The 53,228-nt window shown below is 67.5% G+C and carries 66 protein-coding genes, 2 tRNA genes and 4 pseudogenes; 37 read left to right on the top strand and 35 right to left on the bottom strand.

The window, feature by feature from the left end:
* Window positions 1-334 precede the first annotated feature (334 nt).
* On the bottom strand, window positions 335-463 hold the full coding sequence (locus AB0K18_RS48230) for a hypothetical protein (RefSeq protein ID WP_364929241.1): 129 nt from the start codon (window positions 461-463) through the stop codon (window positions 335-337).
* Window positions 464-1,176: 713 nt separating this feature from the next.
* On the bottom strand, window positions 1,177-1,542 hold the full coding sequence (locus AB0K18_RS48225; RefSeq protein ID WP_364929238.1) for a hypothetical protein: 366 nt from the start codon (window positions 1,540-1,542) through the stop codon (window positions 1,177-1,179).
* A 50-nt stretch (window positions 1,543-1,592) separates the two neighbouring features.
* On the opposite strand from AB0K18_RS48225, the gene AB0K18_RS48220 reads away from it, so the two are divergent.
* A complete protein-coding gene (locus tag AB0K18_RS48220; RefSeq protein ID WP_364929236.1) occupies window positions 1,593-2,342 on the top strand; it encodes a DeoR/GlpR family DNA-binding transcription regulator in 750 nt (249 codons plus the stop codon).
* Between the two features lie 70 nt (window positions 2,343-2,412).
* Window positions 2,413-3,213: a GNAT family N-acetyltransferase gene (locus AB0K18_RS48215; RefSeq protein WP_364929233.1), complete on the top strand. Its 801-nt coding sequence runs from the start codon at window positions 2,413-2,415 to the stop codon at window positions 3,211-3,213.
* Window positions 3,214-3,656: 443 nt separating this feature from the next.
* Here the strand turns inward: AB0K18_RS48215 and AB0K18_RS48210 are convergent, their stop codons facing one another.
* Window positions 3,657-4,559, bottom strand: coding sequence for a MerR family transcriptional regulator (locus tag AB0K18_RS48210; protein WP_364929230.1), 903 nt, complete (start codon window positions 4,557-4,559; stop codon window positions 3,657-3,659).
* A 190-nt stretch (window positions 4,560-4,749) separates the two neighbouring features.
* Between AB0K18_RS48210 and AB0K18_RS48205 the strand changes: the two genes are divergently transcribed.
* Window positions 4,750-5,001: a hypothetical protein gene (locus AB0K18_RS48205; protein WP_364929228.1), complete on the top strand. Its 252-nt coding sequence runs from the start codon at window positions 4,750-4,752 to the stop codon at window positions 4,999-5,001.
* Between the two features lie 482 nt (window positions 5,002-5,483).
* Complete coding sequence (locus AB0K18_RS48200) at window positions 5,484-6,074, top strand: hypothetical protein (protein ID WP_364929225.1); 591 nt, start codon at window positions 5,484-5,486, stop codon at window positions 6,072-6,074.
* Here the strand turns inward: AB0K18_RS48200 and AB0K18_RS48195 are convergent.
* Window positions 6,064-6,345 (bottom strand): integrase core domain-containing protein, encoded by a 282-nt coding sequence (locus tag AB0K18_RS48195; protein WP_364385853.1) that lies wholly within the window; start codon window positions 6,343-6,345, stop codon window positions 6,064-6,066. The genes AB0K18_RS48200 and AB0K18_RS48195 overlap by 11 nt on opposite strands.
* Here AB0K18_RS48195 and AB0K18_RS48190 point away from each other — a divergent pair.
* The gene (locus AB0K18_RS48190) at window positions 6,340-6,618 is read left to right on the top strand and encodes a hypothetical protein (protein WP_364929254.1); all 279 of its coding nucleotides are present in this window, start codon (window positions 6,340-6,342) and stop codon (window positions 6,616-6,618) included. The two genes, AB0K18_RS48195 and AB0K18_RS48190, sit on opposite strands and share 6 nt — an antisense overlap.
* A 161-nt stretch (window positions 6,619-6,779) precedes the next feature.
* Here the strand turns inward: AB0K18_RS48190 and AB0K18_RS48185 are convergent.
* Both AB0K18_RS48185 and AB0K18_RS48180 read right to left on the bottom strand, forming a co-directional pair.
* A pseudogene (locus AB0K18_RS48185) lies at window positions 6,780-7,292 on the bottom strand (IS1380 family transposase); the annotation flags it as partial.
* Between the two features lie 161 nt (window positions 7,293-7,453).
* Window positions 7,454-7,993: pseudogene (locus tag AB0K18_RS48180) on the bottom strand (transposase); the annotation flags it as partial.
* A 92-nt stretch (window positions 7,994-8,085) separates the two neighbouring features.
* Here AB0K18_RS48180 and AB0K18_RS48175 point away from each other — a divergent pair.
* The 6 genes from AB0K18_RS48175 (at window position 8,086) to AB0K18_RS48150 (ending at window position 11,676) form a co-directional block, all read left to right on the top strand.
* A complete protein-coding gene (locus AB0K18_RS48175) occupies window positions 8,086-8,442 on the top strand; it encodes a hypothetical protein (RefSeq protein WP_364929222.1) in 357 nt (118 codons plus the stop codon).
* 117 nt (window positions 8,443-8,559) lie between these two features.
* The gene (locus AB0K18_RS48170; RefSeq protein ID WP_364929219.1) at window positions 8,560-9,114 is read left to right on the top strand and encodes a hypothetical protein; all 555 of its coding nucleotides are present in this window, start codon (window positions 8,560-8,562) and stop codon (window positions 9,112-9,114) included.
* Window positions 9,115-9,642: 528 nt separating this feature from the next.
* Complete coding sequence (locus AB0K18_RS48165) at window positions 9,643-9,942, top strand: hypothetical protein (protein ID WP_364929251.1); 300 nt, start codon at window positions 9,643-9,645, stop codon at window positions 9,940-9,942.
* A complete protein-coding gene (locus tag AB0K18_RS48160; RefSeq protein WP_364929216.1) occupies window positions 9,824-10,723 on the top strand; it encodes a polymorphic toxin-type HINT domain-containing protein in 900 nt (299 codons plus the stop codon). The genes AB0K18_RS48165 and AB0K18_RS48160 overlap by 119 nt, the downstream gene beginning before the upstream one ends.
* Complete coding sequence (locus AB0K18_RS48155) at window positions 10,713-11,066, top strand: hypothetical protein (protein ID WP_364929213.1); 354 nt, start codon at window positions 10,713-10,715, stop codon at window positions 11,064-11,066. The genes AB0K18_RS48160 and AB0K18_RS48155 overlap by 11 nt, the downstream gene beginning before the upstream one ends.
* Window positions 11,067-11,193: 127 nt before the next feature.
* Window positions 11,194-11,676 carry a DUF6461 domain-containing protein gene (locus tag AB0K18_RS48150; RefSeq protein WP_364929211.1) on the top strand — a complete coding sequence of 161 codons (483 nt, stop codon included), beginning with the start codon at window positions 11,194-11,196 and terminating at the stop codon, window positions 11,674-11,676.
* Window positions 11,677-11,694: 18 nt separating this feature from the next.
* Here the strand turns inward: AB0K18_RS48150 and AB0K18_RS48145 are convergent, their stop codons facing one another.
* Both AB0K18_RS48145 and AB0K18_RS48140 read right to left on the bottom strand, forming a co-directional pair.
* Entirely contained in the window at window positions 11,695-11,877 is a 183-nt protein-coding gene (locus tag AB0K18_RS48145; protein ID WP_364929209.1) for a hypothetical protein, read from the bottom strand.
* A gap of 822 nt (window positions 11,878-12,699) precedes the next feature.
* Window positions 12,700-12,772, bottom strand: a tRNA-Arg gene (locus tag AB0K18_RS48140).
* A 1,022-nt stretch (window positions 12,773-13,794) separates the two neighbouring features.
* On the opposite strand from AB0K18_RS48140, the gene AB0K18_RS48135 reads away from it, so the two are divergent.
* Complete coding sequence (locus AB0K18_RS48135; RefSeq protein ID WP_364929206.1) at window positions 13,795-14,739, top strand: D-alanyl-D-alanine carboxypeptidase family protein; 945 nt, start codon at window positions 13,795-13,797, stop codon at window positions 14,737-14,739.
* A gap of 2 nt (window positions 14,740-14,741) precedes the next feature.
* Here the strand turns inward: AB0K18_RS48135 and mscL are convergent, their stop codons facing one another.
* The 6 genes from mscL to AB0K18_RS48105 all read right to left on the bottom strand — a co-directional run bounded on the left by mscL (window position 14,742) and on the right by AB0K18_RS48105 (window position 19,580).
* A complete protein-coding gene (mscL, locus tag AB0K18_RS48130) occupies window positions 14,742-15,140 on the bottom strand; it encodes a large conductance mechanosensitive channel protein MscL (protein ID WP_345390512.1) in 399 nt (132 codons plus the stop codon).
* A gap of 23 nt (window positions 15,141-15,163) precedes the next feature.
* Window positions 15,164-15,754, bottom strand: coding sequence for a flagellar biosynthesis protein FlgA (locus tag AB0K18_RS48125; protein ID WP_364929202.1), 591 nt, complete (start codon window positions 15,752-15,754; stop codon window positions 15,164-15,166).
* Window positions 15,751-16,557, bottom strand: a complete 807-nt coding sequence (locus AB0K18_RS48120; protein ID WP_364929199.1) for an S-methyl-5'-thioadenosine phosphorylase — start codon at window positions 16,555-16,557, stop codon at window positions 15,751-15,753. Before AB0K18_RS48120 ends, AB0K18_RS48125 begins: the two co-directional genes overlap by 4 nt.
* A 535-nt stretch (window positions 16,558-17,092) precedes the next feature.
* Window positions 17,093-17,410, bottom strand: a complete 318-nt coding sequence (locus AB0K18_RS48115) for an FmdB family zinc ribbon protein (RefSeq protein WP_364929197.1) — start codon at window positions 17,408-17,410, stop codon at window positions 17,093-17,095.
* A gap of 69 nt (window positions 17,411-17,479) precedes the next feature.
* Window positions 17,480-18,985 carry a potassium/proton antiporter gene (locus AB0K18_RS48110; RefSeq protein ID WP_364929194.1) on the bottom strand — a complete coding sequence of 502 codons (1,506 nt, stop codon included), beginning with the start codon at window positions 18,983-18,985 and terminating at the stop codon, window positions 17,480-17,482.
* A 25-nt stretch (window positions 18,986-19,010) separates the two neighbouring features.
* Window positions 19,011-19,580: a 5-formyltetrahydrofolate cyclo-ligase gene (locus AB0K18_RS48105; RefSeq protein WP_364929191.1), complete on the bottom strand. Its 570-nt coding sequence runs from the start codon at window positions 19,578-19,580 to the stop codon at window positions 19,011-19,013.
* Window positions 19,581-19,605: 25 nt separating this feature from the next.
* Here AB0K18_RS48105 and galU point away from each other — a divergent pair, with 25 nt between their 5' ends.
* The 7 genes from galU to AB0K18_RS48070 all read left to right on the top strand — a co-directional run bounded on the left by galU (window position 19,606) and on the right by AB0K18_RS48070 (window position 24,174).
* Window positions 19,606-20,508, top strand: a complete 903-nt coding sequence (gene galU / locus AB0K18_RS48100; RefSeq protein WP_364929188.1) for a UTP--glucose-1-phosphate uridylyltransferase GalU — start codon at window positions 19,606-19,608, stop codon at window positions 20,506-20,508.
* The gene (gene glp / locus AB0K18_RS48095; protein ID WP_364929185.1) at window positions 20,495-21,682 is read left to right on the top strand and encodes a gephyrin-like molybdotransferase Glp; all 1,188 of its coding nucleotides are present in this window, start codon (window positions 20,495-20,497) and stop codon (window positions 21,680-21,682) included. The genes galU and glp overlap by 14 nt, the downstream gene beginning before the upstream one ends.
* A complete protein-coding gene (gene moaC / locus AB0K18_RS48090; protein WP_364565083.1) occupies window positions 21,679-22,155 on the top strand; it encodes a cyclic pyranopterin monophosphate synthase MoaC in 477 nt (158 codons plus the stop codon). Before glp ends, moaC begins: the two co-directional genes overlap by 4 nt.
* Window positions 22,155-22,631, top strand: a complete 477-nt coding sequence (locus AB0K18_RS48085; RefSeq protein WP_364929249.1) for a MogA/MoaB family molybdenum cofactor biosynthesis protein — start codon at window positions 22,155-22,157, stop codon at window positions 22,629-22,631. Before moaC ends, AB0K18_RS48085 begins: the two co-directional genes overlap by 1 nt.
* A gap of 51 nt (window positions 22,632-22,682) precedes the next feature.
* Window positions 22,683-23,336, top strand: a complete 654-nt coding sequence (locus AB0K18_RS48080) for a GNAT family protein (RefSeq protein ID WP_364929246.1) — start codon at window positions 22,683-22,685, stop codon at window positions 23,334-23,336.
* A 127-nt stretch (window positions 23,337-23,463) separates the two neighbouring features.
* Entirely contained in the window at window positions 23,464-24,048 is a 585-nt protein-coding gene (locus tag AB0K18_RS48075; protein ID WP_364929182.1) for a hypothetical protein, read from the top strand.
* Window positions 24,049-24,097: 49 nt separating this feature from the next.
* Window positions 24,098-24,174 (top strand) — tRNA-Ala (locus AB0K18_RS48070).
* A 102-nt stretch (window positions 24,175-24,276) separates the two neighbouring features.
* Here AB0K18_RS48070 and AB0K18_RS48065 read toward each other — a convergent pair.
* From AB0K18_RS48065 to AB0K18_RS48020, 10 genes are all read right to left on the bottom strand, one after another.
* Window positions 24,277-25,458, bottom strand: coding sequence for a site-specific integrase (locus tag AB0K18_RS48065; RefSeq protein WP_364929179.1), 1,182 nt, complete (start codon window positions 25,456-25,458; stop codon window positions 24,277-24,279).
* A 4-nt stretch (window positions 25,459-25,462) separates the two neighbouring features.
* Window positions 25,463-25,615 (bottom strand): ribbon-helix-helix domain-containing protein, encoded by a 153-nt coding sequence (locus AB0K18_RS48060; protein ID WP_106240258.1) that lies wholly within the window; start codon window positions 25,613-25,615, stop codon window positions 25,463-25,465.
* Window positions 25,616-25,716: 101 nt separating this feature from the next.
* Window positions 25,717-25,941: a helix-turn-helix domain-containing protein gene (locus tag AB0K18_RS48055; protein WP_364929177.1), complete on the bottom strand. Its 225-nt coding sequence runs from the start codon at window positions 25,939-25,941 to the stop codon at window positions 25,717-25,719.
* A 101-nt stretch (window positions 25,942-26,042) separates the two neighbouring features.
* Window positions 26,043-27,818: a cell division protein FtsK gene (locus AB0K18_RS48050; RefSeq protein ID WP_364929174.1), complete on the bottom strand. Its 1,776-nt coding sequence runs from the start codon at window positions 27,816-27,818 to the stop codon at window positions 26,043-26,045.
* A 47-nt stretch (window positions 27,819-27,865) separates the two neighbouring features.
* Window positions 27,866-28,204, bottom strand: a complete 339-nt coding sequence (locus tag AB0K18_RS48045; protein WP_364929172.1) for a hypothetical protein — start codon at window positions 28,202-28,204, stop codon at window positions 27,866-27,868.
* Between the two features lie 32 nt (window positions 28,205-28,236).
* Window positions 28,237-28,425, bottom strand: a complete 189-nt coding sequence (locus tag AB0K18_RS48040; RefSeq protein ID WP_364929169.1) for a hypothetical protein — start codon at window positions 28,423-28,425, stop codon at window positions 28,237-28,239.
* Window positions 28,426-28,469: 44 nt separating this feature from the next.
* Entirely contained in the window at window positions 28,470-28,601 is a 132-nt protein-coding gene (locus AB0K18_RS48035; protein WP_364929166.1) for a hypothetical protein, read from the bottom strand.
* Between the two features lie 7 nt (window positions 28,602-28,608).
* The gene (locus tag AB0K18_RS48030; protein ID WP_364929163.1) at window positions 28,609-28,800 is read right to left on the bottom strand and encodes a hypothetical protein; all 192 of its coding nucleotides are present in this window, start codon (window positions 28,798-28,800) and stop codon (window positions 28,609-28,611) included.
* 3 nt (window positions 28,801-28,803) lie between these two features.
* Window positions 28,804-29,163: a hypothetical protein gene (locus AB0K18_RS48025; protein ID WP_364929161.1), complete on the bottom strand. Its 360-nt coding sequence runs from the start codon at window positions 29,161-29,163 to the stop codon at window positions 28,804-28,806.
* Window positions 29,164-29,478: 315 nt separating this feature from the next.
* Window positions 29,479-30,132 carry a hypothetical protein gene (locus AB0K18_RS48020; protein ID WP_364929158.1) on the bottom strand — a complete coding sequence of 218 codons (654 nt, stop codon included), beginning with the start codon at window positions 30,130-30,132 and terminating at the stop codon, window positions 29,479-29,481.
* 592 nt (window positions 30,133-30,724) lie between these two features.
* Between AB0K18_RS48020 and AB0K18_RS48015 the strand changes: the two genes are divergently transcribed.
* Window positions 30,725-32,152 carry a helix-turn-helix transcriptional regulator gene (locus AB0K18_RS48015; RefSeq protein ID WP_364929155.1) on the top strand — a complete coding sequence of 476 codons (1,428 nt, stop codon included), beginning with the start codon at window positions 30,725-30,727 and terminating at the stop codon, window positions 32,150-32,152.
* Here AB0K18_RS48015 and cutA read toward each other — a convergent pair.
* The 3 genes from cutA to AB0K18_RS48000 form a co-directional block, all read right to left on the bottom strand.
* Window positions 32,118-32,429, bottom strand: coding sequence for a divalent-cation tolerance protein CutA (gene cutA, locus AB0K18_RS48010; protein WP_364929153.1), 312 nt, complete (start codon window positions 32,427-32,429; stop codon window positions 32,118-32,120). The genes AB0K18_RS48015 and cutA overlap by 35 nt on opposite strands.
* Before the next feature lie 280 nt (window positions 32,430-32,709).
* Window positions 32,710-34,749 carry a hypothetical protein gene (locus AB0K18_RS48005; protein WP_364929151.1) on the bottom strand — a complete coding sequence of 680 codons (2,040 nt, stop codon included), beginning with the start codon at window positions 34,747-34,749 and terminating at the stop codon, window positions 32,710-32,712.
* A gap of 897 nt (window positions 34,750-35,646) precedes the next feature.
* The gene (locus AB0K18_RS48000; RefSeq protein WP_364929148.1) at window positions 35,647-36,519 is read right to left on the bottom strand and encodes an alpha/beta fold hydrolase; all 873 of its coding nucleotides are present in this window, start codon (window positions 36,517-36,519) and stop codon (window positions 35,647-35,649) included.
* Between the two features lie 95 nt (window positions 36,520-36,614).
* Here AB0K18_RS48000 and AB0K18_RS47995 point away from each other — a divergent pair, with 95 nt between their 5' ends.
* Entirely contained in the window at window positions 36,615-36,767 is a 153-nt protein-coding gene (locus tag AB0K18_RS47995; protein WP_364929145.1) for a hypothetical protein, read from the top strand.
* Window positions 36,768-37,130: 363 nt separating this feature from the next.
* Here the strand turns inward: AB0K18_RS47995 and AB0K18_RS47990 are convergent, their stop codons facing one another.
* Together AB0K18_RS47990 and AB0K18_RS47985 are read right to left on the bottom strand one after the other, a co-directional pair.
* A complete protein-coding gene (locus AB0K18_RS47990; RefSeq protein ID WP_364929142.1) occupies window positions 37,131-37,760 on the bottom strand; it encodes a response regulator transcription factor in 630 nt (209 codons plus the stop codon).
* Window positions 37,700-38,797 (bottom strand): histidine kinase, encoded by a 1,098-nt coding sequence (locus AB0K18_RS47985; protein ID WP_364929244.1) that lies wholly within the window; start codon window positions 38,795-38,797, stop codon window positions 37,700-37,702. Before AB0K18_RS47985 ends, AB0K18_RS47990 begins: the two co-directional genes overlap by 61 nt.
* Window positions 38,798-38,927: 130 nt before the next feature.
* Here AB0K18_RS47985 and AB0K18_RS47980 point away from each other — a divergent pair, with 130 nt between their 5' ends.
* From AB0K18_RS47980 to AB0K18_RS47965, 4 genes are all read left to right on the top strand, one after another.
* Window positions 38,928-39,980, top strand: a complete 1,053-nt coding sequence (locus AB0K18_RS47980; protein WP_364929139.1) for a hypothetical protein — start codon at window positions 38,928-38,930, stop codon at window positions 39,978-39,980.
* A 170-nt stretch (window positions 39,981-40,150) separates the two neighbouring features.
* The gene (locus AB0K18_RS47975; RefSeq protein ID WP_364929136.1) at window positions 40,151-40,501 is read left to right on the top strand and encodes a PadR family transcriptional regulator; all 351 of its coding nucleotides are present in this window, start codon (window positions 40,151-40,153) and stop codon (window positions 40,499-40,501) included.
* Entirely contained in the window at window positions 40,498-41,517 is a 1,020-nt protein-coding gene (locus tag AB0K18_RS47970) for a hypothetical protein (RefSeq protein ID WP_364929133.1), read from the top strand. The genes AB0K18_RS47975 and AB0K18_RS47970 overlap by 4 nt, the downstream gene beginning before the upstream one ends.
* A gap of 103 nt (window positions 41,518-41,620) precedes the next feature.
* Complete coding sequence (locus AB0K18_RS47965) at window positions 41,621-42,097, top strand: SRPBCC family protein (protein WP_364929130.1); 477 nt, start codon at window positions 41,621-41,623, stop codon at window positions 42,095-42,097.
* A gap of 61 nt (window positions 42,098-42,158) precedes the next feature.
* Here AB0K18_RS47965 and AB0K18_RS47960 read toward each other — a convergent pair whose 3' ends face one another.
* Complete coding sequence (locus AB0K18_RS47960; RefSeq protein WP_364929128.1) at window positions 42,159-43,148, bottom strand: hypothetical protein; 990 nt, start codon at window positions 43,146-43,148, stop codon at window positions 42,159-42,161.
* A 4-nt stretch (window positions 43,149-43,152) separates the two neighbouring features.
* Window positions 43,153-43,650 (bottom strand): SigE family RNA polymerase sigma factor, encoded by a 498-nt coding sequence (locus AB0K18_RS47955; RefSeq protein WP_364929125.1) that lies wholly within the window; start codon window positions 43,648-43,650, stop codon window positions 43,153-43,155.
* Window positions 43,651-43,844: 194 nt separating this feature from the next.
* Between AB0K18_RS47955 and AB0K18_RS47950 the strand changes: the two genes are divergently transcribed.
* The 3 genes from AB0K18_RS47950 to AB0K18_RS47940 all read left to right on the top strand — a co-directional run bounded on the left by AB0K18_RS47950 (window position 43,845) and on the right by AB0K18_RS47940 (window position 45,063).
* Entirely contained in the window at window positions 43,845-44,357 is a 513-nt protein-coding gene (locus AB0K18_RS47950) for a serine hydrolase (protein ID WP_364929122.1), read from the top strand.
* Entirely contained in the window at window positions 44,354-44,548 is a 195-nt protein-coding gene (locus AB0K18_RS47945; RefSeq protein ID WP_364929119.1) for a hypothetical protein, read from the top strand. The genes AB0K18_RS47950 and AB0K18_RS47945 overlap by 4 nt, the downstream gene beginning before the upstream one ends.
* Window positions 44,549-44,619: 71 nt before the next feature.
* On the top strand, window positions 44,620-45,063 hold the full coding sequence (locus AB0K18_RS47940) for a hypothetical protein (protein ID WP_364929116.1): 444 nt from the start codon (window positions 44,620-44,622) through the stop codon (window positions 45,061-45,063).
* A gap of 7 nt (window positions 45,064-45,070) precedes the next feature.
* On the opposite strand, the gene AB0K18_RS47935 is transcribed toward AB0K18_RS47940, so the two are convergent.
* Entirely contained in the window at window positions 45,071-45,670 is a 600-nt protein-coding gene (locus AB0K18_RS47935; protein ID WP_364929113.1) for a CGNR zinc finger domain-containing protein, read from the bottom strand.
* 60 nt (window positions 45,671-45,730) lie between these two features.
* Here AB0K18_RS47935 and AB0K18_RS47930 point away from each other — a divergent pair, with 60 nt between their 5' ends.
* Window positions 45,731-46,468: a metallophosphoesterase gene (locus AB0K18_RS47930; protein WP_364929110.1), complete on the top strand. Its 738-nt coding sequence runs from the start codon at window positions 45,731-45,733 to the stop codon at window positions 46,466-46,468.
* Window positions 46,465-47,070: a LysE family translocator gene (locus tag AB0K18_RS47925; RefSeq protein ID WP_364929107.1), complete on the top strand. Its 606-nt coding sequence runs from the start codon at window positions 46,465-46,467 to the stop codon at window positions 47,068-47,070. The genes AB0K18_RS47930 and AB0K18_RS47925 overlap by 4 nt, the downstream gene beginning before the upstream one ends.
* A gap of 327 nt (window positions 47,071-47,397) precedes the next feature.
* Here the strand turns inward: AB0K18_RS47925 and AB0K18_RS47920 are convergent, their stop codons facing one another.
* Window positions 47,398-47,571 carry a hypothetical protein gene (locus AB0K18_RS47920; RefSeq protein WP_364929105.1) on the bottom strand — a complete coding sequence of 58 codons (174 nt, stop codon included), beginning with the start codon at window positions 47,569-47,571 and terminating at the stop codon, window positions 47,398-47,400.
* Between the two features lie 38 nt (window positions 47,572-47,609).
* Here AB0K18_RS47920 and AB0K18_RS47915 point away from each other — a divergent pair, with 38 nt between their 5' ends.
* From AB0K18_RS47915 to AB0K18_RS47895, 5 genes and pseudogenes are all read left to right on the top strand, one after another.
* Entirely contained in the window at window positions 47,610-47,963 is a 354-nt protein-coding gene (locus AB0K18_RS47915) for a hypothetical protein (RefSeq protein ID WP_364929102.1), read from the top strand.
* Between the two features lie 5 nt (window positions 47,964-47,968).
* Window positions 47,969-48,445: a hypothetical protein gene (locus AB0K18_RS47910; protein ID WP_364929099.1), complete on the top strand. Its 477-nt coding sequence runs from the start codon at window positions 47,969-47,971 to the stop codon at window positions 48,443-48,445.
* A 133-nt stretch (window positions 48,446-48,578) separates the two neighbouring features.
* Window positions 48,579-49,457 carry a sigma-70 family RNA polymerase sigma factor gene (locus AB0K18_RS47905; protein ID WP_364929096.1) on the top strand — a complete coding sequence of 293 codons (879 nt, stop codon included), beginning with the start codon at window positions 48,579-48,581 and terminating at the stop codon, window positions 49,455-49,457.
* A 109-nt stretch (window positions 49,458-49,566) separates the two neighbouring features.
* Window positions 49,567-49,896: a DoxX family protein gene (locus tag AB0K18_RS47900; RefSeq protein ID WP_364929094.1), complete on the top strand. Its 330-nt coding sequence runs from the start codon at window positions 49,567-49,569 to the stop codon at window positions 49,894-49,896.
* Window positions 49,897-50,182: 286 nt separating this feature from the next.
* Window positions 50,183-50,392 (top strand): annotated as a pseudogene (locus tag AB0K18_RS47895) (RNA 2'-phosphotransferase); the annotation flags it as partial.
* A gap of 1 nt (window position 50,393) precedes the next feature.
* On the opposite strand, the gene AB0K18_RS47890 reads toward AB0K18_RS47895, so the two are convergent.
* A complete protein-coding gene (locus tag AB0K18_RS47890; RefSeq protein WP_364929091.1) occupies window positions 50,394-51,347 on the bottom strand; it encodes a DUF6461 domain-containing protein in 954 nt (317 codons plus the stop codon).
* A gap of 83 nt (window positions 51,348-51,430) precedes the next feature.
* Here AB0K18_RS47890 and AB0K18_RS47885 point away from each other — a divergent pair, with 83 nt between their 5' ends.
* Complete coding sequence (locus tag AB0K18_RS47885) at window positions 51,431-51,979, top strand: GNAT family protein (RefSeq protein WP_364929088.1); 549 nt, start codon at window positions 51,431-51,433, stop codon at window positions 51,977-51,979.
* A 45-nt stretch (window positions 51,980-52,024) separates the two neighbouring features.
* Window positions 52,025-52,465 (top strand): hypothetical protein, encoded by a 441-nt coding sequence (locus AB0K18_RS47880; protein WP_364929085.1) that lies wholly within the window; start codon window positions 52,025-52,027, stop codon window positions 52,463-52,465.
* Between the two features lie 40 nt (window positions 52,466-52,505).
* Here AB0K18_RS47880 and AB0K18_RS47875 read toward each other — a convergent pair.
* A pseudogene (locus AB0K18_RS47875) lies at window positions 52,506-53,228 on the bottom strand (rhamnogalacturonan lyase); the annotation flags it as partial.

Below are 53,228 nucleotides of genomic sequence, written 5' to 3'. Positions count from 1 at the left end.
GACCAACATCACCGCCGCCACCGACCACTACCGCAGCCACCCCGCCGACGGTCTCCAGCTCCTCGGTCTCACCACATGAGAACGCTTCAGCCCTGGGTTCACCGCCTCGATCATTCAAGCCACGGTCGCCGAGTTCATCCAGCGCGGCGACCTCGACCGGCACCTGCGGTGCACCCGCCGGGGCTACCGCCGGCGACGCACACCGCTGATCGCGGCCCTGTGCCGGCAGCTGCCCGCCTACCATGCGACCGGCATGTGAGGGTCGTCGGAAACATGGCCGTCACGCAAGGGGTGCACGTACGCGCGGTCCTGGTCGATTCGTGCGCGTAGCTGGTCAGCTCCGCTCACGGACTCCGTGACCGGGGATGAGGACATCCACGTTGTCCGCCGCGCCCTCCAGCAGTCGCGGCTCGACGAGGTAGTCCTCGATCGGGTCATTGGTGCTGGTGAAGTTGTCGATCATCGGGATGAGGGCCCGAGCCAGGGGTGTGTCCCTGGGCAGCCGCGACGCCCGCGCGGGGCCCGTTCGGCCACGCTGAGCGCCACCACGCCCGCGTCATCTCCGCGGCCGACGCGTTCCACTTCGTCACGACCGAGCGCTGCGCTTTCCAGCCCGCATCACGGCTGGGGGGTGCATGGCCCCGGATGCGGCGGAACTCAGGCAGCGGATAGGCGGTGTCGGCGGGATCGGTGTCCCAGATCCGGGTGGTGCCGAGCTCCGGCTCGTAACGGAGCCGGCCCGGGTCACCGGAAGGCCGAGCGCGAAGGGGACGTCGATGCCGTGGGTCGCCCCGGCCGGTCCCTCGCCAGGCGAAGTCGTACAGCCAGGTACGGCCACCCGCGCGGACGTGGGCGTCGGCCGTCCAGGTGGTGGACATGCGTACCAGGACGTCGGACAGGAGCCTGGCCGCGGCGTCGTCCGCGTACGCGACGCGATAGGCGTGAGCGGACCCAGCGTCGAGCCCGCAGCCGGTCGCTGAGCCGTGACTGGATCATCGGACCGTGCTGGACGTGCACGAGCACCCCCAGACGCCGGGGTTCCAGCCCGACCTGGGCCACGACCTGCTCGTACGCGTCCTGCGCGTCGACGATCTCGCCGCTGCGGACCATGGCCAGGTCTGCGATCGTGATCGCCCTCAGGGCGGTCGCGAGGCTCGGCGTCGTCGCTGGTGCCGGTCAGGCGGCGGGCCGGAAGCCAGGGATGTCCTCGACGCGGTAGTAGATCGGCAGGCCGCGCTCGGTGGCGATCCGCACGTCCTCATCCGCGCCGGTCGACACCCCGGGCAGGCGCAGGACCGCGTCGCAGTGCCGCAACAAGCGTTCCGCGGTGGGGTACATGATCTGCTCGGCGACCGGGTCGGCCGGCCCGGTGCCGCCCGCGCCGCGCAGGACGGGCAGGGCCACCCATTCGCCGATCATCGGGACATGGCCGCTGCGGAAGATCGGCCATGCGGCCTCCTCCAGTCGGGCCAGATTGTTCGCCATCAGTGCGGGGTCGTCACCCGTGCCAGAACGGTAGGGACCCGCGATCAGAATCATCACGTTGCGGAACTATAATAGGCAAAAACAGGAAACAACAAGGAGAATCGTGCATGCTGGCCGCCCAACGCCGTGAGCTGCTCCTGGAACGCCTCCGGCTGAACGGCCGGATCATCGCCAAGGACCTCGCCGCCGAACTCGGCATCTCCGAGGACAGCATCCGCCGCGACCTGCGCGATCTGGCGGCGGCGGGGCTGTGCCAGCGGGTGTACGGCGGCGCGCTGCCCGCCTCGCCCGCGATCGCCGACTACGCCACCCGCCAGGGCGTCGAGGTGCCCGGCAAACAACGCGTGGCCGCCGCCGCGGCGGCGCTGATCAGGCCGGGCAGCACCGCGATCCTGGACGGCGGCACCACCGCGCTCGCGGTCGTCCGCGCCCTGCCACTCGACCTGCGCGCCACCGTCATCACGCACAGCCCCACCGTGGCCAGCGCGCTGGCCGAGCATCACGACGTGGAGGTGTACCTGATCGGCGGCCGGCTGTTCAAGCACTCCATGGTCGCCTGTGGCGCCGCCGCGGCGGAGGCCGCACGCGGGCTGAACGCCGACCTCTTCCTGCTCGGTGTGACCGGCGTGCATCCCGAGATGGGGTTGACCACCGACGACGCCGACGAGGCCGCCATGAAGCGCGCCCTGGCCAGGCAGGCGGCGGACACGTACGTGCTGGGCAGCGCGGAGAAGATCGGCGCCGCCTCCCGGTTCGCCGTTCTGCCGCTGACGGAGGTCGCGGGAATCGTCACCGACGTCGACCCCGCCCACGCCACGCTACGGGCGCTCAGCGTGCCCATCCTCCACGCCACCTGAGCGATGAACGCGGCGAGTCAGGAAGTGCGTAATTTTTCACGATTGTGCGTGATGCTCTATAGTCTGGCTCGTGCCCGTCCCCGTACCCGACCTACCTGCCAGGATGGAGCTCAACCTGGCGGGACACGCCTGTCATCTGCACCGAAGCTTGGCAGGCGCGACCGTCGTGGAGGCCGACGACCTCCTGATCGCTGACAGCGGCCTGAACGACGACACCTTCAACATCGTCGCCGCGGCTCGCTTCACCCCCGCCACCGCACCGGCACGCATCGCCGACAGCGTCCGGAAACTGGCCTCCACTGGCCGCCGCTTCTCCTGGTGGGTGGGGCCCGCCTCGTCACCGCCGGACCTGAGCGCGCGGCTGTCGGCAGCCGGCCTGCCGGCGACCGAGCGGGAAACCGCCATGTGGGCCGAACTCGACGACACCCTGCCGCCGCCCGCCGCGGAAGGACTGGACATCCGTACGGTGACCGAGCACGGGCAACTCGCCGACTACGCCGCGATCCTGGCGGCGAACTGGTCCCCGCCCGCCGACACGGTCCGCCGCTTCTTCTCACGGGCCGCTCCGCAGGCGCTGGCCGCCGACAGCCCGGCCAGCTACCTGGTCGGTTACGCGGCGGGTCGGCCGGTCTGCTCCGCCGAGGTCTTCCACCACGCGGGCGTCGCCGGCATCTACAACATCACCACCCTGTCCGCCCACCGCCGGCGCGGCTACGGAACCGCCATCACCCTCGCCGCACTCCACGCCGCCCGCGACCGAGGCCATCGCATCGCGGTCCTGCAGGCATCCGCGGCCGGCGAGCCCGTCTACCGCCGCCTAGGCTTCCGCTCCTGCGGCCATTTCGCCGAGCACGCCATCAACGCCACCTGAGCGTGGCGGCACCACGAACGCGCGATGCACGCCGGGGCATTCCAGCCGATCGACGGCCTACTGGACTCTGGCGGGAACGGTGCCTGATGCGCAGCCGCGGCTGCGGAATCGGCGCCAGTCGCTCCAGCGTGCAGCGGAACACCCGCCCATCAGGGCGGAAAGGAGCGGTCGGCAGCAGCGGGGGTGAATCATCACGGCGGTCGCGGTGGTCGTCACGCACGACCTGGCGACCCGCCTCGGCGAACCGGGTACAGAACCCTCTTCGCGCCAGATCATCGATGGTGCCCCGCCGACGATCAACAATACGGTGGCATCGGCCGGGACGCCGGACGCCTCGCAGCACGGGTCTATCCCGTCGATGACGACCGTTTGCCTGGTCATGGTGCGTTCCTTCAGTCGTGGCGGGGCGCGGTTCGGAAGAGCCCAGGTCCGTTGTCGGATGATTAGCTGATGTCGTCGGCGTTGTCGGTGGAGGCTGTTGAGAGCTGATCAGTTGGTCTGTGGGGCGTGTCGCCGTTCTGCCGGGCGTGTAGCAGTTCGAAGACGCGTTCTTCGTACCGGATGCGGGCCGGGGAGAAGTCGTACGGCATCTTGCCGATGGCCTCCGACGCGCTCATCGTCGTCTCGCTCTCGTCCTTATCCGCAGTCTCGTCGTACTGCTCGAAGAGGTCGTCGTGCGTTTCCTCCAGTCCGGCGTCCTCGATGGCGGCGAGCAACGCGGTCTCGTGGGCGCACCGCTGGATGGCGAGGGCGTCCACGCGGGGGTCGTCGGGGGAGACACTGTCGTCCAGGGCCGCCTCGGCCTCCGCCAGGCGGTCGTCCTCGGCCCGGAGGTCGGGCCGGGCGGCCAGGACGATGAACCGGTCGGCCTGGACTGCAGCGCCGAGCGGGCCGAAAATGCGCTCGGTGACCAGGAGGGCATCGAGGTCAGCAGGGCGCAGGGCTCCGGGCGGCACGTGGCGCAGTCGGCCGGTGACCAACGGGGAGAGCAGGCCAAGGGGGTTGCCGGACTCGCGCAGGTGGCGGACGGCGGTCCGCTGGTGTTCGATGGCGGCTGCCTTGGCGGTGAGGGATTCCTCCAGCTGGGCGAGCGACTGCTCGATGTCGATGGTGCCCTCGAAGGCGGTGCGGATGTCGTCCAAGGGGATACCGGCGTCCGCCATTTTGCGGATCCACAGCAGGCGGATCATGTCGTCGTAGCCGTAGCGGCGGCGGTTGTCGGCGCCCCGCTCCGGTTCGGCAAGCAGCCCGATGGCGTGGTAGTGGCGGATGGCTCGGGGGGTGGTCCCGGTGAATGCGGCAGCGTCGCCGATCTTGACCCAGCGGGGCATCGCAGGCAGGTGCATGAAGGAAACCTCTCAACGTCGTGCTCACCGTCCACTGGACCACATGCCGTTACGGCATATGCAAACCCCGCCGGCGTGGAGTTCGCGATCGGGGGTCCCGGCGGAGGGCAACATCACGTCCCTGGTCGATGGGACGGAAACTGCTACCTACCAATACCCGGCGCCCGGATCTTCGGCGATACGGCCTAACGTGGTCACCTCCATCACGCGGCCATCCAGAACTGAAACGTATTCGTATGACAACGCTGACCAACTCATCAGCCGCACCGTCAATGGCAAGCGGACAACATTTACCTGGAGCCCGACGAGGCAGTTGGAAAAGGTCACTGTTGACGGCTCTGACACCTCCATGGCCTATGACGCCGACGGTGACCGGCTGATGCGGCGTGAACAAGGCCACCGACTTCTTCTTCAATGGAATCTGGGCGCGCCGCGATCTTGATGAGCTCATGGGTAGCGATAGGGGCAAGGTTGGTGGTAAGGCCAGCATGTTCAGTAGATTCCGCATAACTCCTGGAAAGGGGTTCAGGGTAGACGTGCCGAGCGCGGCCGGCGGAAGAAGCTACATCACCTACGTGATCCGCAACAGTAAGGACCAGATCGTTTACGTAGGCAAGGCCAGCGGCAAGGGAACGCTCCCAGCAAATGCTCAACGCACGCTTCGAAAAGCAGAAGTCAGGGCATGGCCATTACCACCCAGAGTTAGGCGACAAGGCGTCGGAGATTATCGACGTATATGCCTCCAGGGATGCCATGTCCGGCGCGAGCAATTCTACATCGAAGCTTATCGAGAATAGGGCGCGCGTCTGAAGAACAAGATCGAGGGTATGAGCTGGGACCGCCCGGATCGCCGCAAGAGGTCACTCACGAAGCTGGACGCGTTCTTCCTTGAGACGATGTTCAGAGGGCAGATATGGTAGAGCCGTGGAAGTATTTATCAGCTGGCTGGGCGATGCGAATGCTAGCAGGGCCGATATCGAAGACCTGATCGAGGATATCCTCGGCGAGCAGGGTGAGGTGACGGGGGGAGGCGAAGGTGACACCGGCGGAAATACCGACCTAGAGATATTCGAGGATGCCGACACCGACCGACTGATGTCTGAAATCGTCCAAGCGATCTCGGACCACCTCCCGATGAACGCCTCTTATGTCCTTGCCGACGACGAGGAGAGGCATTTGCTGCGGGACCAGTTGCCAGGTGCACCGCAGGTGCCCATGCACCTACAGGCGGCCAGCGAGGGTATATGCGGCGGTCTCAACCGGGCACTGGAGGCCGCCGCCCGAGCCCGAGGAGAGGCCATGCCCTTCAAATGCTTGTATGGCATGGTGGTAGGCACGACAGTGGTCTCCCAGTTGGCGGGGCGCCTCCCCGTTCAGACAGTGCGAGAACGACTCGAATCCTGGGTGAACGGCGAGGCCGGTGCCATGATCAAGCAACCACTTGATCTTGTCGGCGCCACCGCTTGGGAGGCTCACTACAACGGATCGCCTCTTCTGCGCGTGCCTATTCCGTGAGTATGGGGCCGACGGCGCCTGACTGGGGTCGCTCTGGTGGATGAGACCGGGCCCACATCCTTGGGACGCGGGCCCGGAGCTCGTCGGGCGGGAGGTGTCCGATGGCTGAGTGCAGGCGGGTGGTGCTGTACCGGGCGACCCATTCGGCGACGGTCAGTTCGACGTCGGCCAGGCTGCGCCATGGACGGCAGGGTGAATCGCCCTGAGCTTCCCCCGTTCTCCGGACACTTGACCTGAGGTCATCCTTGAGGTCTAGGTCGGCCAGGTGCATCCGGGCAAGGTCGTCACCGTCATCCTTGAGGAGCCCCAACTGCGGGTGCTGTTCGCAGGCGGGCTGCTGTCGGTCACCGCGCACCGCCTTCAAGGAGGGGTCTGTCCAGTAACCGGGCTCTGGCCCACTTTCGGTGGCGACGGAACGTGGCTAGCCGAGCAGGATGGGGTGGCGAAGGTGAGCGAGCCCGGAGCGGCCGTACATCTGCCGTTTGAGGAGCTTGGTCTTGGTATTGACGCCTTCGGTACCGCCGTTGTGGAATGGCGGGCTTAGCCTCGATTCTTCAGCGGGATGGGTTGTGGGAGGGGCTCCGCGGTTTGCCCGTAATGTCCCCGACGCGGTTGGGGTGGGCCGTCGCATGACACTGCGGGGGCGCCGGGTTTCACGGGCCCGGGTGAGACTCCTTTCTGGGTCGTTGCGGTCGGGTCCGCTTCTCAGGCGAGAATCGTCAGCACTTCCTGGGTGTTGGCGCACCAGCAGGCCAGCGGGTGAAAGCCGTAGGTCATCTTGAACGTGACCGCCGCGCCGTTCTTATCGGAGGCGGAGGTGATGACGGTGGCATCGATCTCGATGACGATCCAGCCGCGGAGTCGCTTGCCGGCCACCGTCAACCAGGGGAAGCCGCCCGGGCGTAGATGCAGGAGTTGCCAGACGCGGCGGCGTACCCTCGTCCGCATCTTGGCGATGCGGACGAGCATCTGCTCGTCCAGACCGGCCAGCATGCGGTGGGTGGTGGAGTCCGACGGCGCCGCACCGAACAACGCCGTCTGGTGGGCCTGCAGCCGCTCTGCCTCCAGCACGCTGCGTGCGCCGCACACGATCGCGGCGGCCAGACTGACCAGCACATGCGCCCGGTCGCGCCGGGGCGCGATCTGCCCGTCCGGCCACAGTCCGCCGAGCATCTGAGTCAGCCCTACCCGATCGGCGAGCTTGTGCAGCAGGACCGCGCCGGCGTGACCGACAGGTTGAGCTGGTCGGCTGAAGTCTTCGGCTGGAGGTTGATTGTCCCGCTGTGGTCAGCGTGGGTACCCGGCTGTCGCGCCGGGTTGGGCGGAGTTCCACGGGCCCGTGGGTCTCCTTTCTTGATCGTGGGATGGGTTGGTGCTGGTCAGGTCGGCGCTGGCAGAGCGTGCAGGCGTGCCAGGGCGGTGATGATCTGGTGGGCCCAGGGCCATCGCGCGGTGATGCGGAGATGCAGGCGGCAGCCGCCGTGCACCAGTCGGCCAGCGACCGCGAACAGGCGCAGCCGCAGGCGTTTGGGCTCGTAGCGGCGGGCATCGGTGCCGTTCAGGGCGAGCATCTGCATCCACGCTGTGAGTTCGCAGGCCAGAGCGACGATCTCGAGCCAGATCTGGTTTTGGGTGAAGTCGTGCAGGGGCAGGTTGCGCAGGCCGGTGTCCTTGGCGGTGCGGATGCGGTCTTCGGCTCGGGCGCGGCGGCGGTGGCGTAGTTCCAGGTCGGCGAGCTGGCCGCCGGGGGTGCCGGTGACGAAGCAGGTGAAGCGGTGCCCGTCCAGATCGGTGAAGCGCAGCTGGGCGCCGGGGTGCGGGCGTTCCTTGCGGGCGATGACGCGCATGCCCTTGGGCCAGCCGGTCAGGTCCAGCAGGCCGGTGAGTTCGGCGACCCAGGCACTGGGCCGGGGTTGGCGGTGGGCGTGCACTCAACTCTCCTGCTACTTTCTGATTGTTTTACGTCACCGAGAGTGACATGATGTGGCGTCGTGATCGGGAGGGAGATGCGATGCCGCGTTGGGCGTTGATTGCGACTGGGATGTTGGCCGCGCTGTTGGTAGCCGGTCCCGTGCGGGCATCGGAACGGTCGTGGAACGACGGGTACGGGCGGCTCGGGGATGTCGAGATCAGCACCAACCGTAAAGATGTTGCACTGTGTGATCGCCTCGATGATGACAACAAAGTGGCCGTGGAGTATCAGACGACCATCGGTCGGACGATCCTCCTGCAGGCCGGGCCGAAGCGTGGATGTGTGTTGGATTCGGTGTTCTTCGGCTCCATCAAGCGGGCCAAGTTCTGCTACGGCCCGGATGTCGATCCCGAAGGTGGTTCGTTGCGCTGGTGCAACTCGGCTCGCAGCTTCTGAGAGCAAGGCTCTGATCTTCGGTGAACGATTGGAGAAAGCGGCGTGTTGACCGGAGTCGCTTCTCGTGAGTTGCCGCAGTGGTCTCGTCAGCGCAGCCCTGGGCTTGCTGCGCTGGCTGTGCTGCTGGTGCTCGGCGGTGCCCTGGCTTCGATGATGCTGGTAATGCAGGCCGACGAGCGTATGTCCGTCATCCGTGTCACCGGGCGGGTCGGCGCTGGTCAGCCCTTCGGCAGCGGCTCGTTGCAGGAGGCACGGATCGCTGACGACGGGGCCACGTATTGGCCCTGGTCGCAGCGTGATCAAGTGGCAGCGGCCGTGGCGACGGTTACGGTGCTGCCGGGCACTCTGCTCACTCGCGCGATGGTCATGGGTGGTGATGGCAAGGCGGTCGCGAGAAAGACGGTCAGGGTGGGGCTGGCGTTCAAGCCGGGCCAGGCTCCCTATGACTTGCGGCGAGGGGAACGGGTTCAGCTCATCCACGTGCCTGGCCGTAGGAGCGGCTCTGGGGGAGCGGTGGTCGTCGCTGAGGAGGCGATGGTCGACGGCGTGAGCTACACGTCCGGATCGGCCGGCCAGGCCACGGTTATTGTCGACAGCATGGTGGCGCCCGTGGTAGCGGCTCACGCTGTCAGCGGTGAAATCGCCATCGCCGTCATACACGCCACCCCCTGACGACAGGCGTCCGGAGGTGCTGGCGGCTGCCGCACGGTACTGGGCGGACCGGCTCGTTCGCGTACACAGGTTGAATCCGTAGAGTCAGTCATGGGTTTGCTGGGATGTCGAGGGTGAGCCCGGTCTGGGCCAGGCAGCCGGTGAGCAGGTGCGGTCAGTACTGGATCTTTCTCAGCTTGCGCTTGACGAGCCGGACCAGGCCGGGGAGGTCGGTGACGGCGAAGTTGGCCAGGGCCCGGCGGAGTAGGGACCAGACGCCATCGACGGGGTTCAGCTCGGGCGCGTAGGCGGGTAACTGCGGCAGATTACGCCGGCCATGTTGACCCGGCCTGAGCCCATGCCGCGTACCGTCACCAGCGGACCGGCGCCGAGGTGCGCCCCTTCGGCGGCCTCAACGGCACGGGGTGTGGCGTACGGCGGGAGTTGAGGGGCTGGAATCGAAAGGGCCGGGCGAGCCGCGCTGCCGGCTGAGCGAGGGGCGGGTGCAGCGGCTGGAGGCGGCGTGGGACGCCGGTCCTGCCGTCTGGGGTGGCACTGGCGAAGATTGCCACCGACGAACTCGGCATCACAGCGGGCATCAAATACTTCACCAGTGGCGATCTGAGCGCCTGCGGAAAAACGGCACTGAACATCCTCGGCTCACTCGCCGGTGGTCTCGCGGGCAAGTTGGCCGCGAAATACGCCTTGCCCTGGAAGTGGAAGAAGGCCTATGAACTCGGAAAGGGCCGTCTGGAAACACGCCGGCGACGCCATCAGCGCCTTCAAGAATTGGCTCGCCGCCAAGGACAAACTCAAGATCGCAGGGCGAGCGCGAGAAAACGCCCGTAAGGCTCTCGCAGCGGTATGCGGACGGAACAGTTTCGCCCCGGGGACCGCGGTCGTCATGGCGGACGGAACCGAAAAACAGATCGAACAGGTTGAAGTCGGGGACAAGGTTCTGGCCGCTGACCCGGCCACTGGAAAGGTCGAAGCCAAGCCGGTCGTGGATACGATCAGGGGTGAGGGCGCCAAGAACCTCGTCCAGGTGACCGTCGACGTCGACGGTGAAAACGGAAACGCGGAAGGCGTCATCGTTGCCACCGACGAGCATCCCTTCTGGGTCGAGACCCTCCAAGACTGGGTCGCGGCGACAAGGCTCGAGCCCGGCTCGCTGTTGCGAACGGCCAACGGCGCGAGTGTCAAGGTAGTCGGCCTGGCGAAGTGGACGACAAGTCGTCAGCGTGTGTACAACCTGACGATTGTCGACAACCACACCTACCATGTGGCTGCGAGCGGCGTTGGCGTTCTCGTCCACAACATCGACATCGATCCGGGGTGTTACGGATTCAGCGAGGACGACGCGAAGTCCCTGGGTAACTGGTACAACACCACGTTCTCCGACAAGGACGGAGCGCTCTACGGCTCGGTCCGGTACCACTTGGACAAGCACGGGAAGGGCCGGACCCTGGCAGATTACACGCGGGAAGCCAAGTCCCTGTGGGCGCGTACTCCCAAGAAAGAACGTGAAAAAGTACAACTCGACAACGGCGAGGGAGGATGGAGGATAAAGGTAGGGAAGGCCTTCGGTATCTACACCAAGAGTGGAAAGATTGTTACTTATGCCGATTGACCAGGAACGGATCAACCGGGCTCGGCCAGAGTTCGAATCCTTCGTCAAACGCCCGTTCCCGGAGCTGCCCCAAGGCGCGGAGTTCAGCGATCTCGTGACAGAGCTGCTGATTCTCGATCCCCGCGTCGGGGCGCTGGCAACCGCTGCTGTCAATCGCCGGATAGAGGTCGCCGATCTGCGGAAGCTGGACGAGACGATAGATCGACTGGCTCAGATCAAAGCCGAACTGGTGCGCACTCCGGCACGTGCTTCGGAGGATGTTCCTGCTGTCGCAGGACTGGTCGACTATATTGACGGCCTCCTCGAAGTCGGGCGGCTGCTGGGACGGGCGATAGTTCCATAAGGATCGGAAACCCGAGTGAAGGCGTTCAAGTTCGTGAGGCTGAGGACGTGTTCACTCGGGTTTTCACTTCCCTTCGTAATCGTTCTTTGGGCGAGGTCTATTCGCCGACCTCGCCGCGGCTGAGTCTGTGAGCTTCGCAGACGCCCAGCTCGAGCAGTACAACGCGGACATTCCCGGCCTCCTGCCCAGCCTGGTGGCCGGGACGATGGGCGACTGGACGCTGGTCGTCGAACCGAACGGGTGCGAGGGCGCACGACCCGAAGTGCTGAAGGCGTTGTCGGCCCGGGGGCGGGCGGTGAACGTGCTGCTCGACGGGGGCCGGTACGACCGGCTCACCTATGCCGCCGCCGGGCGGTTGCCGGCTGTCCGGCTGACGTCCTCCCCGTCCGGCTCCGGCCGCCTTCCGGGTGACGCCGACGCGGTCATCGACGCGGTCGGCACCGATGACGTCATCGGGCTCCAAGCCGCCACGCTCCTGGCGGCGGAGCACATCACCGTGCCCGCCTCACGGAGGAGTGGCTGCTGGGTGGCGGTCTCACGCGCCTGCTCGTCGAGAATCCGCTCCCCGACGACATCGTTCCCGATCAGTTACGCGACCACCGCATACTGAACCGGTTCGGCAGCACCTTCACAGCCGCACGGCGCGGTGTCCAGTCCGGGCCGGGTTCTCGTGCACCTCGTCGCGCAGTAGGGCGACCTGGCGGCGGACCTCCCGCCGACGGATGGCGTCGTCGTCGCCGCGCCGGAACTCCAGCGCCTCGGACACTGCGGGGTGCGACAGCTGCGAACCCTGGACCACCGCCTCGGTCATCAGATAGCGGATGGGAGCCGCCTTGCCAGGCGACAGATCATCAAGGATGGCCCGTACTTCGGGTCGGTTCAGACGACCTCACCGAATCCGCGGACGCGGTCGCGGGCCACGCCTACATGGGACATCTCACCGACGATCAGAAAGCCGTCGTCGTCATCATGAAGCGATGCCTGCAGCGCATCGGCCGCACCGCGCCCTGAACGCGCATCAGAGCTGATGACAAGCGGCAGGGCCGGTCATCGACGCGATGTGCCTCTGATCACTCGTCCCGTCGCCCAGGGTGTAGCCGGGCGGCGGTCGAGGCGGCGACGGACCTCGTCGGTGCCGAAGCGGTAGTCGATGCGCTGGGTGGCCTCGGCTCAGTCCTCCATCGAGCGGACCGCTGACAGGGCCTCCACGACGAACGGGTCGCTCTATCGTCTGGACGCGCTCCCACAGCGTGCCGGTGTCCTCGGTGAGGAGGCTGCCGACGGTGCCCTCGTAGGTGGGCGGTGGTCCGCGGCCAGGGCGTTGCCCAGGGGAGCGACGACGTCCCCAATGGCGGTGGACGGTTGCCGTTCCGGGTTGTACGCACGTATTTGGCACGATCGACGGTTGCGTCGCCCGCGGCGCGGAGGCGGTCGTAGTGGGTTGTCGCTGCATGGATGACGCGGAACTGGGGGCTGACCTGGGGAAACGTCTTCAAGATCATCTCCCGCATGTCCCCTGATCATGGTCGTACGGCTGCGTACGGGCGCTACCCGCTGCCTATCGAGGGTGGCAAAACCAAAGACCTGCGGCTGTGAAACCGCAGGTCAGGGGGCATATGGCGATCTCGGTGAGTGCCCCCGGCAGGATTCGAACCTGCGGCACCCGCTTTAGGAGAGCGGTGCTCTATCCCCTGAGCTACGGAGGCGGACTCTCGTAAGCCTAGCGAAAGACTGGCACTGCGTGCGACGTCAGGGGGCGATCAGTTCGGTGGCGTTGGTTATGGGTGCTGTGAGCTGCGGTAAAGGCATGACAAGTGATCAGAATCGGGGTGTTCGGGGGTGGATAGCTTCTGCCTGTGACTCGTAGGCGTGGTGCTCAGGTCCGTAGAACGCAGGCTCGGCGGCGGCCTGTGGTGTTGTTCGGTGCGTTGCTGGCGCCGGCGATTCTTGCGGGTGGGTTGTTGGCGGGGGAGGTGCAGGGGCTGGAGGTGGAGGTGCCGTGGGTTGCGCCGCCTGCCCGGAAGGTCAGTGCTGCTGTGGTGTGGGAGCCGCGGCTGGTGCCGGCTCCTGAGGTGCCGGAGCGGAGGTATGAGGGCCTTGTGCGGGTTCGGGTGCGGGAGGAGGTCGCTGCGCCGGTTGTGCCAGAGACTCGGGTGCCGGAGCGGCCTGTTGAGGAGGCTCGGGAGGAGGCGGCTGTGGAACAGGAGGTGGAGTTGGCTCCGGGTGGGTGTGCGGGGGAGTGGGTGGATACGTGGTTGGGGGATTTGTGTCGGGATTGGGAGAGTGAGCAGCGGGCTCGGGAGTCCGGTGATGGCCGGGAAGAGGAGGCGGCCGGTGGGGAGAGTTGGGTGCCGGGGGTGTGAACCTCCCCGGGTGGGGTGGCGTACTTCCTCATGAGGCCACGCGCTTCCTCATGAGGCCACGCGGTGGCCGTGCGTTCTCGGGAGGTTTGTGGGTGGAGGGCTGTACAAAGGGGGCTATTTGTCTCATAACAGCTCTTCGGAGTTCGGTCCGGGCACTCGGGGGGCTGTAGTAACGTGCGTGCCTGACCCGGGTAACGAGTTTGCAAACGGAGGAGTCGAACGTGCCAGCCCCTCGATCAGCGGGTCTGATCGCGGTCGTCATGGCGGTGGCTTCTCTCCTCACGCCCGGTGGGCAGACGCCTGCGCAGGCCCAAGCGCAGGTGAAGCAAGAGCGGCTGAAGCCCGATCCGTCCAATCTGACGGAGTTGCGGAAGGAAGCCGAGCGGTCCGCCAAGGAGCTGGAGGACGCCACCAAGGCCCTGGAGAAGCGGCGAGCCGACATCGCGGCCTCCGAGAAGACGCTCAAGAGCAAGCTGACCGCCCTGCAGAGCCTCGAGAACCGGCTTTCGGTGATGCGGCAGCCCGTGTCGCAGATGGCCGAGCTGCTCTACCAGCAGCCGCTGCTGGCGGGAGGGATCATTCCGTTCGTGTCGGGCAGCGCGGATGAGAAGACGCTGCGGGCGCTCATGGACGCGAACCAGATCGTCTCGGTACGCCAGCGGGCCGTCGAGCAGACCAGCGCGCTCTACCAGGAGGCCGAGCGGCTGGCCGCCGAGGCGCAGGAGCTGCGGGCCGGCAACCTGCTGGCCGAGGCGCAGCTGGCCGCCGAGGTGGACACGTTGCGGCAGCGGTCGGACAAGATCGTGAAGTCGCTCACCGCGGCGCTGGTGAAGCTGGGCATCAAGATCGACAAGGTGGGGCGGGCGGCCCTGGGGTGCAACCCGCTCAAGGCGGCCAACGCCGACCACTATCCGAACGGGCTCATCCCCCAGAGCATGCTCTGCCCGCTCCAGCAGAAGGGGCACAGTCTCCGGGCGGACGCCACCATCGCGTTCGTCAGCCTCAACGAGGCCTACCGGCGGCGGTTCGGCAAGCCGATGTGCGTGACGGACGCGTACCGGAGCCTCGCCGAGCAGCAGTCGGTCTATTACCGGCGGCCCGGGTTCGCGGCGGTGCCGGGGCGGAGCAACCACGGGCTCGGGCTGGCCGTGGACCTCTGTGGAGGGGTGGAGAGGTCGGGGTCGGCGGAGTTCGTGTGGATGGAGAAGAACTCCAAGCGGTATGGGTGGTTCCATCCTTCCTGGGCCTACAGCAGCCCGTTCGAGCCGTGGCACTGGGAGTACGACCCCAAGATCGACACCCTGCTCTGACGTCAGATCACGGGCACGTCGGCGCTGCAGAAGGCGCAGCGGGAGGCGGCCTTGGGGATCTCCGACAGGCACTCGGGGCAGTCGCGCGTCGTGGCCTCGATCTTGGCGGCGTTGCGCTCCCTGACGTGGGTGTACGGCTTCACGATCAGGAAGTAGACCACCGCGGCGACCATCAGGAACGACACGACCGCGTTGATGAAGTTGCCGTACATGAAGTTGGACTGGCCGACCGTGACCTTGAGCGAGGAGAAGTCGGGCAGCCCGCCGAACGCCGAGATCAGCGGCGTGAGCAGGTCGGCCACGAACGACTGCACGATCGCGTTGAACGCCGCCCCGATGATGACCGCCACCGCCAGGTCGATGACGTTGCCCTGCATGAGGAACTTCCGGAAACCTGTCATGGCAGGGAATCGTATCCGAATGATTACCCTGAGTTAGTGCGCAGGGTAATCGACAGGCGGGCGTGGGCCTGGGCCGTCGCCAGTTCGGCGGCCTGGGACGGGGTGGTGGCCAGGACGAGGAGGGCGCCTTCCTGGGACGCGCTTGAGCGGGCCGGTTTCGGGATGGTGATCACCGTGGTGTCCGTGGCGATCTCGCGGGCCGGCGCCGTCTGGTCGTGGGCGGCCAGGACGGTGATGGTCGAGCCGGGGGCCAGGAGGGAGGCCGTGGCGGGGTCGGCGATGCGTACCGGGGTCGCCACCAGGCCGGGTGGCAGCGGGTAGGTGGACAGGAGGCGGACGTCGGTCAGCGGTTCGCCGCGGCGCATGGGGGTGGCCAGGGTCTGGCCTCGGGGGAGGGTGCGTACGGCTCCGGCAGGCGGGGGGTCGAGGGCGGCGGGGCGGAAGTCGGCGGCGCTGAGCGGGCCCGGGCGCAGGTCGCGTACGGCCACCAGGACCGTGGGGGCGGCGGGCGCCGGGCGGGTGGCGAGGTAGGCGGTCACGACGGAGACGGCGGCGAGCGCCGCCGCGATGAGGCGGCGGCGACGGCCGTAGCGGGACAGCCAGGCTCCGATCACGGCAGCTCGAACGGGAGCTTGATGCCGTCGAGCGCCTGGCCGCAGGAGCACGTGCGCTCTTCGGGCAGCGACTCGACGGTCTGGGCGATCAGGGTGCGCATGCGCGTGACGTTTTGGGCGAAGAACTCGAGGACCTCGTCGTGGGTGACGCCCTGGCCGGCCTCGACGCCTGCGTCGTGGTCGGTCACCAGGGAGACGGAGGTGTAGCAGAGGGCCAGCTCGCGGGCCAGGATCGCCTCGGGGAAGCCGGTCATGCCGACGATGGACCAGCCGTTGGCGGCGTACCACTGCGACTCGGCGCGCGTGGAGAAGCGCGGGCCCTCGATGACGACCAGCGTGCCGCCGTCGACGGTCTCCCAGCCGCCGGAACGGGCGGTCTGTACGGCGACCGCGCGGCCCGACGGGCAGTAGGGGTCGGCGAACGAGACGTGGACGGCACCGTCGATGTCGTAGTAAGTCTGTGCGCGGCCGGAGGTGCGGTCGACGAGCTGGTCGGGGACCACGAGAGTGCCGGGGCCGTATTCGGCCTTGAGTGACCCTACGGCGCTGGGCGCCAGCACCTGACGGACGCCGAGGGAGCGCAGCGCCCACAGGTTGGCGCGGTAGGGGATGCGGTGGGGCGGGAAACGGTGATCTCTGCCGTGGCGGGGGATGAACGCCACCGTGCGGGAGCCGATGCGTCCGATGGTGACGACGTCGCTCGGGGGGCCGTAGGGGGTGGCGAGCTCGACCTCCTCCGCATCGTCGAGCAGGGAGTAGAAGCCGGAACCGCCGATGACGCCGATGTCTGCGCGAGTGACCATGGCGCTGAGAGTAGCCGCAGTGGCCGGCGGTGATGGAACCCGAACGGGGTTCTGTGGATAACGCGGCCGCAGGGCGAATTTGCTGGCTGGCGCGAAGAATGTGCGGGGTGTGCGCGACTGGTGCATCCAGATGTGGGCGTGCTCGACCGTATATGCGGGCGTGCGCGACCGGTACGTCTATATGCAGGCGTGTATATGCAGGCGTGCGCGACCGGTGCCGCGGCTTCAGGGCGAACGAGCGGGTTCCGCCCCAGTGCACGGATAAGTGACCGGAGGCGGGCAAGCCACCAGGCAGAGGTAGGCGGCCAGGCTCGGGCAAGTGATCGGGCGCGAGCGAGCGACCGGGCGCGGGCAGACCACGCCGCGGGGGATCAAGCGCGGAGGTTCAGGTTCAGCTGACCTGCGACCGGCCAAGGAAGCGGGCGACGGCGGGCCAGCTGGCCTGCGGCCGGCAGGGGAAGCGGGCGACGGCGGGCCAGCTGGCCTGCGGCCGGCAGGGGAAGCGGGCGACGGCGGGCCAGCTGACCTGCGGCGATCAGCTGGAAGCGGCGGCGGGAGCGGGGGAGCTGGTCGAGGACGAGCTGGACGACCCCGAGTCCGATGACGACGACTTGCTCTCCCCGGACTTCGGCGAGGAAGACGAAGAAGAGGGCGAGGAAGAAGAGGACGTCGAGGACGAGCGGTTGTCGGTCCGGTAGAAGCCCGAGCCCTTGAACACGATGCCGACCGCGGAGAACACCTTCCGCAGGTTCCCCTGGCAGCTAGGGCAGACCGTCAACGCATCGTCTGTGAACTTCTGGACCACCTCGAGCTGCTCACCGCAGTCGTTGCAGGCGTACTGATAAGTCGGCACGCGCTCCTCCTTACAAGCTTTGGCACTCGAGCGATGCGACTGCTAATGGTAACCGATAGGTCCAAACACCTATTCCAGCCCCCGCTCTCCGTACCAGCCGGCCAGCTTGCCGCGGCGGTTGACCGCGCGCAGGCGGCGTTCGACCTGGTCGCGGCAGGCGGCGGTGGCGACGATGAGGAGCTGGTCGTCGGTACGCAGGCGGGTGGAGCCGGTGGGGACGAACGATCGGCCGTCCCGTACGACGAGCGTCACGGCGGCGCCGGCGGGCAGCCGCAGCTCGAAGACCTCGACCCCGTGCAGCAGCGACTCCGGGGGGATCTTGACCTGCAGCAGGTCGGCGTGCAGCTCCTCGAGGGGAGCCGACTCGACGGACAGGTCGTGCGCCTCGGCGGGGGCGCTCACCCCGAGCAGCCGCGCCGCGTACGGCAGGGTCGGCCCCTGGAGCAGGGTGAACACGATGACGATCACGAAGACCTGGTTGAAGATTTCCTTGGAGCCCTCGATGCCGGCCGCCCAGGGGATGGTCGCGAGGACGATCGGCACGGCGCCCCGCAGGCCGGCCCACGACAGGAACGCCTGCTCGCGCCAGGTCACCCGGTCCAGCCGCAGCAGCCGGGCGAGCAGCGAGGAGACGGCGACGGACAGCGGGCGGGCGACGAGCGCGAGGACGGTGCCGGTGATCAGGCCGGGTACGACGGCCGACGGCAGCTCCTCGATGTGGGCCAGCATGCCGAGCATGACGAACAGCCCGATCTGCGCCAGCCACGCGGCCCCTTCCGCGAAGCTCCTGGTCGCGGCGCGGTGGGGGAGGTGCGAGTTGCCGAGGATGAGCCCGGCGAGGTAGACGGCCAGGAAACCGGAGCCGTGCAGGAGGACGGCGCCGCCGTACGAGACGAAGGTCAGGGCCAGGACGGCGATGGGGTACAGGCCGGAGGCGGGCAGGGCGACGTGGCGCAGCGCGTACGCGCCGGCGGGCCCGACGGCGAGCCCGACCGCCGCGCCGATGACGAGTTCCAGAGCCGTCTCGAGGAGGAACGTTCCAAGGCCCGCTGACGTTTGTGAAGCGCCGGTGAGCAGGACGACCGCGATGACCGTCGGCGCGTCGTTGAAGCCGGACTCCGCCTCCAGGACGCCGCCCAGGCGCGGCGGCAGCGGCAGCCTGCGCAGCACGGAGAAGACGGCGGCGGCGTCGGTGGAGGCGAGGACCGCGCCGACGATCAGCGCGGTCCGTACGTCGAAGCCGAGCGGCCCCTGGATGACGAACGCGACGATGAGGATGCTCACCGCCACGCCCACGGTGGCCAGTACCAGGGCCAACGGGACGGAACGGCGTACATGCGACCAGTTGGTGGTGAGCCCGCCCTCGGCGAGGATCACCGCCAGCGCCCACAGGCCGATCTGCTGGGCGACCTGCGGGTTCTCGGTGGGGAAACCGATCCCGGAGAGCCCCAGGGCCAGTCCGAAACCGAGGAAGACCAGGAGGCTGGGCAGGCCGGTGCGGTGCACCAGCCGTACGGACGCGATGGCCGCGATGACGACGGCGGCGCCGAGGAGGAGCGAGACGTCAAGCGTCATCTGACCCCCTCCTCCTGCACCGCCGTCACATCAGCCTAGTGATGCCCGAGGGGGTGGCGGCGTAGCGTACGCGCTGGTCGTGGGGCTCGTGCGGGACGCCGTCGATCAGCTCACCGTCGTGCAGCAGCGCCACGGTCGGGACGTTGGGGCCGACGCGGGCGAGCGCGCGGTCGTACGAGCCGCCGCCCCGCCCCAGGCGGACGCCGGTGACGCGGTCGACGGCCAGGGCGGGGACGATGACGAGGGCGGCGGTGCGTACGGCGTCGACGCCGCGCCGCGTGTCGACCGGCTCCATGATCCCGTAGCGGCCTGGCGCGAGCGTGTCGGGCCCGTCGTACACCGCCCAATCCAGGTCGTTGTCGGCACGCAGGACCGGCAGGATGACGGTGGCGCCATGTTTCCAGAGAGCGAACACCAGTCCGTGCGTCTCCGGCTCCGACCCCGTTGACCAGTAGCAGGCCACCAGACCGGCCATCTGCGCCCACGGTTGTTCGAGCAGCGTTTCGCGGACCTTGATGGCGTTTGCCCGCACTTGATCGGGGGAGAGTGCGATACGCGCCGCGTTCAGCTCGCGACGGAGGTTCAACTTGTCCACAGATCCCTCCACTAGGGTCTAACTCATGGCTGACTTCGACCCTGTGACGAAAGCCGTCGTGCCCGCCGCGGGTCTGGGCACCCGGTTCCTTCCGGCGACCAAGGCGACACCCAAAGAGATGCTGCCCATCGTCGACAAGCCCGCGATCCAGTATGTCGTCGAGGAGGCCGCCTCCGCCGGGCTGCTCGACGTTCTCATGGTCACCGGCAAGAACAAGCGCTCGATCGAAGACCACTTCGACCGGGCCTTCGAGCTGGAGGAGGCGCTGGAGGCGAAGGGCGACGAGCACCGGTTGTCCCAGGTCCGCGAGCCGGCCTCGCTGGCCACGCTGCACTACGTACGCCAAGGCGAGCCCAAGGGGCTCGGCCACGCCGTGCTGTGCGCCAAGCACCACGTGGGCGACCACCCGTTCGCCTGCCTGCTCGGCGACGACCTCATCGACTATCGCGACAACCTGCTGCGCCGCATGATCGAGGTGCGCGACACGTTCGGCGGAAGCGTGATCGCGCTGATGGAGGTGCCCAAGGAGTCGGTCTCGCTGTACGGCGTGGCGACCATCGAGGCCACCGCCGAGGACGACGTCGTCCGCGTGACCGACCTCGTCGAGAAGCCGCCGGCCGACGAGGCGCCGTCCAACTGGGCGATCATCGGCCGTTACGTCATCGACCCCGCGGTCTTCGAGGTCCTGGAGAACACGCCCCCCGGGCGCGGCGGGGAGATCCAGCTCACCGACGCGCTGCGTACGCTGGCCCAGCGCGGCCGCGACGAGGGCGGTCCCGTGCACGGCGTGCTGTTCAGGGGACGCCGCTACGACACGGGCGACAAGCTCGACTATCTGCGGACGGTGGTGAAGTTCGCGGCGGACCGGGAGGATCTGGCGCCGGAGTTCGTGCCGTGGCTGCGGGAGTTCCTCGATGAAATCAGTTGACGCGCATCTGGCCGAGATCCTGGCCACTGTACGTCCGCTGGCCCCCCTTGAGCTCGAACTGGAGCAGGCGCTCGGCACGACGCTGGCCGAGGACATCTCCTCGCCGGTGCCGCTGCCGCCCTTCGACAACTCGGCCATGGACGGCTACGCGGTGCGGGCCGAGGACGTCGCGCGCGCGCCCGTGACGCTGCCGGTGATCGACGACGTCGCGGCGGGGTCGCTGGAGCTGCGGGCCGTCGGGCCAGGCCACAGCGTGCGCATCATGACCGGTGCCCCGCTGCCGGCGGGCGCCGACGCGGTGGTGCCGGTGGAGTGGACGGACGGGGGCACGGTCTCCGTACGCATCGACCGCGCCGCCGAGCTCGGCAACGCCGTGCGGCGGGCGGGTGAGGACGTACAGGCCGGCGAGGTCGTGCTCAAGGCCGGCACCATGATCGGCCCCGCCCAGCTCGGCATCATCGCCGGGGTGGGGCGGCGGCGGGTGCGGGCGCGGCCGCGTCCGCGCGTGGTCGTCATCTCGACGGGCGCGGAGCTGGTCGAGCCGGGCGGCACGCTCGCGCCCGGCCAGATCTGGGACTCCAACAGCTACACCCTCACCGCCGCCGTACGCCAGGCCGGAGCCGACGGCTTCCGCGCCGGCTCGGTCGGGGACGATCCGGGCATCCTGCTCGACCGGCTCGACACCCATCTCGTACGCGCCGACGCGATCATCACCAGCGGCGGGGTGTCGATGGGTGCGTACGAGCCCGTCAAGGAGGCCCTGGCGCCGCTCGGCACCGTCCGCTTCGAGAAGGTGGCCATGCAGCCGGGCATGCCGCAGGGCTTCGGCGTGCTGGGGGAGGACCAGGTGCCGATCTTCGCCCTGCCGGGCAACCCGGTGTCGTCCTTCGTGTCGTTCATGCTGTTCGTCCGCCCGGCTCTCGACAAGATGCGCGGTCTGCCCGGCGGCATGCCCCGCACACTGACCGCGCGCACGGCGGGGCCGCTGCGGTCGCCGTCCGGGCGGCGGTCCTATCTGCGCGGTGTCCTCGCCGACGACGGCACGGTGGCGCCCGCCCACGGGCAGGGCTCCCACCAGCTCGCCGCGCTGGCCGCGGCGAACGCGCTGATCGTGGTGCCGGAAGACGTGACCGAGGTCGACGCGGGGTCCTCGGTGGAGGTGATCAGGCTGTGAGCGAGCTGACCCACATCGACGAGACCGGCGCCGCCCGCATGGTCGACGTCTCTGCCAAGGACGTCTCCGCCCGTACGGCCGTCGCCAGCGGACGCGTGCTGCTGACGGCCGAGACGGTGGCGCTGCTGCGGTCGGGCGAGGTGCCCAAGGGCGACGCGCTGGGCGTGGCCAGGATCGCCGGGATCATGGGGGCGAAACGTACGCCCGATCTGATCCCGCTCTGCCATCCCATCGCGCTGCACGGCGTGAAGGTGACGCTCGACGTCGAGGACTGGGGCGTGGCCATCACGTGCCGGGTGAAGACCGCCGACCGCACGGGCGTGGAGATGGAGGCGCTGACCGCGGTGTCCGTGGCGGCGCTCGCGCTGATCGACATGGTCAAGGCGGTCGATCCCGGCGCGGTGATCACCGACGTGCGGGTGGAGGAGAAGCTCGGCGGCAAGACCGGCCGGTGGACGCGGGACGGGGCATGATGCGCGCCTTGGTGATCACGGTGTCGAACCGGGCGTCGGCCGGGATTTATGCGGATAAATCCGGGCCGTTGCTGGCGTCGTTGCTGCGTGACGAGGTCGGCTGCGAGGTCGAGGGGCCCGTGGTGGTGCCCGACGGCGAGCCGGTGGAGGCTGCGCTGCGTGACGGGGTCGCGGGGGGTTATGACGTCATCGTGACCACCGGGGGCACCGGGTTGACGCCGATGGATCTGACGCCGGAGATGACCGCTCGGGTGATTTCTCGGGAAATTCCCGGTATAGCGGAGGCAATTCGTCAGGCTAATCGCGAGAAGGTGCCGACCTCGATCCTCTCGCGCGGATTGGCCGGACAGGCAGGGGAAACCTTGATCATTAATTTGCCCGGATCCTCCGGCGGCGTACGCGATGGCGTCGCCGTACTCGCGCCCATTCTCCGCCACGCCGTCGACCAGATCCGCGGCGGTGATCATCCGCGCTGACCGGGATTCGGCCGGTCACCCCGTGGCGACATCGTGCCCGATAGGGGGATGATGAGAGATGTGGATCGACTTCGTGGCTGGCCGGCGACACTCAACGAAGGTCCGGTAGGCCTCCGGCCGCTACGGTTGGGCGACGTACGCGTATGGCGCGAGACGCGAGTGCGCAATGCCGACTGGCTGCGCCCGTGGGAGCCGAGCAACCCCGAGACGCCCCTGTTCAGGACCGGTCTCGGCCCCTACGTCTCCATGGTCGGCACCCTGCGGCGCGAGGCCAGGCAGGGGCTGGCGCTGCCGTGGGTGGTGACGTACAACGGGCGTTTCGCGGGCCAGCTCACCGTCGGCGCCATCGTGTGGGGATCCGCCCGTTCTGCCCAGGTCGGCTACTGGATCGACGGGGCTCTGGCGGGTCGCGGCATCACGCCCACCGCCCTCGCGATGGCCGTTGACCACTGCTTTTTCACCACCGGATTGCATCGGCTCGAAGCGAACATCCGCCCCGAGAATCACGCCAGCCGTAGGGTGGTTGAGAAGCTCGGTTTCAGGGAAGAAGGCATTCGGCGGCGCCAACTCCACATCGACGGAGCCTGGCGCGACCACATTTGCTACGCGTTGACCGTCGAGGACGTTCCCGGCGGGCTGCTCGTGCAATGGCGTCGCGCGCGTGAGTCAGCGGCTCACGGGGGGTCCTCCGTCGAAGAGGTTTGACGATCTCGCGACACACCGCACCGAATGCTCGTCAATCAGTGACACGCGGTCTTACGGTGCGTGACGTGAGCACATTCAAGGCGCGACGAGCACAACCGCGTCTTTGTGCTGCCCGGAGGTGGTGGTCGTGAGCCCCGTCCTCCTCTATCTCGCCATCGTCATCATGTGGCTCTGCGTCCTGATTCCGATGTGGCTGCGCAGAGACAAGACAAATCTCGCCGAGCTGGCCGAGCTCGAAGAGTATTACACCGGCGAGCACCAACTGCCCGATCTCGACAACCTGGCCCCATCCGATCCCGATGAGGACGACGGCACACCGCCGGTCGAGATCGAGAAGGTCGACGTCCGCCAGTTCCGGCTCCGGCGCCGCGCCATCATCGTCGCCCGCCGGCGCCGCCTGCTCTTCTTCACCGCGCTGCTGGTGCTGGCCTCCATCGTGACGGCCGCGGTCCAGATGATGCCGTGGTGGGGGGTGGCGCCGTCCGTCGTCGTCACGCTGACGTACATGGCGTTTCTGCGCATCGCCGTACAGGTGGACAGGGAACGCCGCGAACGCGCCCGCCAGGCGCGCGCTGAGCGCCGCCGGCGGCTACGCGAGCAGCGCCGCGCCGCCGCCGAGGCGGAGGCCGAAGTCATCGACTTCACGCCGATGCACGCCGACGTCCTCTTCGACCAGTACGCCGAACCACCCAAGCGGGCGGTGGGCGACTGAAACGGTGGCGCGAGGACTCTCTGGAGTTTGCTAATCTAGTCGAGTCCTTGGGGATGTAGCGCAGTCCGGTAGCGCACTTCGTTCGCATCGAAGGGGTCAGGGGTTCGAATCCCCTCATCTCCACCAGGAAGTTGCAGGTGAGAAGGGTCTCTGGAGCAATCCAGGGGCCCTTTTCTCATGTCTGGAAGTCGATGGGAGCCAATCGGGGAGCCATCTCACTCGGACTCTCTACCCGTGTCGGCTGTCGCCGAAGATGGTGTTCATCGTGTCGGCACCCTTGGTGATCACTGGCCGTAGCTGGTGCCGGTAGACCGCTTCTGTGACGCTGGTGCCCGCGTGCCCGACGAGATCGGCGATGGTCTCGATGGGTACGCCTTGGTCACTCATGATCGAGACGAACGAGTGACGCAGTTCTCGGGGACTCCAAGTGGTTCCGAGTCCCGCTGCCTTGGTGATCTTCCGGAATGCCCGTCGTACGTTCGAGGCGTCCAGTGGGGTGCCGACACTCGTGCAGAACACCAGGTTGTGATCCTGCCATGCCTCACCGATCTTGAGCTTCTGGGCGGCTTGGCTGACGTGGTGCTGCCGGAGTGCCTGAGCTGCCAGCTTGGGCAGTTCTAGCGTGCGCCTGGACTTACGGGTCTTGGTGTCTCCTCCTTCGCGCTCGGAGCGCCATACGAAGATGGCGAACTTCGTGTACTTGAACCCCGCCTCGGTCACCGGCTGCCAGGACTTGAGCTTGGGAACCCACGCCACAACGTGATCCCAGCGCAGTGCCCGAGCTTCCTCGGTGCGGATACCTGTCGTGAGGCTGATCACCACGTAGGCGTGGAGTTCGGACGGCTTGGCTGCATTGAGCACCGCTTCGGCTTGTTGCCGGGTGAGTGCCTTGCTCGGCCGTCCGTTCGTGCCCGTGGGCGTGGTGACCAGGTCAGCAACATTTCTGAGCACCATGTCGCGTGCCTGAGCTTGCCGGATAGCCCGCTTCAGTACGCCGTGGGTCTCCCGCAAGGTGGTGGTGGCCAGTTTGCCGGCGAGCCGGTCAAGCCATTCGTCCACGTGATCCGCGCGTAGTTGCTGGAGCTTGATCTTGCCAAGCCCAGGGATGACGTGCGTCTCGGCGAGGGTGCGTAGCTTGGTGACGGTCTTCTCGGATCGGCCCTTGAGGCCCTTGCTCAGCCAGTCGTTGACGGCATCGCACACGGTGTAGGTCTCCGACGCGGTGACGCCGGACTCAAGCGCTTTGACGGCCTTGATCAGCTTGTCTTTGACCACGGCCTTGGTTCTGCCCTTGCGCTTGAGGCGCTGGCGTTTGCCGTCGGGGCCGAATCCGAGGGAGATGGCTCCGGTGAAGCCGTCGCCCTCGGGATAGATGGTCGCTTCGTACTTGCCGATCAGGATCTTGGCCAAGGGATCACCCCTTCTCGTGACGGTTGAGGTACTCCTCGATCGCCTTCCTGATCACCCACGACACATCTCGCTCCTGCGACTCGGCGTACTTGCGGAGACGGTCTTTGAGTTCCGTGTCCACGCGTACGGGAGGCAGGGTCGTTCGGTCGCTCGTCATAGACGGCTTCCTTTCGTGTCATGCAGTTATCAAGAGGCGCTCGCCGGGTTGTGCGGTGGTGCCGCACAACCCGACTCTGTAGAACGTTGTAGCACGCTGCTCTACGCCTCGTCCATGGCCTCCAGCGAAGAGACGAACTCGGCAAGGTGGCGATCGGTGATCCGGCGCAGCTTGCCGATCTTGATGCTCTTGAGCTGGCCGGTGCGGAGAAGGAAGTAGACCTTGTCACGTCCGACGCTCAGCATCTCCGCGACTTGTTCGACGGTGTACGCCTGCATGTGCATCCCCCTCTCGGTCGTCGGCTTGTGCGGCTCCCTCACGGTCATCGGTAACGGCGTGTGATTGTCCGTCCGTTCGTCCGTCCGCGCCTGTCACGCCCTCTACACGCGCAGACGCGCGGACGGACGCGGACGGCGGACGCGGACGATTACGGATCGTGCACCTCTGGGAGGGCTCGCCAGCGGCCCCGAGAGACCTGCTCGACCTGACGGGCACGGCTCAGGTCCTGGAGGCGTTGGTAGACCCACGTACGGCGCATGCCGGTCTCACGCATGAGATCGCCGATGCTCACGCCGTCGCTCGGGGCCTGTCTCAGCGTGGCTGTGAGTATCTCCTCAGCAGTCCGTACGGTGCTGTCGCGCGCATGTCGGGGCGACGGTCGGGCGGTGGGCTGAGCTGGTATGGGGGGCATCTCAGCCGCGCGTTCCAGGGCTTGGGCCGATATCTCGTCGAGGGGTGGGCGGTGCTGCGCGTGCTGTTCGGCGGTGGCCTGTACGCCCTCGTCGTCGAGCAGGTAGCTGCGGGCGCGGCGGGGGATGTCGTGTTCCGGGGAGCTGATCAGGAACTTGCCGGGGGCGTCCAGCTTGTGCGGGTGCCATCCGGCCTTGACCATGCCCTGTCCCAGGACGAGATCCCCATCGCGGGCTTCCCGGACGCGGAAGCACAGCCGGACGTCCATTTGGGAGCGGACCGCGCTCTTGCCCATCGCGTCCTTGGACGGGCGTTGGGTGGCGGCTATTAGGTTGACCGCAGGCGCTCGGCCACGCCGGGCGATGGAGTCGGCGTAGTCGATCGCGCGTGGGGCTTCGCTGGCCAGTTCGGCGTATTCGTCGATGACGATGATCAGCGCCGGTCTGTCCGGTGATGGCTCCCACACGCGTTCGCCTCGCCTGGTGAGGTCGTCGGCGCGGCCGTCGAGGATGACGACGGCATCGGCGAGCAGGGTCTCTGCTTCCTGTGGGGTGGTGGCGATGCGGCCGATGCACGATGCCCAGGGCAGCAGCTCCATGCCGCGTTTGAGGTCGACGGCCCACAGGATCACGTCCTGGCAGGCGGTCAGGTCGCCGAGCAGGACGTTGACGCCACCGGACTTGCCGGCCCCCGACATGCCCGCGAACAGGGCGTGTCGTCTGAGCAGGGGGACGCGTACGGGTGCTCCGTCCTCGAACAGTCCGAGCTTGGTGGGTTGGGTGATGGAGGTGATGGACGGGCCTGGCCAGGTGATGGCGTTGGCGTGCGGGTCGGTCTCGATCACCCGGACATCGGCGCGGTTGGCCTTCTTGCTGGCCACGGGCTGAACGCGGATGCCGCCGCGTGTGGTGCCGAGTGCCGATTCCAGGCGGGGGACGGCGTTGATGGCGTCTTCGACGGTCTGGCCGACTCCGAGTCCGAGGCGGAAGCGGTAGCCCCACAGGTCCACCATGGCCGATTGGATGCGGGACCCGGCCAGGCCGACGGCTTGGGCGATGTCCGGCCAGGCGGCCAGTGTGCGCTCCACCCGTACGCGGGCACGCCTGCGGCGGTGCGCCCACCAGGGCACGGCCAGCACGATGGTGCCGATGCCCAGGACGGCGGGCAGGGGGTTCGTGAACGGGCCGAAGTGGGTTGCCAGGGCGAGCCAGGTTCCGGCGAACGCCGTGGTGGCGGCGGCGTAGCCGCGTTCGATCGGGCGTGGCAGGTTGACCCACCGGCCCCCGATGGCCAGCGCGCCCGCCACGATGACAGTGGCGATGATCAGGGTGGGCCACCATTCGGGGAACCAGTGCCGCATGGCGAGGCTTGCGATCAGGAGGGACGTGGCCATGGTGAGTGGGGCGAGTTCGGAGCGGTATCGCCAGGCCAGACGGGCGATACTGGCGATGGCCAGGGGTGCGAACTCCAGGTCTTCAATGCCGGCGACGGGCTGGACGCCGTAGCGTCGCATCCGGCGTGCGTTGCGGCGTATCTCGTGGCGTGAGGCGCGGTGCCGGCTCATCGGCTCTCACCGGCCGTCTGGTCGGAGTGGGTCTGGGCGTGCAACTCGTCGCGCACGTAGTACAGGGGGTCGTCGTCGCCGTCGTGGTCGGCCGCCAGGGTGGCGCGGATGGCGGCGAGCAGGTTGGCGCGCTGGTGGCGGATGCTGGTCAGCTCCGCGCGTAGGCCGGTGACCTCGTCAATTAGGGTCTCGATGTCGTCGAGCGCTGCGATCACGTACGCCCGGACGGATGGCGGAGAGGTCGGGGTGAGCGCCGTCAGGAGTTGGGCGGCGGTGGTGTTGCGGTGGGCTACCTCCTGGAGATCGGTGTGCGGGTAGGGGTGGCGGTGGGTCATCAGGCATCACGTCCTTCGGTCGGGGACGGGGGTCAGTGGCTGGTGAGCCAGCTCAATGCGGCGCGCATGATGGCGCGGATGTCGGGTGCGAGTGTGGTGGCGGCCAGTAGGAAGCCGAACAGCAGCGTGATCAGCGCGTGCCACCAGCGCAGTCCCAGGTAGCGCCAGGCGATGAACACCAGCGCGCCGAACACGAGCACCAGCGGGACGGTGACGGTCATGGGCTTCACCTCCTCTCGCAGACGGGTTCGATAGGTGGTGGGGGTCAGATGCCGTCGTGGCGGGACTTGCGGCGGTGCCAGCGCCAGCGGGCGCGGCACTTGCGGCACCGCTGGTTGCCGGGCGTTGCGGGGGCGCCGCACGGGCACCGGCCAGGCAGGAACGGGAACGTGCGCATCAAGGCTTCACCTCCTCCCGGCATAGGCGGTCGGCCGGCCGCGGTGGGCGTAGGTGCCCAGCAGGCGGCGGCTCAGGGCTCCGGTGGGGGCGTGGCGGCGGTCCTCGGCACGGATCACGGCGACCGCCACCACGAACAGCGCCAGCGTGGCGACCGACAGGGCCAGGGCCAGGAACACGACGAACAGTCCGATGTCCACTGCTCACGCCCCCTCGATCTCGTCGAGGGCGATCGCGTCGCGGTAGGAGTCGCGCGCGGCGCGGCGCTCGATCGCGGCTTGGGTGATGAGGACGGCTTCGTAGCGGACGCTGCCGAAGGTGATGCCGGCGACGTGGTGCCCGTTCTCGGCTATGGGCGTGGTGCCCAGCAGGGCGGCGATGCGCCCGACTTCGGTGATCGCCTCAGCCTCGGTGGAGGCGTCGGTGTCGTAGTTGGTGTGTACCGACACCCGGACGGGTCCGTATCTGGGAACGGGCACCTGCGGGTGGCTGTCCAGGAACGCCGCCAGGGCGCACAATCCGCTGATCAGTTCGCGGCGGTGGTGGTGCTGAGCTGGGCTCATCTAGATCACATCCCTTCCGTTTCCGGTGACCTACGAGGTGAAGGTAGGTTCCGGGGAAGGGGTGAACCCATCGCGCGATGTGATCATGCAATGAGATCAAAAACATTCGGCGATGAGATGGATCAAATCCCGTGGTGAGATAACCCCCAGCTCACGGCACGCGTCCATGAAGAGACCCCCGACAGAGCCCTTGGGAACTGGCGCTCGCGCGAGCGCAGAAGACTCTGCCGGGGGCGTTGACGCGACGACGCAGGACGCGGGGCAAGGTGTGAGCGAGCCGGTCAACCGCACCGTCGCGCGTCTGTGGGGCCTCCCTCAGGGTTGATCCGGCACGGGCTCCATTCCGTGCAGCTCGACGACCTGAGCGGTGGCGAGCGCATAGGGGTGGTGCTGGAAGTCATCCCAGGCAACGAACACGTTGTGAGCCGTGGGCATGACCGTGTTGAGCAGCCCGGGACGGTACAGGTCCGCCAGCACGCCGACACTGCGGGCCGCGGTCACGGTGAAGACGGTGAAGTCCTCACGCAACATGGGGCACTCCTCCAGCGCCTTCGGAATGCACCGCCAGCAGGTCGGCGGGGCGTTGGTGCGTCCGCTGTGCAGCCCGGTGCGCTCGAACACCGTCTTGGTCAGCGGCCACGGGATCAGACCCGACGCGGAATCGGTCGCTGGGGTGCCGCACACCTGGCACAGCAGCTTGTCCATGCACCTCCACTGCCTGCGCGTGTTCAGCTTGCGCATGCGCTCCGTGCCACGCGTGGCTGGATGGTCACGAAGGTCGCGGGTACGGGCTCGCAGGATGCCGCCCTCGCTGCGCACTTTCGCCGCGTGCAGGCTCACCCAGTCGCCGGGACGTGATGGCAGGTAGGCCAGTCGCAATCTGCCCGCATGCGGTACGAACCCGATCGGGTCGTTCACCAGCTCGTTGGCGAACGCGATGGTGTACGGGATCGTCGAGTAGCCGCTCACGCCAGACCGCCCCTCTGGAGTGGCATCTCGCCGGACGGGGCCGGGGTGGGCTGGGAGTGCTTAGCCGGGGCAGATCGCAAGTCTCCGATGCGCGCGGCGATGCGCCTGGCTGCTCTCTGCGGCTCTGCCGATGGGTGCCAGGCGTAGATGGGGCGATCTCGTCGATCGTTCCAGCCTGAACACCACCAAAAGAGATCTCCGTTCGTCCACACGACCAGGCCGCGTGAAACCGACACCACGGCCAGCCCGTAGCCGTCGTTCACATCGGTTGTGATCCCATGGGCGGCCAGCTCTCGTTGCAGCCGGACAGCCACGGCAACGGCGGTGATGGGAGCGAGACGAGGCGTCTCTTGCTCCGGAGTCATGTGCCGGCCTCCCGCAATCGGTTCACCGATCAATGGATGGCGGAAGCCAGACAAATGCGGATCTTCGAAACTACTCAGATCAGCTCTGACCTGCGCCACGGACTGATGTGAGGTTTCCAAGCAAAGCGGTTCCGCATAATCTCACCGTGAGATCTCACGGTGTGATGGACTAAGAACAGCTCCACTACTCCCGGAAGGCAGCGCTACCAGGGGAACGGAACGCCGCCATGACGATGGACCAAGAGCGAGTTCGCCATGTCCTTGAGACTGTTTTCGCACGTCAGGACGTGGAAGATGTCTGCAAACAGCGTGATCTCGGCGGCGTTATCCGCATCCTGACCAAGTACGGCATCACCCAGGGCCAGATCTCGAACCTCACCGGAATCCCTCAAGGGCGCGTCAGCGAGTACAAGAGCGGCAAGCGCGTCCCGACCGCAAAGCATACATTTGAGTCGTTTGCTGATGGTTTGGGCATGCCTGGCCACTTGCGACGCCATCTGGGCTTGGCGTCCTCCGGTGGCGGGGGCGGTGTGCGAGTCGTCAGCGATGGGGTGCAGATCCCCACGGACACATTCGACTTGCAGCTCTTCGCTGAAGCGATCGGGAAAAGGGGCGAGCCGTTGAAGCGCCGCGAACTACTGGCCATGGTCGGACAACTCGGTGCCCAGTCAGCTCTGGCTCAAAGTGAGGCATGGGAGAAAGTAGCCTTCGCTCTGTCCAGGCCCAGCGCCATTGACGAAGCCGTCGTCCGGGAGATGGAAGCGAGAGCCGCCGGATTCCACCGCCTCGAAGAGATGCTCCCTGCCCACACGATCTTCAAGGGCTTGGCGGCCCACCTGAATGAGGTCGGCACCATCCTGAACGGCACAGCTGCGGACCCCAAGGACGAGCTTCGTAGACGCTTGATCGTGGTCGCCGGCGAAAGCAGCGTGCTTGCCGGTTGGATCGCAACGGACCTCGGCAACATCTCGGCGGCACGGAACTTCTACGATACCGCCGAGAAGGCGTCGAAAGAAGCCGACGATCCAGCAATCATCGCGTGTGCATTCGGATACAGAAGCTACATTCCGAGCGGCAAGGGTAACCACGGAAGAGCCCGAGCCCTCCTGACAACGGCTCTACAGCACCTGCCCAAGGACACCTCCCCGGGAACCACATCATGGCTTGCCGCCAGACACGCGGAAGAAAGCGCCGCACTCGGAGAAAGCGACGCAGCCCTTCAGTCATGGGAGGCGGCACGCGAAGCGTTCAACATCGCTGACCCGGAGGAGGACCGCGTATGGACTCGGTTCCTGGACCGGGATCGGTTCGACTCCTTCGCCATCTCCACCTACGCACAGATCGGCCAACTGAACGAGGCTGAGGCGGTTGCGCATGCGGTTATATCACGACTGTCCGAGGTGGAGAGGAAACGGGCAGGCATCATTCTTGGCGACATTGCCACGGCCCATATCGTCCATGGCTCAGTACAAGAGGCGGCAAGAGCAGCTAGGGAAGGTCTCACCGTCATTCGCGAGACGGAATCCGGCATTTGGCTGCCACGATTCATCGTTCTCGGAGAAGCGCTCAGGCGCTGGCAGACTCAACCACTAGTCCGCGCCTTCCTGGAAGAATTGGCTGTTACGAAGCGTCAGTTCTCTGCGTCTCCGCGCTGATCCAGCTAAGGTAGTCGTCGTTTCCTGCGGCGATTTCAGTTGCGATGATTTCTGGTGTCTCATAACTGTGGTTGGCTTTGATGTGGTTCTCAAGCGCGTCGAGCAGGGCACGCGTCGTCTTGATGACCAACTGCCATTCCTGCTCGTCACGTAATGAGCCTCGCCACCAGTACACGGACCGAATCGGCCCGATGATCTGTACGCCAGCGGCGAGCCGTTGCGAGGTGATGCTACGCGCCAGAGCAGCGCCCTCGTCAGCGCTCGGCACGGTGGTCATGACCTGTAGGTAATCCATTATAACTCAGTTCCCCTTGAGTCGAGGGTGGTTATCCATACTGGTTCCCACAGTAGAGTTATCGATAGATATAAGCATTCCTCGCAGGGTCAATTCCTTTGTTCCATTTTTTCCGCTGCTCCAGTTTCACGGTCTGCGTACGACAATTAGTCTATACTCCCCACGGGAATTCGCAGCCTCGCGAGCGCTGCACGCCCGCGCGCCCCCATGTGATGGGTGTGGTCAGCTCTGGGAAAGATCCAGCTGGTCGATCGGCTCAACCTCAGGACTGAGTCGTTTTCGCACGCGACGCAAGGTATTCACGAATGAGCGAGTGAGAAAACGTATATCCGCCCAGAGATGGAATCAGCACGGACATTTTTTGGAGCGAATAGAAGCTATGCCAGTACGGATTAGGGAGAAGTCTCGTTTTGCTAGCTAATTGCCATCCTGTGTAGCGGAAAATTAGCTCTATGCCACCATTTGCGAGTGCGGAGATGATGGCGAATGGCACTATAAAATAAGGCAGAATTACAGCTAGTGGAATAGGAGTAATTTCCTTGTATGCCATACTCCAAGGCAGGCCCCACATGAACATCGATAGATACATTGCACCGGCAACAATGCCCATGCTTGCCAAGCTTGATGCGATAAGGCTGCGATTCTCTTGACCTGGATATTTCGGAAGTACCGACTCTGTGCTACTTGTTGTGCTCGCGCGAATTAGTGCCAGGCCAGGATAGATTCCAACCATCACAGTTAGTGCGAAGTAAGCAGTACCAATCGCTTGATTGCCCAGCTGTCCAGCATGCATTAGTCCGTTTGCTATGGCTCCAAGTAGACAGTATGCCACTATCCATCTTATCAAGATAGTGAATATCGCCTTCCTCTCTATTGGGCCGTTCTGGAAGCCGTCTGACCTCTTGAGCCAGGAAACTGCATATATGCGCAACATCGCAACAAATGCAACTACGCTAACTATTGTGCTGCCTGCATATACAGGGAATGTTTCAGCGCCTTCGATCAGCCAGAGATATGGCAGCCGAACTCCAAGGTATATGCTGGCGAAAATAGCGCTCGCATACCAGGCGGCCCGTCGCGCAACCGTCTGCTTTAGTGTCGGAGTTATGTGAGTGCGCGGGAGTCGGTCTGGATAGAATACGCTCTCATTCTGAAGAGTCAGGTGGGCAGCAAGTCGCGGGAGCCATCCATTCAGTCCGAGATCGGCCTTTGGGTGTCTCTTTGTTGCTCGTGATTCTACTCTGGCAAAAAATTCTGTTAAGATCGTCGCCTTCCATGAGCCGCGCACGAGCTTAATTGTCTCCGACGGTGCGTCTGCATAGACGTTTAGTGCCAGCGCGATAAATAGCGGAGTGCGCAGTAGGTCTCGAAGCTTCCTGTCTGATCTTATCTTCTTCGATAGTCCGCTATAGACAGCTTCGCGTTGTTCAACTATTTCTAAAACCGCCTGATGTGTAAGTGACAGCAACTCAAGTTGGCCGCGCACATTAAGTCCCGCCTTCACTGCTCGGTACTCTGCAGCTCTTGATGCAATCACAAAATCATTCAAGCCGTACTGGTTCATCATCTCATTAATCTTAGCCACACACGTGACTCGGCGCCTGCGTTCTAACTCGTCCAGGCCATCAAAGATGAGCGCAAGATCTCCTTGTGTAGCCCACCACTCAACGAGATCTCTAGAAATGCCATAGTTCTGTGTGATGGAGTTGAGGCACCAAGAGATGAAGTCGCCTTCCGAGATCCACCCCGCCAAATCAATATAGAACGGAATGGGTGTGTCGGAATTCTTTCGTGCACTATCAACGAGATGGCTGGCCAGGCCGAGAAGTGCGTAGGTTTTTCCGCTGCCGCCATCTCCCAGAATAGCTAGTCGCCCCGATGCTCGCTGCAAAGCGTCGAGTGTACTATTTATTGTTGTATCCCTTCCGGAACGATAGAGATTTCCGCGCGTATCCTTTTTTATGTCGACATACGTCTTCGGTGCGTCAAGGACGAGCTCGCCCGAGTTCTCGAGCCAGATAGATGACAGCCTGTCGATCTGACGTGGAAGGATTTGTTGGACGAGTTTCTTGCGTGCCCTTCTCGTCCGACTGTCACGGATGATCGCAGGCTGATGCTCAGCGCTTCCCCACTGGCTCACTGCGGTGGCCAGTACGACGCAGACCGTTGCCGCTATGAAACATATGGCCTGAATCCACCACATACCTTCAACGCGGTTGACGAGGACTCCTGTAGCGACCGTGAGTATCGCGAAGAGTGAGAGACCCAACCTCTTGCGGTTCTTAGGTGAGATCGCGCGCATAAGTCATAGATACCTCAAGAGGCGGAAGCGGGAGAAGGAAGCCGGGAAATTACGCAGGCACAGGCGGTTACTGGACCGCGCTGGTTGCCGAAAGCCGTCGGGATGCGATGGCCAGGGCAGGTGCGGGCTAGGTTGGCGGGCGCCTCCTGCTTGGCGGTATCAACGGTCAGCGTTAGCGACCTATTGGTCGAGGTCAGCAGTGCTCTGTCTTGTTCCTTGCTTGCTGACGGTGCAAATCTTGGGCGAGTCACGGAGGAAAGTGGGGGTATCGGAGGTTCTCCGGGGCATCGCCGTTGACCATGCTGTGGTTAGGCAGGTTGGCACTTCGACGAGGGCCTGCCACTCGGCGGGACCGTGCTGTTCCAGGACGGCGCCTGGTAGCTACGGCTATGAGTCGCGATCGTCGTTTGGTCATCGCGAAGGGATATCTGACGAGCATGGGGGTGTCCTCAGGGGAACGCCCGCCGTTGTCGTCCCCAAGTAGTCGTTGGTCATAGGGCTCCTCTCCACTCATGGGGAGGAGCTACGGGAGCCAATCTTGGGAGCCACCGCCTTGCGGCTCCCGCAGACTGCACGCGTCCTCCCTGGAGCGTTCTGTAGGGTGAGAGGCACCCGATCGACTCAGATCGACATGATCAGACTGGCCTGTTTTCCTTCGCATCGAAGGGGTCAGGGGTTCGAATCCCCTCATCTCCACCCAGGGCCGTTCGTGGAACGGCCGGACTGAAGTGACGGGGTCCCGTCCGATCATCTGCATCGGACGGGATTTCGTGTTTTCCGGAGTCTTCGGATCCTTGGGTGAGGCTGCATCTGGCTCGTGTGGCGTTCGTGGCGAGGGGAGCCGGAAGGCGAAGGGGATGGCCAGCGGTTCGACCGCCAGCCATCCCCGGCCTTTTGCTAGATCGCGGCCTTGTCCAGAATGGCGGCCACCTCATCGGCCCTGAACAGGAACCCCACGTGTGAGGTGTCCAGGGTGTGCACGTCGTACGGGTTGCCGGGTGTCAGGGCGTCCGCTTCGGCGATCAGCCTGTCCTGCATGGCCACCGGCAGGGATCGGTCGCCGGTCAGGCGGATGTAGGTGCGGGCGATCGTGCCCCACGTGGCGGCCTCGACGCGGGCGTCGGCCGTCATCACCGCGATCGACTCGTCCGGCTGCAGGATGTTGAGGAACGCACGGAACTGCTCGTCGCTGACGTCCGCCATGGTCGCGGCCTTGAGCGCGTCGAGCAGGTCCGCGTCCGCGGTGCGGTAGTTGGCCCGTCCGGCGCCGAGCCGGGCGGGGTCACCGACGTTGAACGCGGCCAGCGGGCCCATCAGGTTGCCGGCGAACTCCGGCTCCTGCATGTACTCGATCGGGTTGGCGCGCTGCACGCACGACCAGGCCGAGATGTAGACGAGCCGATCCACCAGGTCGGGAATCGCGTTGCCCACCCCGGTGATGGTCAGGCCGCCCAGGCTGGCCGCCACCAGCACCACGGGCCCGTGCTCGGCCACGCGGTGCACGACGTCGATGACCGTGTCGACGTTGTGCTGCAGGGTGACCCCGGCCAGCGTCGACGGCTCGACCGCCCACGCCTCGAGGTCCTGGGGGGCCTGGTAGGCGAGCGGGTACTGCGCGTCGAGGCCATGGCCCGGCAGATCGACGGCGTAGCTGCGGTGGCCGAGCAACGCCAGCTCGCGCTGGACGGGAGCCCACATGAAAGAGCTGCTGCCGGAGCCGTGAACCAGGACGAACGTGGGCGACGACGGGTGGTTGGAGATGGATCGCATGAAGAACAGTCCGTTTCGTGGGAAGGCATGGCGAACATGCCTGCGTTGCTGGGAACGGCGTGCGATAGCCGGGTGAGAACGCGGCAGGACAAGCCGTGAAAATGAAGCCGGCGGTCGGCGCGCATGCGAGCGGAATCCATGCGGTGCGCGGCTTGTGCCACAGCACCTGTCTGCGGGATCGCCGCAAATTGCGCTGGTCGCTGAACGACCAGCGGGCAAACCGCTTCAGCTATTACGAAGACGGATGAACTTCTCGATCATGTATGAGAGCGTATCAGCGGTCGGTGCCGCGCATGCGCCTCCGAGTCCGGGAAACGATCAACAGGCATGCCGGGCAGCGATCTTCTCAGTGCTCACTCCACTCCTGGTCCGTGCCATTCGTGAACACCCATCCAGGGTCGTTGCCGATATGGGCGCTGGTCGTTGGGTTGGCCGCCATGGGGACTGCGCGGTTTCGGGTCCTGCACCTGGCTGGATCGCAGCCGCGACGGTCATGGCGGTGCCGTTCTTCGCCGCGGCGTGGATGGCCCGACGACCATGAGCCATGGGGACGTCCCATGGATCGGGCGTTCGCCCGGACGGCTCCTCTACCACCGAGTCGGTGGGCGCGATCAGGGCTCGGCCCTGCCGGTCGCCCATGCCCAGGCCGCGATGGCGACGCGGTTCCTGGCGCCGGTCTTACGCTGGATGGCCGCTATGTGGTTCTTCACCGTGCCCGCGGAGAGGAAGAGCTCCGCAGCGATCTCGGCGTTGGTCTTGCCGTGCGAGACCAGCGCCACGATGTCATCTTCCCGCTCGGTGAGGACGACGTTCGGTGTCTCGTGCGGCAGACCGTGGTGGCGCAGCAGCCGGACGGTGAGCTGCGGGCTGATGAGCATGTCGCCATTCGTCGCGGCCCTGATGGCTTCGACGAGCAGGGTGGGGCCGGAGCGTTTGAGGATGAATCCAGAAGCGCCGTGCCGCAGTGCCGCGTGGACGTACTCGTCGAGCCCGAACGTGGTGACGATCACCACGTGGATGTCGGTGTCGGCAAGGGCTCGGGCCACCTCGATGCCGTCGGCTCCGGGCATCCGGATGTCGGCGAGCACGACGTCCGGTCTGATCGTCCTGGCGGTGTCGATCGCGGTGCGTCCGTCGGCGGCCTCGGCCACGACCGTCATGTCGGGCTGGGCGTCGAGGATCATGCGGAAGGCGCTTCGGATGCCTTCCTGGTCGTCGGCGATGAGGATGCGGGTGGACACTCCGGCGATTGTGCCACTGGCAGGCGCGCGGTCAGCGACCACCCATCCGGTACGGCCTGGGTGACCAGTTCACCGCCCTGCGCCTGGACCAGCGCGGTCAGGCCGGGCAGGCCGTACCCGCCGCGCCGGCCACTTCGCGCTCGTGTCACGCCGTCGTTGGTCATCGTGATCTCCAGTAGACCTCCTCCGGCGCTGATGCCCAGGTCGACGTGGCTGGCCTGGGGAGCGTGCCGCCGGACGTTGGTGAGTCCTTCGATGACGATCCGGTAGGCCAGGACCGCGGTTTCCGCCGTGACCGCTATCTGCGGGTCCATGCGCAGGTGGACCGGCGCGGGGCCGGCGGCGGAGAAGCGTTCGGCTGCCTCGCGGATGCCGCTGAGGTCACCCGTGGAGGTGAGGGGCCGGTCGTGGTGCAGCGTGTCCAGGGTACGGTCCAGCATCGACATGGCGCGCTGGCCGGCGGCTTCGACGCGTTCGAGCGCCTGCAGCGGATCGCCCGCGACCCTGCCCGCCTGGGCGTGCGCCACCATTTCGCTGATGTCGTGGGCGACGAAGTCGTGCAGGTCTCTGGCCAGCTGAAGCCGTAACTCGGTGCGGGTGTCGGCCACGGCGCGGGACTGCCGTACCTCGAGAGAACGCAGGTAACCCCCGACCGCTGCGGCCAGGAGCGCGCCCAACCCCCAGAACAGGCACGCGCCCAGCGCTTCCAGCGGCGAGGCGGGGGTGAAGAAGCGCAGCATCCAGGTGGCCGAGGCCAGGCCCGCCACCGGCGCGGTCACCGCGGCCCGCTGTGCCGGCACGCGTCGGACGATCAGGCCGGCCAGCGTCATGAAGGCCAGACTCTCGATCACCCCCAATGCGGCGGCGCCCGGCACGGGCTGCAGGATGCCGATGACGTGAGCCAGCGTGACGGCCAGCGACCCGGCCGCGGCCACGCAGGTCAGCGCAGGCAGACGCGGCTCGAGCGACGACCGCGACAGCGCCGCCGCCACCACCGCGACCGGAACCAGCAGCGCTATCGACACGACAATCCACATCCAGCTCACCGGACCGACGATACGTCCACCGCGAAAACGGGCCATAGGTGCCGAACGGCACCTGCGGCGATGGCCGAGGGTGCCGAACGGCATCTGGTCCGCCGGCCTGCCGCCCGGCGACGCTGATCACATGAGAACCATCACTTCTGTCTGGCGCGGCTACGCGGCGGCACTGTGGGCGCTGGCCTACGGTGCCCTCGGCTCGGCGTGGGCGCTCGGCCTGCCCGGCTTCCCCTGGGGGGCCTCCGACCCCGACCCGGACGGCGCGCTGTCCATCCTGGCCGGGACGACGCCGCGCTTCGGCTGGTGGATCGCCGCCTTCGGCCTGCTCACTGCGGCGACGGCGCTGGCGCTCACCCGCAGGAGCGATCGGCGTGCTCCGTTGTTCCTGGCGTGGCCGCTCGCCGCGATCCTGGTCCTGGTGGTTCCCGACTCGCGGCTGATGATGGGCGTCGCCTACACGCCGCTGCTGCTGGTGGCACCGGTCTTCGGCTGGAGCCTGGGCGGTGCCACCTTCGCCGATGCCTGGCCATGGCCCGTCCTGAACCAGCTTCTCTGCGTGCTGGGCGGACTGCTGCTGGCCGCCACGGCGCTGGCGTACGGCCGTGGCCAGGCCCGCACGCGTTGGTTCACGCCGCAGCGAGGCCGCGCAGCCGTGTACGTGGCCGTCGCGGTGCCTCTGGCGTACTGCGCCACCCGGTGGGCGTGGGCGCTGGGCATCCCGCTCGGAGTGAGCCCGGAGTTCCTGGCCGAAGGCGAGGACGGCCTGTGGCTGGCGGGCGCCTACCTGGCGACCTTCGGCGCGTTCGGCGGCGTGCTCACCCTCGGGCTCACTCAGCGATGGGGGGAGATCTTCCCGCGGTGGATTCCTGGCCTGCGCGGCAGGCGGGTACCGCCCCTGCTGGCGGTCATCCCGGCCGGGTTCGTCGCGATCATCATCGCCGTGGCCGGGCTGACGTACATCCGCTGGACGATCGCAGGCCGGTTCTCCCTGTCCGAATGGGGTGCCTGGCTGCCGGAGTGCTTCTGGCCGATCTGGGGTGCCGCGCTGGCCACCGCCACCGTCTCCTACCATCTGCGCCGCAAGGACGACGCAGATGCGGTGGATGTCGGTGCTGGTCGCCGACGTGAGGCGCCGGCACGGGGGGATCACGGGCGGACCTCGGCGAGCACTGCCCGGTGACCGCTCGGGTGGGGTGTGACAGGTCGCGGGATCTCGTGTCTTCCGAGGTCTTCGGAAGGTGCCAGTGGGCGCTACTTCAGCACTACTTGGCTGGGTACCTGCACGCCACGCGTCACGGCCACATGGACACTCCTATATCTTGTGCGACAGGTTATAATGGTGGAATGACTATGACGGAGCCGATGTTCTTGGCCTTGACGGCACTCCTGGATGAGCCGCGGCACGGCTACGGGATCGTGCAGGAAGTGGACCGGCTGTCTGCAGGCACGGTGCAGCTCAAGATCGGTTCTCTGTATGGCGTTCTCGATCGGTTGACCGCCGACGGCCTGGTGGAACTCGACCACGAAGAGGCGCACTCGGGACGTCTGCGCCGCTACTACCGCATCACCGACGCGGGGGAAGAGGCTCTCGCGGCGGAGCTTGCCAGACTGAACAGCACCCTCCAGATCGCCGTCCAGCGACTCGGTGCCCGCCGGAGCAGCCTCACCAGCCGGCCATCGATCGCTGGAGGTTCGGCGTGAGCCTGCTGGAGCAGCGCTACCGCCTCATCCTCAAGATGCTGCCCGCCTCCTACCGGGCCGAGCGTGAGGAGGAGATGGTCGAGGCATTCCTTCAAGGCGCCGGGCAAGATCGCGACGAAGACGACGCGTGGCCGAGCTGGAGAGAGACCGTCTCCATCGCCGCGCTGGCGGTCAGGAGCAGGCTCGGCGGTCTCGGCGCCGCTCCCCGCTACCGCGCCGTCGGCGACGCAGTCAGGCTGGTGGCCCTGCTCGGGTTGGGCTACCAGGCTGTGATCGGCTGGATCGACGTGCTCTTCTCGCTACACGCCCTGGGCTACCTGCCGGGACGATCGCTGGTCGTCGCCCCTGGCCGGCAGGTGCCGGAGCTCCTGGCGATGGCGGAGGGTCTGGCTCCGGTCGCCGCCTTCGCCGCGCTCGCGCTCGGCAAGGTGCGGGCAGCCAAGCTCCTGGCCGTGCTGGGCCTGGTGTACGTGCTGGTCATGGTCGGGATCGCTGCCCTCACCTGGCCTCGATCGGTCATCGACTCCGCACCTCACGTCCTGGGCGCCATGGTGCCTGTCCTGGCTCTGCTGACCGCCTACCACGTGGACGCGCCGGTGCGACGCTCCCTGCCGATGACCGCCCTGCCGCTGGGACTGACCGCGGCGTACATCGCCATCGCGCTCGCCTTCGCCAACATCACGGGCACGGATGTCGCGCCTGGCCACCCGACAGTTTGGGTGGCCATGTGGATCGATCCGCAGGGTGTGACAGTGGCGGCGCTCCTGACGGCAGGCCTGCTGTGCCTGGTGCGCGACACCACGCCGGCCTGGCGATTGGGTCTCGCCATCGCCGCGGCGTCGATGGCCGTTGAGCGGTCACCAGTCTTTCTGATCGGTGTCGAAAGGCCCGAACAGTCGCTTGCCATCACTGCGATCGTTCAGTCTGCGGCGTTGGCGACACTGTGTCTGGCGCTGATCGTTGCGGGGCTGCGTGTCCTGCCCCGTCCGGCTGTTCCACTTCGAGACGGCAGCTAGCGTCCCGGTGGTCTTGGGCAACGATTGGCAGTGGACCCAGCGTGAGCCGTAGAAGTGCTTCAGGTCAGGGCCGACTCGGCCGGGCGGCGGTTAGGATCCGCGCATGTCTCGTTTCGAGGTGGCCACCCTGGTTCTCGCGCCGCCGCCGGTCGTCTTCGATGCGTCCTTATCCGTCGAGCTGCACGCCTCTTCCATGCGCGGCTCGCGCGAGCAAGCAGTCGCAGGGGTCACCTCCGGACGGCTCTCGCTGGGCGATCAGGTCACGTGGCGAGCGCGGCACTTCGGCCTCACCTGGCACCTGACCTCGACGATCAGCGCCTATGTCCGGCCCTCGTACTTCGTCGACGAACAGGTACGCGGCCCCTTTCGGTATTGGCGCCACGCGCACACCTTCGCATCGACGCACGATGGCGACAGCGGCGTCGAAGCGACCCTCATAAAAGACATCGTCGACTTCGCGGCACCCGCCGGTCCCCTGGGCGTCCTCGCCGATGCTCTCGTCCTGCGCCGTTACATGACCAAGCTGATCCTGCTGCGTAACGAGCACATCAGGCGTACGACCGAAACCACCATGCAATGATCGCCTGCTTCCTGCGGGTACGGTGGCGGACCCCTAAGGCTGAGATCGCGATCAAGCCCTGTCACATGTCGCCGGCATAAACGGCCACCGTCAGACTTCCGGGGCGCCGCAGGTATTCGGGGATGGACGTCTCCAGCCGGACCCTGATCGTGGTCGTCTTCCCGCTGAGCAGCCGTTTGCCCAGGTAGAGGAAGCCGCCCCCGCCCGGCTTGGAGGAGCAGTCGATGCCGCCCTTGATCAGGCGTCCGTTTACCCACACCTTCCGGCTGAGCCGGTCGCCGAGACCGTCCCCGCAGTAGGTGGCGACGGCCAGGCCGAGGCCCCTGTTCGGCACGGTGACCGTCACCTCGCGGCTGTCGGGCCAGGTGGTGGTGGCCTTGGCGGCCAGGTTGAGCTCCTTCCCGAGTTTCGCGGGCGGCTCCGCCGGAGGCGAGGCGGTCTTCATCGTGGACGGCGGCGTCCACTCGTACACGCCGAACCGCCATGTCCCCGGCGCCGTGCGCCCGGGGGAGCCTTTGACAGTGAATATCACCCTTCGCGTCCCGGCGGGGAAGGGCTGCACGTCGACCGCTTTGCCGCGCTCGCACGCGTTCATCAGGAAGGGCGCCGGTGACAGCGTGAAGGTCTTGTCCAGGCCCGGCACGTCAGCGCTGACCTGCGGTGGTGCCGCTTTGGGAGACGGGCAGTCGGGCAGGATGGCCACCGGTTTGCCGCTCACCTCCACCTCGAAGAGCATCGATGCCTGGCGCGCCGGGTCGAAGGTCGCGGTGGCGAGCCTGCGGTAGACGGTGCCGTCGGACTCCTCGTACCGGCTTGGGAGCTTTTCTGTCACGTTCGCAGTGGTCGGCTGATCCGGCCCGCGCAGGCTGACGACCGTACCGCCGGCGACGACCGCGACGGCGAACGTGACGGCGGCGGCGACGGCCGAGAGCCGGAGCCGTCGCGCGCCGCGCGTTCTGGCTCGCAGTGCGTGCCAGGGGATCGGGCGGTCGAGCGCGGGGCTGCTGCGTTCGGCGAGCAGGTCGCGGAGTTCTCGCTGGTCGATGGGCATGGCGCTACCCCCTCCTGTCGTACGCGAACGACTTGTCCACCCGAAGCTTGGCCAGCGCCCTGCTCGCCTGGCTCTTGACCGTCCCGACGCTGCAGCCGAGCGTCGCAGCGGTCTGGGCCTCGCTCAGGTCCTCGAAGAACCGCAGCACGATGACGGCCCGCTGCCGGGCGGGCAGGCGGCCGAGCGCCTGCCAGACCAGCTCGCGATCGTCGGCCTGTCCCATGTGGTCGGCCGCCTGCGCCTGGTCGGGCGGCGACCCGCTGGTCAGCTCGGCCCTTCTCCAGCGCCGCCGCCACCAGGAGACGTGCAGGTTCACCATGATCTTGCGGACGTACGCCTCACGCTCGTCGCCCAGGCGCGGCCAGGCCTGCCACGCCTTCAGCAGCGCCGTCTGCACCAGGTCCTCAGCCGCTCCCCAGTCACGGGCGAGCAGGTAGGCGGTGCGGAGCAGCCGGTGCCACGACGCCTCGACGAACGCGTCGTACTCCGATCCATCCGCCATGTACGGTCCTTCCTCAAGCGACAGTCAACCGTCCTTACGCCGCCGGAGGAACGGAAGGTTGCTCAGGCCCAAGAAGCGGTCGGCTCTGGGAAGATCCACGCTTGCTCGATTATCCGGCGAGGGCGGAAGGCGTCGTCGCGCAGCCGGTCGAGATCCTCGCTCGGTTCGAGGGGGAGGGGCCAGCCACGGAGCATGTGTCGACACGCGAGTGCTCCCCGCGCCGGACGCCCTCAAGGACGCCGTCGCGATGCTGCGAACCGCTCCGCTCACCACCCGGCCCGGCACCACGATGGCCTACCACAACCCCAACTACGCCGTGGCGGCCGAAGTGGTTCCTCAACGGCTCCTTCGGCGTGGTCAGCACCGCCGACGACCTGGCCAAGTGGCTGATCGCGCAGAACGGCGCCGGCCCCGCCCTGCCCGGGAACATCCGCCGGACCGTCCAGACCGCCTCCGGCGTGGGCGGCAGCACGTACGGCATGGGCTGGTACACCGGGAAGACCGCCGGTGGAGCGCCCCGGCTCCAGCACACCGGCTGGCTGCTCACCCACAACGTCGCGCAGACACTTCTCCCCGCGAGCCAATACGGCATCGCCGTGGTCACCAACACCGGCATAATCTCCGGCGACGACGCGCTGCTCATCACGGACGGCCTCGTGACCTCATCGAGGGCCGCCCCGACGCCGGAGCAGCGCCCTTCACCATGACCGCGGATCCCTGGCTGGCCGGCCTGAGCGTGCTCAACCTGGGGCTCGGCGTGCTGGGAGTCAGCCGTGCCCGCCGCTGGGCTCGTCGCCGTGCGGGACGGGCCGGTTGGCGCGCGCTCGTGCGGCTGGTTCCGTACGCGATGCCGGTCGCGCTGTACGTCTGGGCCGCCACCGCCGCACCTCGTGGTTGACTGGCGCGGTGATCACGTTACCCCCGGTGCGGGCGAAGACGGGGAACCGTTGGCCGGTCCTGGTGTTCCTCGTGCTGATCGTCGTCTTCTCCTCAGGGTGCGCGGTGCTGCAGGTGGCCGTCGGGGGAGGGTTGTGTCAGGAGCGGGCGGATCATGAGAATGCCCTCGTCCGGAAGATGGTGGGCCCGGTTCTCTCCGAGGCGGGGCTGGTCGGGTCCATGGAGGACCAGAGCGACTGTGATTCCGCCACGTACGGGTCGTATGTGGTTGTCTTCATCGAGAAGGTGAAGCCGCGGAAGGTGGTCGCCGCCTTCGTGAGGGCGGGGTGGAGCAGTCGTCCGGCCTCCGAGCGCAGCCGGGACTGTGCTGCTGGGTGTGACGCGTACGACCTGACGAAGAAGGCCGGGGAGCGGACCATCGACGTGTCGGTCGAGGGCACCGAAGATGTGAAGATCGTGGCCTCGGCGGCGTACGACTGCTGGGATGCGGACGGCTACAGCTGCGTCGACGGATGAGGAGAGCTCAAAGTTCTCCGGTGTGGTGGCGTTGGTAGTGGCGGGCGGCGCGGGCGCGGTTGGCGCAGGAGGGTTTGCACCATTCCTGGCGGCCGTGGGTTTTGACGAAGTAGCGGACGCAGCGGGGGGCGTTGCAGGCGCGCAACTGCTCGCGGTGCGGGCCGCTCAGGAAGTCGATGGCGGCTCGGGCCAGGGCGGCGATCAGGCGGACGTTCCCGTCGGGCTCGGTTGACAGCACGTCCGTACGCGGTGTGCCGCCTTCCGGCCAGGTCAGTTGCGGGACGATCGCCTCGCGGGCGGCTGCCGCGTTGAGGTGGGTCATGGCCTGGTCGAGGGGCATCAGGCGGTTGGCGTCGGCGCGGCTGGGAGGGGCGGGGCTGACCGCGTGCGCGAACAGGGCCCGTATGGCGCGGCGCAGCTCGACGAGTTCGCTTCTGAGCTGCTCGTCCACGGTGATGTCCACGGCATCGACCTGTTGGTGGAGCCAGTTGGTCGCGTCCTCCAGGGTCGCCAGGTCGTCGGCGACGCCGCCGTTGCCGTCGTGGCGGATCGTGCTCGCCAGTTCCAGGGCCGGCCAGCGCTCCACTCGAACCTCCTGGTTGCTCATGCCGTCCTTTGTAGCCTATCGTCCCTAACGCTAAATGTAAGTTTTACCGTTAGGAGCCCGATGAGACTGCTGCTGGCCCAGATCAGCGACCTGCACCTCGACGGCAGCGACCGGGCGGCCCGGCGCGCCACCCAGGTCATGGACCATCTGCGGACGCTGCCTCGCCCGGTCGACGCCCTGCTGGTCACCGGGGACATCGCCGACCATGGCGAGGAGGCCGAGTACGAGGAGGCCGCCCGCATCCTGGACGCGCCCTTCCCCGTCTTCACGTGTCCCGGCAATCACGACGTCCGGGCGGCGTACCGGAAGGCGCTCCTGCGTCGGCCGCCCGCCGACGGGCCCGTCAACGAGGTGCACCACGTCGGCGGTGTCGCCATCCTGATGTGCGACGCCACCATCCCCGGACGCGACGAGGGCCGGCTGGACGCCGAGACGCTCGCCTGGATGCACGACGTGCTCGACCCTGACACGCCCGCGCTGATCGCCTTCCACCAGCCGCCCGTCGTGCTGCACCACCCGTTGCCCGACTCCGGCCGGCTGGAGTCGTCCGGTGACCTCGCCGCGCTGCTCGACGCCCATCCGCAGGTCGTCGGCGTGCTCACCGGTCATGCGCACTCCGCGGCCGCGTCCACGTTCGGGGGACGTCCGCTGATCGTCGGGCCGGCCGTCACCTGGACGTTGCGCCTTCCCTGGGAGGGTGACCGGCCCGCCGACCGCGAGCAGCCGCCCGGCCTCGCGTTCCACATCCTGGACGACGACCTCCGCCTCACCACGCACTACCGCGTCGTGCTGCCGTGATCCATCCGTACGCGGTCGCCGGGTTCCTCCTGGCGATCCTGCCGATCATCGCCACGCCGGGCGCCAGCCTGACCCTGCTGATCCAGCACGTCACGACCGGCGGCCGCCGCCAGGCCGTACCCGTCGTCCTCGGCACCATCAGCGGCCTGTACGCGCACGCGGCCCTCGCCGTCGCCGGGCTGTCGGCGCTCGTCATGCACTCCAGCCAGGCGTTCACCGTCGTCAAGCTCGCCGGCGCCGCCTACCTCATCGGCCTCGGGCTGTGGACCTGGCGTTCCCGGCCTCCTGCGCCGGATGACCCGGCGAAGCGCACCGGTTCCGTCTACGCCCAGGCCCTGCTCGCGAACGTGCTCAACCCCAAGGCGGCCTCCATCTACCTGACGCTGGTGCCGCAGTTCCTCGCGCCCGGACGTCCACTCGGCGGGCAGATCCTCGCCCTGGCCGGCGCCCATGCACTCCTGATGATCCTGTGGCTGATGGGGTGGACGGTGCTGCTGCATCGAGGGGCAGGGATCCTGCGTAGGGCCCGGTTCAGGCGGGTGATGGGCAAGGTGACGGCGGTGGTGCTAGTCGTGCTCGGGGTTCGGGCGGCCACGGCTTAGGTGGGTAGAACGTTCGGTCTGGACGCCTTGTGAAGATTGGGGCTAGCCTCCTGAACCGAGGCATACATGGGGGATCAGGATGAACGAAGAGCTCGGTGCCGTACAGGCCGCCTTGGGGGCCCGCGCGCGGCTGCTGCAGTGGGCGGACGGCGGGCTGGTGGTCGATCTGCTGCGTGCGGCGTCCGGGGCGGGGTGGCTGGACCTGCTGACCACGCCGACGACCGTCGAGGCGCTGGCCGAGGCGGGTGGGGTGTCTGCCGAGCGGGCGCGGCGGGTGGTCGAGGTGTTCGTGGCCGCGGGGGTCGTACGTGCTGGGGACGGGCCTGCTCACGTCCTCACCGAGGAGTTCGCGGCGCTGAACGGAGCACCCGCCGGGGTGCGGCTGGACGACGCGATCGACATCATCGCGGCGGCTCGCGACCGGGTGCGTTCTGCGGTCTCGCCGGACGTGCGGCGGACCTGGGAGCAGGACGCGCTGGTCGTCGCCCGTAACTGGGGCATGCTGCCTGCCGACCGCCGCCACGCGGGCGATCTTCTCGATGGCGTACGACGCGGTGCCCGCGTACCGCGACCGGCTGGCCGCGGGCGGTCCGCTGCTCGACCTCGGCAGCGGCATCGGGGGAGCGCTGCTGACCACGCTGACGATGTTCCCCGAGCTGCGGGCGGTCGGGGTCGAGCGGGCCGAGGACGTGGTCAAGGAGCTGCGGGAGCGGGCCGAGGCGGCGGCCGTGACGTCCCGCCTGGAGATCCGGTGCGCCGACTCCCGGGGCGTCCCACCCGTCCGTACGGCGGAGGAACTGACCGCGGAGCTGCGGGACGGCGGCTTCGAGGACGTCCAGGTGACGACGACGCCCATTGGCCGCCTCGTCCTGGGCCGGCGCGTGCTTGACTAGGGCCCATGGGCCGGGCCAGGGCGCAGCAGGAGAAGAAGCGGCTGAGCTTTCAGAAGGTCGTGGTGCTGCCCGTGGCTTTCTCGGCCGTCGTGCTCCTCGTGGCGGCTGCGCTGCACTTACAGTTCAGCCCTCGCGTGGCGCGGGTGGACGCGGCCGCGCTCACCGAGGTGCGGGGCGTCGGCCGGGTCGTTCATGAGGAGACCCTCGTCCTGCACCAGTGGGAGAACAACTACGTCGAGATGACCGAATTCGTGCTCCACCTCGAAGGGAGCGCGAAGGAAGGCGTGGTCGCCGCGGTGGAGCGCCGGCTGGAGCTGCTGGGCTGGCGGGTGTCGCATCGCGAGCGGTCTGAGATCTGGCTGAAGTCGGCCGCGTGGCCGTACGTCATCGTCTCGGTCGAGCCGCTCAAGAGCAGCGGAGTGCAGGTCGATGATCGGGGGCTGCCCCTGGATGAGATGGCGTTCCTGAATGTCGAGCCGTGAGTCCGATGTGCCTGCGGTGTGCGTACGTGCACATGAACGGTGAGTACGCCCGCCACAACCGCACCACCGGCACATAGCCTCAGCTCCGGCGCTTGCGAGGATGGGCGTGCTCACCTCGCCTGACGGAGGAAACATGGACGGACAGCAGTGGCTGGCGGAGCGGTTCGCCGAGCATCGGGGGCACCTTCGCGCGGTGGCGTACCGGATGCTCGGCTCGCTCAGCGAGGCCGACGACGCGTTGCAGGAGGCGTGGCTGCGGGCCGACCGCGCCCACACCGCGGAGGTGCGGAACCTCGCCGGCTGGCTGACCACCATCGTGGCCCGGGTGTGCCTGAACATGCTGCGCTCGCGTGCCCACCGCCAGGAGGAGCCGCTGGACACGGAGGCGGCCGACCCGCTGCTCGGCCCGGCGGCGGTGGGAAACCCCGAGGCCGAGGTGGAGATGGCCGACTCGGTGGGGGTGGCGCTGCTGGTGGTGCTCGACACGCTGAGCCCGGCCGAGCGGGTGGCGTTCGTGCTGCACGATCTGTTCGCGGTGCCTTTCGAGGAGATCGCCCCCTTGCTGGAACGCTCACCCGAGGCGGCCCGGCAACTGGCCAGCCGGGCGCGCCGCCGGGTCAGGGGGGCGCCCGCGCCGCACCGTGAGCCGGGCCGGACGCGGGAGATCGTCGAGGCGTTCCTGTCGGCGACGCGCGGACAAGACTTCCGGGCGCTGATCACGTTGCTGCACCCCGAGGTCACCCTGCGGGCGGACGCGGCCGTCATGCTCACCGCCGCGCCCGTCACCGTCCAGGGGGCCGAGGCCGTCGCGAAGGGCGCGATGGCCGCCATGCAGCGGGCCAGGTTCACCGGTCTCGCGCTGCTCGACGGCGCGGTCGGCCTGGTCATGGCGCCGCAGGGCCGGCTGCGGGTGGCGCTCACCTTCACGATCGACGACGGGCTCATCACCGCCATCGACGTCGTCGCCGAGCCCGAGCGGCTCGGCCTGCTCGACGTGGCGGTGCTCGGCTGATCGCGTGACGTACGTCACTCCCGCCGCCGGTCACATCGCCGTCCGGCGGCGGGTCAGGGCGGTGACGGGCGCTACCGGCCCGGCGTCATTCGAGAGCAAGGAGCACCCGATGGTTCCCATCATCGTCACCGTTCTGGCCGCCGCCTGGGTGGGTTTCTCCGCGTACGCGATCCTCACCCGCGCCGCGTGGGTCGTCGAACCGCTGCGGACGTACGGGGTGCCCGCCTCGTGGTGGCCCTGGCTGGGCGCGGCCAAGGCCGCGGGGGCGGCGGGGCTGCTGGTCGGCCTGGCCGTGCCGGTGATCGGCGTGCTGGCCGGGATCGGGCTGGTGGTGTACTTCCTCGGCGCCGTCGTCACCGTGCTGCGCGCCCGGTCGTACAAGACCGTCGTCTTCCCGATCCTGTACCTCGTTCCCGTGGCCGTCACCCTCATGGTCTGAGGAGGATGTCGAGCACGCTCCGGCCGCTCCGACTCGCCTACGGGGAAATGGAGCAGACCTGTCACGCAACATCGAGACCGTCAAGCGCCGCGCCTGGGTCGTCGAGCTCAAGGAGAACGAGCACCGCTGAGCACGCCGGCGCCCCGCACCTCCATGTCACCCGCCGGCGTGAAGGGGGTGACGCCGAAGGTGGCGGCGATGCGCGGGGCCAGGTCGAAGGCGTGTCGGGGAGCTGCTGCGGGCCGCCGCCGAGCAAGGCTTCCCGATCACGCCAGAGGAGCTGCGGGAGGGCCTGCGGCCGATGAGCCGGCACCACGTGCATCTGTCGTCCGACCGGGAGACGGCGACGCGGGTGGGGGCGCGGCGAGGAGCGCCGGTGGTGCTGGTGGTGGCGTCGGGGGCGATGCACGCCGACGGGCACACCTTCATGCGCAGCGCCAACGGGGTGTGGCTGGTGGACCACGTGCCGCCGTCCTCTCTCAGGTTTCCCTCCTGAGCTATTCCTCGTCGGGGAGCGTCACCCACGTGCCGGCCTCCTCGGTCAGCGAGCGGGCGTCGGACGGCAGCAGGCCCGCTCCCGCGTAGCAGTAGGCCACGGCCGCGCCCTGGTAGAGGCAGGTCCTGAGGATCTCCTCGGCGGAGTCGTCCTCCGAGACGCTGCCGCCGCCCGGGTGGGTGTCCCAGGCGACGGTCTCGCCGTCGCGGATGACGATGCCCTGGTTGCCGCTCTTGGGGTTGGCGAAGAGGCCATAGCAGACCGTGCCGGCCGACAGGGGCTTCATGACGTGCGGGTCAGCGGCGCGGTAGCCCCACGGCTGGACGACGACGCAGCCGCCGGGCACGTCGGTGATGCCGATGAGGTCGTCGTACTCCTCCGACCACATGTCCTCCATGACCTCCTCGATGTCGACGTCGTCGGCCGGCATGCCGCCGAGCCGCCTGGCGGCCTCGGCGGCGGTGACGCCGGCCACGCAGGCGACGCTGTAGCCGTCGTCGTCGAAGCACTCGACGGTGTCGATCAGCTGCCGCGACGCTGCGACGGCGGCCTGCTCGTCGTCGGTCAGGCCGGCCTCGCCGTCGCGCGGCGCGAACAGGTCAGGGGTGGGCGTGGCCAGGCTGAGGCGGCCGGGTGACCAGCCGTTCATCATCGGCCGCCACGGGTCGGCTCCGGCGGCGACCAGGGCGCGGGCGTTGTCGGGGCGGTGGTGGAAGACGGCCGTCCATAAGGCCGTGCGGCCCTCGTGCAGCGCGTCGACGTCGGTGACCCGGCGGGCCAGCTCGGCCACCACCTCGGGCGAGCCGTGCTCGGCCGCCTCGTGGAGGGGGCATCCGAAGGGGAACACGCCCGCGTCGGGGTCGGCGCCCGCGTCGAGGCGGGCGCGGATGGCGTGGAGGTTCGTCCAGCTGTCGTAGGTGATGCCGGACCAGTCTGACGCGCCGGTGGTGGCCATGGTGCTCCTTGGGGGGTGTACGGACGTCGCAGGAGGCCGATCATGGCGTACGGGACCGACAGAATCGACGACGGGAGAAGCTCGTGCGTGACTCCTCGATCAGGGCGGGACGGCTGACGTCACGGCCGTTCACGACCGACGACATCGCGTGGGTCCATGAGGTGTCACAGGACGCCGAGCTGCGGCGATGGGTCGAGCTGCCGTCCCCCTACCGGTGGGAGGACGCCGCGTACTTCGTGGAGCACCTCGCCATCGAGGGGCGGAGGAGCGGGCAGCGGATGGAGTTCCTGGTGGAGGAGGACGGGGTCAGGTCCGGCCGAGTGGGGGTGTGGCTGGGGACGAACGGGATCGCCGAGGTCGGCTACTGGGTGGACCCGCGGGCACGCGGGCGCGGGGTCGCGACCGCCTCGGTGCGGGCCGCGTGCGAATGGGCCTTCGCGACGTTCGGCCTGGAGATCATCGAATGGCGGTGCGAGGTCGGCAACACGGCGTCGCGGCGGGTCGCGGAGAAGGCCGGGTTCGTGGTGGAGGGGACGCTGCGCAAGCGGCTCTTCCACCGGGGGAGGCGGGTCGACGCCTGGGTGGGCTCCTTGACGCGGGACGAGCTGGGTGACGGCTTCGCATCAAGCTGATCTCCGTCGTGGTCGCCGCACATCACGACATGTCACCATGCGGAGATGGACGGCTTATCCATGACCGAGGGCCGACGCCTCCTGCTCGGCGCTCTGGCCGGATTCACCCTGACGGCCCTGCTCGCGGTGGTCGCGGTGCTGATAGCCCGCCTTTTCCCCGGCTCCCGGTACTGCAGCGAGTACCTCGGCTGTCTGGGACTGCTCGTGGAGTCGTTGCGGACAGGCCGCTGGGCCATGACCTTGCTCGCCTGGCCGCTGCTGCACCTCCTGGGCATCCGCCCGGCCTGGCCGGCCGCCGTGCTCGGCCTGTTGCTGCTGATGGCGCTCTGGGCGCTCGGGCGCTTCTCCTTCGGGGTGTACGCGCTCAGCGGCGTCATCGCGTACACGGTCGCCGCCTGGGCCTCCGCCCCCGGCCGCTTCCGCCTGTGGGTGGCGACCGCCCTGTCCTCCCTCACCACCTGGGCCGTCATGCTGCTCCTGGCGTGAGGGAGGTGGCACCGAACCTGGCCGGTGCCACCCCTCGGGGTCAGCGGACGTAGATGTCGGGGCGGGGGGCCGTGGGCATGCGGTCGCCGAGGAAGAAGCTTGTGTGCGGGGGCTGGTTGTACGCGGTGTTCTGCCAGGCCACCGAGACGCGGTAGAGCGGGTCGTGCATCAGCGTGTAGATGCGCCGGTCCGTGGGCGTGGGGGTGGAGTAGATGCGCAGGGCGCGGTTGTCGCTGGTGGGCCAGATGACCTCTTCGCGCCAGTCGCCCAGGATGTCGCCCGACAGGGACGGGGTGGCCTTGGTGCCGTTGTTGGAGTGGACGCCTGAGGCGGTCAGGAGGCGGGTGTCGCCGTTCGTGCCGTATTTGTCGATGCGGGTCTGGTCGAGCAGTTCCCTGACGGGGTCGGCGTCCCACCAGACGAGGAAGTTGATCGAGGAGGGCTTGCGGCCGGCGTTGTTGCCGGTGACGCTGCGCAGGTTCGCGTCGGCGGCCGACCAGAACTCGCTCGCGACCCTGACCGTGGAGATGTCGCCCGCGACGCCGCGGCCGTTGTCGGAACCGGACGGGGAGGACCAGAGGATCCCGCCGTTGCGGGGGTCGATGTAGAGCGAGCCGGGCTGGGAGGTGGACTCGCTGACCTTGAAGTATTCGAGGCCGGACCTGGCGGGGTCGAAGTCGCCGAGGTGCTGGGCGTCGCCGTGGCCGGTGCGGGTGGACCACAGGCCGGCGCCGTTGTCGTCCACGGCCATGGCGCCGTAGAC

It is taken from the genome of Nonomuraea sp. NPDC049421 (assembly GCF_040677005.1).
Taxonomy (GTDB): domain Bacteria; phylum Actinomycetota; class Actinomycetes; order Streptosporangiales; family Streptosporangiaceae; genus Nonomuraea; species Nonomuraea salmonea.
Note: the sequence above shows the minus strand (reverse complement) of the source record. Positions and strands in the feature narration are given on the sequence as shown.

Bases quoted from the DNA above. Each gene is read 5' to 3' on its own strand.
- AB0K18_RS48060 (WP_106240258.1), bottom strand. From the start codon at position 25,615: ATGACGAGCGACCGAACGACCCTGCCTCCCGTACGCGTGGACACGGAA.
- AB0K18_RS48035 (WP_364929166.1), bottom strand. From the start codon at position 28,601: ATGCGCACGTTCCCGTTCCTGCCTGGCCGGTGCCCGTGCGGCGCCCCC.
- AB0K18_RS48220 (WP_364929236.1), top strand. From the start codon at position 1,593: ATGCTGGCCGCCCAACGCCGTGAGCTGCTCCTGGAACGCCTCCGGCTG.
- AB0K18_RS48055 (WP_364929177.1), bottom strand. From the start codon at position 25,941: ATGACCGTGAGGGAGCCGCACAAGCCGACGACCGAGAGGGGGATGCAC.
- AB0K18_RS48045 (WP_364929172.1), bottom strand. From the start codon at position 28,204: ATGACCCACCGCCACCCCTACCCGCACACCGATCTCCAGGAGGTAGCC.
- AB0K18_RS48230 (WP_364929241.1), bottom strand. From the start codon at position 463: ATGATCGACAACTTCACCAGCACCAATGACCCGATCGAGGACTACCTC.
- AB0K18_RS47980 (WP_364929139.1), top strand. From the start codon at position 38,928: ATGAGAACCATCACTTCTGTCTGGCGCGGCTACGCGGCGGCACTGTGG.
- AB0K18_RS48085 (WP_364929249.1), top strand. From the start codon at position 22,155: ATGCGCGCCTTGGTGATCACGGTGTCGAACCGGGCGTCGGCCGGGATT.
- AB0K18_RS47965 (WP_364929130.1), top strand. From the start codon at position 41,621: ATGTCTCGTTTCGAGGTGGCCACCCTGGTTCTCGCGCCGCCGCCGGTC.
- AB0K18_RS47960 (WP_364929128.1), bottom strand. From the start codon at position 43,148: ATGCCCATCGACCAGCGAGAACTCCGCGACCTGCTCGCCGAACGCAGC.
- AB0K18_RS48000 (WP_364929148.1), bottom strand. From the start codon at position 36,519: ATGCGATCCATCTCCAACCACCCGTCGTCGCCCACGTTCGTCCTGGTT.
- AB0K18_RS47900 (WP_364929094.1), top strand. From the start codon at position 49,567: ATGGTTCCCATCATCGTCACCGTTCTGGCCGCCGCCTGGGTGGGTTTC.
- AB0K18_RS48025 (WP_364929161.1), bottom strand. From the start codon at position 29,163: ATGAGCCCAGCTCAGCACCACCACCGCCGCGAACTGATCAGCGGATTG.
- AB0K18_RS47915 (WP_364929102.1), top strand. From the start codon at position 47,610: ATGGCGTACGACGCGGTGCCCGCGTACCGCGACCGGCTGGCCGCGGGC.
- galU (WP_364929188.1), top strand. From the start codon at position 19,606: ATGGCTGACTTCGACCCTGTGACGAAAGCCGTCGTGCCCGCCGCGGGT.
- AB0K18_RS48195 (WP_364385853.1), bottom strand. From the start codon at position 6,345: ATGCACCTGGCCGACCTAGACCTCAAGGATGACCTCAGGTCAAGTGTC.
- glp (WP_364929185.1), top strand. From the start codon at position 20,495: ATGAAATCAGTTGACGCGCATCTGGCCGAGATCCTGGCCACTGTACGT.
- AB0K18_RS47975 (WP_364929136.1), top strand. From the start codon at position 40,151: ATGACGGAGCCGATGTTCTTGGCCTTGACGGCACTCCTGGATGAGCCG.
- AB0K18_RS48210 (WP_364929230.1), bottom strand. From the start codon at position 4,559: ATGCACCTGCCTGCGATGCCCCGCTGGGTCAAGATCGGCGACGCTGCC.
- mscL (WP_345390512.1), bottom strand. From the start codon at position 15,140: ATGACAGGTTTCCGGAAGTTCCTCATGCAGGGCAACGTCATCGACCTG.
- AB0K18_RS47985 (WP_364929244.1), bottom strand. From the start codon at position 38,797: ATGTGGATTGTCGTGTCGATAGCGCTGCTGGTTCCGGTCGCGGTGGTG.
- AB0K18_RS48175 (WP_364929222.1), top strand. From the start codon at position 8,086: ATGCCGCGTTGGGCGTTGATTGCGACTGGGATGTTGGCCGCGCTGTTG.
- AB0K18_RS47905 (WP_364929096.1), top strand. From the start codon at position 48,579: ATGGACGGACAGCAGTGGCTGGCGGAGCGGTTCGCCGAGCATCGGGGG.
- AB0K18_RS47880 (WP_364929085.1), top strand. From the start codon at position 52,025: ATGGACGGCTTATCCATGACCGAGGGCCGACGCCTCCTGCTCGGCGCT.
- AB0K18_RS48145 (WP_364929209.1), bottom strand. From the start codon at position 11,877: ATGACCGAGGCGGTGGTCCAGGGTTCGCAGCTGTCGCACCCCGCAGTG.
- AB0K18_RS48005 (WP_364929151.1), bottom strand. From the start codon at position 34,749: ATGCGCGCGATCTCACCTAAGAACCGCAAGAGGTTGGGTCTCTCACTC.
- AB0K18_RS47930 (WP_364929110.1), top strand. From the start codon at position 45,731: ATGAGACTGCTGCTGGCCCAGATCAGCGACCTGCACCTCGACGGCAGC.
- AB0K18_RS48015 (WP_364929155.1), top strand. From the start codon at position 30,725: ATGACGATGGACCAAGAGCGAGTTCGCCATGTCCTTGAGACTGTTTTC.
- AB0K18_RS47955 (WP_364929125.1), bottom strand. From the start codon at position 43,650: ATGGCGGATGGATCGGAGTACGACGCGTTCGTCGAGGCGTCGTGGCAC.
- AB0K18_RS48155 (WP_364929213.1), top strand. From the start codon at position 10,713: ATGCCGATTGACCAGGAACGGATCAACCGGGCTCGGCCAGAGTTCGAA.
- AB0K18_RS48080 (WP_364929246.1), top strand. From the start codon at position 22,683: ATGAGAGATGTGGATCGACTTCGTGGCTGGCCGGCGACACTCAACGAA.
- AB0K18_RS47890 (WP_364929091.1), bottom strand. From the start codon at position 51,347: ATGGCCACCACCGGCGCGTCAGACTGGTCCGGCATCACCTACGACAGC.
- AB0K18_RS48040 (WP_364929169.1), bottom strand. From the start codon at position 28,425: ATGACCGTCACCGTCCCGCTGGTGCTCGTGTTCGGCGCGCTGGTGTTC.
- cutA (WP_364929153.1), bottom strand. From the start codon at position 32,429: ATGACCACCGTGCCGAGCGCTGACGAGGGCGCTGCTCTGGCGCGTAGC.
- AB0K18_RS47910 (WP_364929099.1), top strand. From the start codon at position 47,969: ATGGGCCGGGCCAGGGCGCAGCAGGAGAAGAAGCGGCTGAGCTTTCAG.
- AB0K18_RS48110 (WP_364929194.1), bottom strand. From the start codon at position 18,985: ATGACGCTTGACGTCTCGCTCCTCCTCGGCGCCGCCGTCGTCATCGCG.
- AB0K18_RS48050 (WP_364929174.1), bottom strand. From the start codon at position 27,818: ATGCGACGCTACGGCGTCCAGCCCGTCGCCGGCATTGAAGACCTGGAG.
- AB0K18_RS48160 (WP_364929216.1), top strand. From the start codon at position 9,824: ATGAACTCGGAAAGGGCCGTCTGGAAACACGCCGGCGACGCCATCAGC.
- AB0K18_RS47920 (WP_364929105.1), bottom strand. From the start codon at position 47,571: ATGCCCCAGTTACGGGCGACGACCAGCGCGTCCTGCTCCCAGGTCCGC.
- AB0K18_RS48120 (WP_364929199.1), bottom strand. From the start codon at position 16,557: ATGGTCACTCGCGCAGACATCGGCGTCATCGGCGGTTCCGGCTTCTAC.
- AB0K18_RS47935 (WP_364929113.1), bottom strand. From the start codon at position 45,670: ATGAGCAACCAGGAGGTTCGAGTGGAGCGCTGGCCGGCCCTGGAACTG.
- AB0K18_RS47945 (WP_364929119.1), top strand. From the start codon at position 44,354: ATGACCGCGGATCCCTGGCTGGCCGGCCTGAGCGTGCTCAACCTGGGG.